General features: G+C 73.3%; 48 protein-coding genes and 1 tRNA gene (2 of these 49 only partly in view). 31 read left to right on the top strand and 18 right to left on the bottom strand.

Features of this window, described 5'->3' with window-relative positions; translation table 11 throughout:
* Positions 1 to 73: the final stretch of a 1-phosphofructokinase family hexose kinase gene (locus ACZ7MF_RS00825; RefSeq protein ID WP_471475161.1), read on the top strand. 860 nt of this gene lie to the left of the window's left edge; 73 of the gene's 933 nt are visible here — the last part of the coding sequence; the start codon falls outside the window, past its left edge; the stop codon is at positions 71 to 73.
* A 37-nt stretch (positions 74 to 110) separates the two neighbouring features.
* Here the strand turns inward: ACZ7MF_RS00825 and ACZ7MF_RS00820 are convergent, their stop codons facing one another.
* Positions 111 to 1088, bottom strand: coding sequence for a CBM35 domain-containing protein (locus tag ACZ7MF_RS00820; RefSeq protein ID WP_471473704.1), 978 nt, complete (start codon positions 1086 to 1088; stop codon positions 111 to 113).
* A gap of 120 nt (positions 1089 to 1208) precedes the next feature.
* Positions 1209 to 2873, bottom strand: a complete 1665-nt coding sequence (gene cdgB, locus ACZ7MF_RS00815) for a diguanylate cyclase CdgB (RefSeq protein ID WP_356863430.1) — start codon at positions 2871 to 2873, stop codon at positions 1209 to 1211.
* A 326-nt stretch (positions 2874 to 3199) separates the two neighbouring features.
* On the opposite strand from cdgB, the gene ACZ7MF_RS00810 reads away from it, so the two are divergent.
* Together ACZ7MF_RS00810 and ACZ7MF_RS00805 are read left to right on the top strand one after the other, a co-directional pair.
* Positions 3200 to 3808 carry a flavin reductase family protein gene (locus tag ACZ7MF_RS00810; RefSeq protein ID WP_471473702.1) on the top strand — a complete coding sequence of 203 codons (609 nt, stop codon included), beginning with the start codon at positions 3200 to 3202 and terminating at the stop codon, positions 3806 to 3808.
* Between the two features lie 280 nt (positions 3809 to 4088).
* A complete protein-coding gene (locus ACZ7MF_RS00805; protein ID WP_471473700.1) occupies positions 4089 to 4559 on the top strand; it encodes a GNAT family N-acetyltransferase in 471 nt (156 codons plus the stop codon).
* 16 nt (positions 4560 to 4575) lie between these two features.
* On the opposite strand, the gene arfB is transcribed toward ACZ7MF_RS00805, so the two are convergent.
* Positions 4576 to 5013, bottom strand: a complete 438-nt coding sequence (arfB, locus tag ACZ7MF_RS00800; protein ID WP_471475159.1) for an alternative ribosome rescue aminoacyl-tRNA hydrolase ArfB — start codon at positions 5011 to 5013, stop codon at positions 4576 to 4578.
* A 157-nt stretch (positions 5014 to 5170) separates the two neighbouring features.
* On the opposite strand from arfB, the gene ACZ7MF_RS00795 reads away from it, so the two are divergent.
* Complete coding sequence (locus ACZ7MF_RS00795; protein ID WP_471473698.1) at positions 5171 to 5746, top strand: TerD family protein; 576 nt, start codon at positions 5171 to 5173, stop codon at positions 5744 to 5746.
* A 102-nt stretch (positions 5747 to 5848) separates the two neighbouring features.
* On the opposite strand, the gene ACZ7MF_RS00790 is transcribed toward ACZ7MF_RS00795, so the two are convergent.
* Positions 5849 to 6520, bottom strand: coding sequence for a response regulator (locus ACZ7MF_RS00790; protein WP_471473696.1), 672 nt, complete (start codon positions 6518 to 6520; stop codon positions 5849 to 5851).
* Complete coding sequence (locus ACZ7MF_RS00785; RefSeq protein ID WP_471473695.1) at positions 6517 to 7776, bottom strand: sensor histidine kinase; 1260 nt, start codon at positions 7774 to 7776, stop codon at positions 6517 to 6519. Before ACZ7MF_RS00785 ends, ACZ7MF_RS00790 begins: the two co-directional genes overlap by 4 nt.
* Positions 7777 to 8026: 250 nt before the next feature.
* Between ACZ7MF_RS00785 and ACZ7MF_RS00780 the strand changes: the two genes are divergently transcribed.
* Both ACZ7MF_RS00780 and ACZ7MF_RS00775 read left to right on the top strand, forming a co-directional pair.
* Complete coding sequence (locus ACZ7MF_RS00780) at positions 8027 to 8596, top strand: GlcG/HbpS family heme-binding protein (RefSeq protein ID WP_471473693.1); 570 nt, start codon at positions 8027 to 8029, stop codon at positions 8594 to 8596.
* A 316-nt stretch (positions 8597 to 8912) separates the two neighbouring features.
* Entirely contained in the window at positions 8913 to 10364 is a 1452-nt protein-coding gene (locus ACZ7MF_RS00775; protein WP_471473692.1) for a M1 family metallopeptidase, read from the top strand.
* Between the two features lie 25 nt (positions 10365 to 10389).
* Here ACZ7MF_RS00775 and ACZ7MF_RS00770 read toward each other — a convergent pair whose 3' ends face one another.
* A complete protein-coding gene (locus ACZ7MF_RS00770; RefSeq protein WP_471473690.1) occupies positions 10390 to 11361 on the bottom strand; it encodes a GNAT family N-acetyltransferase in 972 nt (323 codons plus the stop codon).
* 9 nt (positions 11362 to 11370) lie between these two features.
* The gene (locus tag ACZ7MF_RS00765) at positions 11371 to 12465 is read right to left on the bottom strand and encodes an NAD(P)-dependent alcohol dehydrogenase (RefSeq protein ID WP_471473689.1); all 1095 of its coding nucleotides are present in this window, start codon (positions 12463 to 12465) and stop codon (positions 11371 to 11373) included.
* Between the two features lie 108 nt (positions 12466 to 12573).
* Between ACZ7MF_RS00765 and ACZ7MF_RS00760 the strand changes: the two genes are divergently transcribed.
* Complete coding sequence (locus ACZ7MF_RS00760; RefSeq protein WP_471473687.1) at positions 12574 to 13185, top strand: TetR/AcrR family transcriptional regulator; 612 nt, start codon at positions 12574 to 12576, stop codon at positions 13183 to 13185.
* 2 nt (positions 13186 to 13187) lie between these two features.
* On the opposite strand, the gene ACZ7MF_RS00755 is transcribed toward ACZ7MF_RS00760, so the two are convergent.
* The gene (locus tag ACZ7MF_RS00755) at positions 13188 to 14951 is read right to left on the bottom strand and encodes a protein kinase domain-containing protein (RefSeq protein WP_471473686.1); all 1764 of its coding nucleotides are present in this window, start codon (positions 14949 to 14951) and stop codon (positions 13188 to 13190) included.
* Between the two features lie 203 nt (positions 14952 to 15154).
* Between ACZ7MF_RS00755 and ACZ7MF_RS00750 the strand changes: the two genes are divergently transcribed.
* The gene (locus ACZ7MF_RS00750) at positions 15155 to 15655 is read left to right on the top strand and encodes a hypothetical protein (protein WP_471473684.1); all 501 of its coding nucleotides are present in this window, start codon (positions 15155 to 15157) and stop codon (positions 15653 to 15655) included.
* A 27-nt stretch (positions 15656 to 15682) separates the two neighbouring features.
* On the opposite strand, the gene ACZ7MF_RS00745 is transcribed toward ACZ7MF_RS00750, so the two are convergent.
* Positions 15683 to 16513: an SDR family NAD(P)-dependent oxidoreductase gene (locus ACZ7MF_RS00745; RefSeq protein ID WP_471473683.1), complete on the bottom strand. Its 831-nt coding sequence runs from the start codon at positions 16511 to 16513 to the stop codon at positions 15683 to 15685.
* A gap of 77 nt (positions 16514 to 16590) precedes the next feature.
* Here ACZ7MF_RS00745 and ACZ7MF_RS00740 point away from each other — a divergent pair, with 77 nt between their 5' ends.
* Complete coding sequence (locus ACZ7MF_RS00740) at positions 16591 to 17196, top strand: acyl-CoA-like ligand-binding transcription factor (RefSeq protein WP_471473681.1); 606 nt, start codon at positions 16591 to 16593, stop codon at positions 17194 to 17196.
* Positions 17197 to 17209: 13 nt separating this feature from the next.
* Here the strand turns inward: ACZ7MF_RS00740 and ACZ7MF_RS00735 are convergent, their stop codons facing one another.
* Entirely contained in the window at positions 17210 to 17914 is a 705-nt protein-coding gene (locus ACZ7MF_RS00735; RefSeq protein WP_471473679.1) for a pentapeptide repeat-containing protein, read from the bottom strand.
* 164 nt (positions 17915 to 18078) lie between these two features.
* Between ACZ7MF_RS00735 and ACZ7MF_RS00730 the strand changes: the two genes are divergently transcribed.
* The 4 genes from ACZ7MF_RS00730 to ACZ7MF_RS00715 all read left to right on the top strand — a co-directional run bounded on the left by ACZ7MF_RS00730 (position 18079) and on the right by ACZ7MF_RS00715 (position 22930).
* The gene (locus tag ACZ7MF_RS00730) at positions 18079 to 19239 is read left to right on the top strand and encodes an NAD(P)-binding protein (protein WP_471473678.1); all 1161 of its coding nucleotides are present in this window, start codon (positions 18079 to 18081) and stop codon (positions 19237 to 19239) included.
* A gap of 69 nt (positions 19240 to 19308) precedes the next feature.
* The gene (locus ACZ7MF_RS00725; RefSeq protein WP_471473676.1) at positions 19309 to 20289 is read left to right on the top strand and encodes a zinc-binding dehydrogenase; all 981 of its coding nucleotides are present in this window, start codon (positions 19309 to 19311) and stop codon (positions 20287 to 20289) included.
* A 79-nt stretch (positions 20290 to 20368) separates the two neighbouring features.
* The gene (locus tag ACZ7MF_RS00720; protein ID WP_471473674.1) at positions 20369 to 21880 is read left to right on the top strand and encodes an MFS transporter; all 1512 of its coding nucleotides are present in this window, start codon (positions 20369 to 20371) and stop codon (positions 21878 to 21880) included.
* Positions 21881 to 22048: 168 nt separating this feature from the next.
* Complete coding sequence (locus ACZ7MF_RS00715; protein ID WP_471473673.1) at positions 22049 to 22930, top strand: aminoglycoside phosphotransferase family protein; 882 nt, start codon at positions 22049 to 22051, stop codon at positions 22928 to 22930.
* A 25-nt stretch (positions 22931 to 22955) separates the two neighbouring features.
* On the opposite strand, the gene ACZ7MF_RS00710 is transcribed toward ACZ7MF_RS00715, so the two are convergent.
* On the bottom strand, positions 22956 to 26465 hold the full coding sequence (locus tag ACZ7MF_RS00710) for a helix-turn-helix transcriptional regulator (protein WP_471473671.1): 3510 nt from the start codon (positions 26463 to 26465) through the stop codon (positions 22956 to 22958).
* 309 nt (positions 26466 to 26774) lie between these two features.
* Here ACZ7MF_RS00710 and ACZ7MF_RS00705 point away from each other — a divergent pair, with 309 nt between their 5' ends.
* From ACZ7MF_RS00705 to ACZ7MF_RS00695, 3 genes are all read left to right on the top strand, one after another.
* Positions 26775 to 27485, top strand: a complete 711-nt coding sequence (locus ACZ7MF_RS00705) for a helix-turn-helix transcriptional regulator (protein ID WP_471473669.1) — start codon at positions 26775 to 26777, stop codon at positions 27483 to 27485.
* Positions 27486 to 27678: 193 nt separating this feature from the next.
* Entirely contained in the window at positions 27679 to 28356 is a 678-nt protein-coding gene (locus tag ACZ7MF_RS00700) for a Pvc16 family protein (RefSeq protein ID WP_471473668.1), read from the top strand.
* 5 nt (positions 28357 to 28361) lie between these two features.
* On the top strand, positions 28362 to 30452 hold the full coding sequence (locus ACZ7MF_RS00695; RefSeq protein WP_471473666.1) for an ATP-binding protein: 2091 nt from the start codon (positions 28362 to 28364) through the stop codon (positions 30450 to 30452).
* A 29-nt stretch (positions 30453 to 30481) separates the two neighbouring features.
* Here the strand turns inward: ACZ7MF_RS00695 and ACZ7MF_RS00690 are convergent, their stop codons facing one another.
* The 5 genes from ACZ7MF_RS00690 to ACZ7MF_RS00670 all read right to left on the bottom strand — a co-directional run bounded on the left by ACZ7MF_RS00690 (position 30482) and on the right by ACZ7MF_RS00670 (position 38814).
* A complete protein-coding gene (locus tag ACZ7MF_RS00690) occupies positions 30482 to 31930 on the bottom strand; it encodes an RICIN domain-containing protein (RefSeq protein ID WP_471473665.1) in 1449 nt (482 codons plus the stop codon).
* Between the two features lie 98 nt (positions 31931 to 32028).
* Positions 32029 to 33462: an RICIN domain-containing protein gene (locus tag ACZ7MF_RS00685; protein WP_471473663.1), complete on the bottom strand. Its 1434-nt coding sequence runs from the start codon at positions 33460 to 33462 to the stop codon at positions 32029 to 32031.
* Between the two features lie 74 nt (positions 33463 to 33536).
* Positions 33537 to 34964, bottom strand: coding sequence for a hydrolase (locus tag ACZ7MF_RS00680; RefSeq protein ID WP_471473662.1), 1428 nt, complete (start codon positions 34962 to 34964; stop codon positions 33537 to 33539).
* Positions 34965 to 35054: 90 nt separating this feature from the next.
* Positions 35055 to 35786, bottom strand: a complete 732-nt coding sequence (locus tag ACZ7MF_RS00675) for an eCIS core domain-containing protein (RefSeq protein WP_471473661.1) — start codon at positions 35784 to 35786, stop codon at positions 35055 to 35057.
* A 127-nt stretch (positions 35787 to 35913) separates the two neighbouring features.
* A complete protein-coding gene (locus ACZ7MF_RS00670; protein ID WP_471473659.1) occupies positions 35914 to 38814 on the bottom strand; it encodes a coiled-coil domain-containing protein in 2901 nt (966 codons plus the stop codon).
* Positions 38815 to 39145: 331 nt separating this feature from the next.
* Between ACZ7MF_RS00670 and ACZ7MF_RS00665 the strand changes: the two genes are divergently transcribed.
* The 4 genes from ACZ7MF_RS00665 (at position 39146) to ACZ7MF_RS00650 (ending at position 41974) form a co-directional block, all read left to right on the top strand.
* Positions 39146 to 40753: a phage tail sheath subtilisin-like domain-containing protein gene (locus tag ACZ7MF_RS00665; protein ID WP_471473657.1), complete on the top strand. Its 1608-nt coding sequence runs from the start codon at positions 39146 to 39148 to the stop codon at positions 40751 to 40753.
* Positions 40754 to 40839: 86 nt separating this feature from the next.
* On the top strand, positions 40840 to 41286 hold the full coding sequence (locus ACZ7MF_RS00660; protein ID WP_471473656.1) for a phage tail protein: 447 nt from the start codon (positions 40840 to 40842) through the stop codon (positions 41284 to 41286).
* On the top strand, positions 41286 to 41819 hold the full coding sequence (locus ACZ7MF_RS00655; RefSeq protein WP_471473654.1) for a hypothetical protein: 534 nt from the start codon (positions 41286 to 41288) through the stop codon (positions 41817 to 41819). Before ACZ7MF_RS00660 ends, ACZ7MF_RS00655 begins: the two co-directional genes overlap by 1 nt.
* On the top strand, positions 41816 to 41974 hold the full coding sequence (locus ACZ7MF_RS00650) for a DUF6760 family protein (RefSeq protein WP_007450918.1): 159 nt from the start codon (positions 41816 to 41818) through the stop codon (positions 41972 to 41974). Before ACZ7MF_RS00655 ends, ACZ7MF_RS00650 begins: the two co-directional genes overlap by 4 nt.
* Before the next feature lie 2486 nt (positions 41975 to 44460).
* Here the strand turns inward: ACZ7MF_RS00650 and ACZ7MF_RS00645 are convergent.
* The gene (locus ACZ7MF_RS00645; protein WP_471473653.1) at positions 44461 to 45153 is read right to left on the bottom strand and encodes a hypothetical protein; all 693 of its coding nucleotides are present in this window, start codon (positions 45151 to 45153) and stop codon (positions 44461 to 44463) included.
* On the opposite strand from ACZ7MF_RS00645, the gene ACZ7MF_RS00640 reads away from it, so the two are divergent.
* The 9 genes from ACZ7MF_RS00640 to ACZ7MF_RS00600 all read left to right on the top strand — a co-directional run bounded on the left by ACZ7MF_RS00640 (position 45140) and on the right by ACZ7MF_RS00600 (position 55282).
* Positions 45140 to 45853 carry a hypothetical protein gene (locus ACZ7MF_RS00640; protein ID WP_471473651.1) on the top strand — a complete coding sequence of 238 codons (714 nt, stop codon included), beginning with the start codon at positions 45140 to 45142 and terminating at the stop codon, positions 45851 to 45853. The two genes, ACZ7MF_RS00645 and ACZ7MF_RS00640, sit on opposite strands and share 14 nt — an antisense overlap.
* A 91-nt stretch (positions 45854 to 45944) precedes the next feature.
* Positions 45945 to 46367, top strand: a complete 423-nt coding sequence (locus ACZ7MF_RS00635; RefSeq protein ID WP_102927666.1) for a phage tail protein — start codon at positions 45945 to 45947, stop codon at positions 46365 to 46367.
* 28 nt (positions 46368 to 46395) lie between these two features.
* A complete protein-coding gene (locus ACZ7MF_RS00630) occupies positions 46396 to 47118 on the top strand; it encodes a CIS tube protein (protein ID WP_356868604.1) in 723 nt (240 codons plus the stop codon).
* Entirely contained in the window at positions 47118 to 49052 is a 1935-nt protein-coding gene (locus ACZ7MF_RS00625; protein ID WP_471473650.1) for a VgrG-related protein, read from the top strand. Before ACZ7MF_RS00630 ends, ACZ7MF_RS00625 begins: the two co-directional genes overlap by 1 nt.
* 31 nt (positions 49053 to 49083) lie before the next feature.
* Positions 49084 to 49545, top strand: a complete 462-nt coding sequence (locus ACZ7MF_RS00620; RefSeq protein WP_361012694.1) for a GPW/gp25 family protein — start codon at positions 49084 to 49086, stop codon at positions 49543 to 49545.
* Entirely contained in the window at positions 49545 to 51503 is a 1959-nt protein-coding gene (locus tag ACZ7MF_RS00615; protein WP_471473649.1) for a putative baseplate assembly protein, read from the top strand. The genes ACZ7MF_RS00620 and ACZ7MF_RS00615 overlap by 1 nt, the downstream gene beginning before the upstream one ends.
* 65 nt (positions 51504 to 51568) lie before the next feature.
* The gene (locus ACZ7MF_RS00610; protein ID WP_162833597.1) at positions 51569 to 52078 is read left to right on the top strand and encodes a phage tail protein; all 510 of its coding nucleotides are present in this window, start codon (positions 51569 to 51571) and stop codon (positions 52076 to 52078) included.
* Positions 52075 to 53505, top strand: a complete 1431-nt coding sequence (locus ACZ7MF_RS00605) for an NADase-type glycan-binding domain-containing protein (RefSeq protein WP_471473648.1) — start codon at positions 52075 to 52077, stop codon at positions 53503 to 53505. The genes ACZ7MF_RS00610 and ACZ7MF_RS00605 overlap by 4 nt, the downstream gene beginning before the upstream one ends.
* A 139-nt stretch (positions 53506 to 53644) precedes the next feature.
* The gene (locus ACZ7MF_RS00600) at positions 53645 to 55282 is read left to right on the top strand and encodes an alpha/beta hydrolase (RefSeq protein ID WP_471473646.1); all 1638 of its coding nucleotides are present in this window, start codon (positions 53645 to 53647) and stop codon (positions 55280 to 55282) included.
* 74 nt (positions 55283 to 55356) lie between these two features.
* Here the strand turns inward: ACZ7MF_RS00600 and ACZ7MF_RS00595 are convergent.
* A tRNA-Thr gene (locus ACZ7MF_RS00595) sits at positions 55357 to 55430 on the bottom strand.
* A gap of 218 nt (positions 55431 to 55648) precedes the next feature.
* Between ACZ7MF_RS00595 and msiK the strand changes: the two genes are divergently transcribed.
* A complete protein-coding gene (gene msiK, locus ACZ7MF_RS00590) occupies positions 55649 to 56785 on the top strand; it encodes a diacetylchitobiose ABC transporter ATP-binding protein MsiK (protein WP_471473645.1) in 1137 nt (378 codons plus the stop codon).
* Between the two features lie 222 nt (positions 56786 to 57007).
* On the top strand, positions 57008 to 57052 hold the 5' portion of the coding sequence (locus ACZ7MF_RS00585; RefSeq protein WP_471475158.1) for a hypothetical protein. It continues 411 nt past the right edge of the window; only the first 45 of its 456 coding nucleotides appear in the window; the start codon lies at positions 57008 to 57010; its stop codon lies beyond the right edge, outside the window.

Here is a 57052-nt window from a genome sequence, read left to right as displayed (position 1 = left end):
GTTCGACCGGGCGGCGTACGAGGAGCTGCTCGGGCGCGGGGTCGCGGTGACGGCGGAGGCGGGCGCGGCCTGAGTGCGGGCTCCGGGCGCGGTTGCCCGGGCCCGCCCGGTCACTCGGACTGGAGCGAGAGCGTGTCGAGGACGAGGTCGCACTTGTTGCCCTCGTTGCACGCCATCTCGATCGTGTTGGTGCCCTCGTTGAGGTTCACGTTGGCCCAGGTGGTCTGCCAGCCCTTTTCCCAGTCGCCCTCGGGCGTGCCGCCGAAGTTCTTCATGTTCAGCGGGCGCGAGGAGGCCTTGCCGTTGATGACCAGGGTCGCGTCGGCGTCCTTGCCCGGGATGCCGTAGCGCACGTTCAGCCGGTAGCTGCCGGCCTCCTCGATGCCGTCGACGGTCCAGGTGACCTTGGCGCCGACCTGGTTGAAGCCCGTGACGTAGACGCCACCGTCGGACTCGGCGCCGTCGAAGTCCGAGGCGGTGCCCATGCCGGGCGACAGGCGCAGCGCCTTGGCGTCGGCGGAGGGCAGCTCGACCTCGTCCTCGGCGCTCTCGCTCGCCGACGGGCTGGGTCCGGTGCTCTCGGACTGGGTGGGGGTCGCGTCGCCGCCCGCCTCGTTGCCGCCCTTGTCGTCGTCGGAGCCGCTGCTCGTCATGGCCACGGCGATGCCGATGACCACGGCGGCGACGACCGCCACCGCGCCGATCAGCAGGCCCTTGGTGTTGGGGCCGCGGCGTCCGCCGCCCCCGCCGTGCCCGGACGGCTGCTGCGGGCCCGCGGGACCGCCGCCGTTGCCGGGGAAGGTCTCCGGCGCGGCGTAGTGCGCGTTCGGCTGCCCGTACGCCCCCTGCGGCTGACCGTAGGCGCCCTGCTGGGGCGGGGCGGCCTGGCCGTAGGCGGCGGTCTGCGCGCCCTGGCCCTGCGGTGCCCCGTACTGCCGTGTGCCGACGGGACGCACCCGGTTGACGGAGTTCGGGTAGCCGTAGCCACCGGACGGCGGCTGGGCCCCGTTGGCCTGCCCGTCGGCGTAGAGGTAGCCGAAGGGGTCGTCGTCCTCGGGCGTGCTCGCGCCGTTGTTGCCGGGCGTCATCCCTAGGTCTCCTAACCAGATGCGGTGCGTGGTGCGGTACGGGTCGTGAGAGGGCGAGCCTACCCGTTCTCACACACCCAAAAGGGTGACTCAGACCGCATCAGGGCGCCGACCTGGTGATCATCCGGCTCGGCGGTGCTGTTTGGGACGAGATCGTTTCTCGACGTACATCCGTTCGTCAGCGGACTTCAACACCTCGTCCGCCGTCATGCCGCAGTGGGCCCAGCCGATGCCGAAACTGGCGCCCACCCGGACGGCCCGGCCCTCGGCGCGGATCGGCTGGATGATCTCGCCCCGCAGCCGTACGGCGAGGTCCTGGGCGTCGGCCCGGCCGAGCCCGTTGGCGAGGATCACGAACTCGTCGCCGCCGAGCCGGGCCACGGTGTCGCCGTCCCGGACGCCGCCGCTGAGCCGCCGGGCGACCTCGATGAGGACGGCGTCGCCCGCGTTGTGCCCGAACCGGTCGTTGATCGACTTGAAGCCGTCCAGGTCGCAGAAGAGGACCGCGAGCCCCTTGGTGCCGTCGTCGCGCCCGTCCTCGGGGGCCACGGCGTGCACGTGGTGGTCGAAGGCGCCGTACGGCTCGGCGGCGGCGGAGAAGTCGAAGGTGTGGCCGCCGGAGTCGAACACCGCGGAGTTCCCGTAGGCGGCGTCCATGGCGTCGGCCACCGCCGCGTGCGACGACTGCGGACGCTGGCACAGCCGGGCGGCCAGCCGGGACCGCAGCTCGGCGCTGTTCGGCAGGCCGGTGAGGGAGTCGTGCGAGGCGCGGTGGGCGAGGTGCAGCTCGCGGCGCTTGCGCTCCTCTATGTCCTCGACGTGGGTGAGCAGGAAGCGCGGTCCGTCGGCGGCGTCGGCGACGACGCTGTTGCGCAGCGAGACCCAGACGTAGGTGCCGTCGCGGCGGCCCAGGCGCAGCTCGGCCCGGCCGCCCTCGGCGGAGGTGCGCAGCAGGGTGCCGATGTCCTCGGGGTGGACGAGGTCGGAGAAGGCGTAGCGGCGCATCGAGGAGGCGCGGCGGCCCAGCAGCCGGCACAGGGCGTCGTTGGTGCGCAGGATGCGGCCGTGCTGGTCGCCGCCCATCTCGGCGATGGCCATGCCGGAGGGTGCGTACTCGAAGGCCTGCCGGAAGCTCTCCTCGCTGGCCCTGAGCGCCTGCTGGTCGCGCTCCAGGCGGACCAGGGCGCGCTGCATGTTGGAGCGGAGCCGGGCGTTGCTGATCGCGATGGCGGCCTGGAACGCATACATCTGCAAAGCCTCGCGGCCCCAGGCGCCGGGGCGGCGGCCGTTGCGCGGCCGGTCCACGGACAGGACGCCGATCAGCTCGCCGCTGTTGCCGGCGCCCTGCGGGCCCGGCGCGTACATCGGGGCGAAGAGCCGGTCCGAGGGGTGCCACTCGTCCTCGAAGCGGGGCGCGGGCCCGTCGGTGTACCACTGCGGGACGTCGTCGTCGTCGAGGACCCAGCCCTCGGTGTGGGGTATGAAGATCAGGTCGCCCCACTGCTCGCCCATGCCCAGGCGCCGGTCCCAGGACTCGCGGGAGCCCGAGCGGCCGGTGATGAGCGCCTCGGCGGCCGGGTTGCCCGCGAAGGCGGCGACGACGAGGTCTCCGTCGGGGCCGACCAGGTTGACGCACGCCAGCTCGTAGCCGAGGGCCTGGACGACGCCGTCCGCGACGGCCTGCAGGGTGTCGGCCAGGCTGCGGGCCTTGTTCATGTCGGCCATGGCCTGGTGCAGCTGCCGCAGCGAGGCAAGGCGGACATAGGGCTCCGAGTCGGTCTCCATGCTCGCCCTCCCCCCGAGACCTCGCAGTGCATCAAGGGTTCTCTTCGGCGCCTTTACTGATGGTGCCCTTGCAGGTTCCCCGCCACTGAATCACAGCGCGCTCCCCACTCGGTACACAGGGTCAACAATTAGCGCTCCTTGTGACTCAAGTCACAACGAAACATGAACAATTGAGTGGGGATTCTGCGCTTTCCCTGCGCGTTTACCGAACGCAAAGTTTGTGGGTATGCGCACGTCTCCTCCCCCCGCCTCCTCCCGTGGTCCTAGGTCCCGGTTCGGACCGGGGCCCGATGCCCGGTCCACGCCCCGGAGATTAGCGTGACGGGGTGCCGAACACTCCGCCTCTCACGTATCCCGGGTCCCCCGCGGCCCCCGCGTCCCCGTTGCCGTCGCCCGCCTCCGGGCATGCTGAGGGGGTGAGCAACGAGGAGTTCCGTGCCGCCATGTCCCGGCTGGCCTCGGGCGTGGTCCTGGTGACCGCGCAGGAGCCGCCGCTGGACCCGGACGACCCGCTGGCGCCACGCGGCGAGGACGTCGGAATGACGGCCACCGCCTTCATGTCGGTGTCCCTGGACCCGCCGCTGGTCCTGGTCAGCCTGCGCGAGGGCTCCCGCATGGACGACCTGCTGGACGAACAGCCCCTGTGGGCCGTGTCGGTCCTCTCCGAGAGCCAGCGGCACATCGCGGGCCGCTTCTCGATGAAGGGCCGCGTCAGCGACCGCCTCCTGTTCGCCGACATCCCGTACGCGCGGGGGGAGACGACCGGGGCGCCCCTGGCGGGCGGCGCCCTGGCGACCCTGGAGTGCCGCACCGAACAGCGGGTGCCGGCCGGCGACCACACCCTGGTGATCGGCCGGGTCCTGACCGCCACGCTGCCGAGCGCGGACGGGGGCCCGCTGACGTACTTCCGGGGCCGGTACCGGCAGCTGGGCTGAGCGGCACTTGGCTCGTCCGGCGCGCGGGCGCCCACCTAGGTCCTGTCGTCACCTTCCCGTCGTCCGCCCGGAGGGCGGGCTCGGCGGCGTCAGGTGCGTGCTCTGGGGCCCCGGCCGGAGGCTGGGAGAGTGCCGGGCGTCGACCGGCGTACTGGTTGTACGTGGTCGGCGCCCGGTGCGGCGAGTGGGGGGTACCTCCCACGCCCTTGAGGCAGTGGGGGGAGCGTGCATGGCGTCGCCGAGCAGACGGGAGGGTGACGACAGGACCTAGGGTGCGCGCATGACGACCAGCACCGGGCCCCGACTGGAGCCGATCACTCCCGCGAACATCGAGGCCGCCCTCGCCGTCCGGGTGCGCCCCGAGCAGGAATTCGCCGTCGACCCGGTGGTGAAGTCCCTCGCCGAGGCCTACGTCCACCCCCAGAAGGCCTGGCCGCGCCTGATCCTCGACGGCGACCGTCCGGTCGGCTTCCTCATGGGCTTCTTCGGCGTCGACTGGTACGACGACGGCAGCGCGCTGCGCTCCGGCCTGTGGCGCCTGAACATCGCCGCCCAGGAGCAGGGCCGGGGATACGGCCGCTTCGCCGTGCGGGAGGTGGCCGCCGAGATACGGCGCCGCGGCGGCACGGAGTGCTTCGTCACCTGGCACCCCGGCGAGCACGGTCCCGAGAACTTCTACCTGGGCCTCGGTTTCCGTCCGAACGGGGAGAAGGCCGAGGAGGAGACGGTCGGCGTGCTGGAGCTGGACTGAGAGCGGGCCCGCCCGGTCAGTCCCAGCCCCGCGCGGAGCGCCCGCGCTTGGTGTCCGAGCGCTGCTTCTTCTCCCGCAGCCGGCGTTCGTTGATGCCGCGCGGGATGCGGGTCGGCCTGCGGGGCCTGGGCGGGGGCGCGGTGGCCTCGGCGAGGAGGGCGGCCAGGCGTACGGCGGCGGTCTCCCGGTTGCGCCACTGGGAGCGGTGCTCGGAGGCGCGGACGGTGACGACCCCGTCGGACAGGCGCCCGGCCAGCCGCTCCAGCGCCCGCTGCTTCCACACCTCGGGCAGGGACTCGGTCCGCGCCAGGTCGAAGCGCAGCTCCACCGCGGTGTCCGTGGTGTTGACGTGCTGTCCGCCGGGCCCCGAGGAGCGCGAGAAACGCCAGACCAGCTCGGCCTCGGGCAGGGAGACGGAGCCGCGGATGACATGGGGACCGGACATGCCCTCCATGTTCGCGTCCACGGGCTGCCCGCGTCACTCGAATATCCTGATCCCGCTCTTGGTAAAGAAAGTAAAGAGAGGCGGAACCTTGTGGACCCCTCTCGACGTTCATGGTGGTAGCTGTAGCTTTCTTGCCGTACGTAAACGAGGGAAGGGACTCCCAACAATGGCTGTAAGCCTGTCCAAGGGTGGCAACGTCTCGCTCACCAAGGAGGCTCCGGGCCTGACCGAAGTCACCGTGGGGCTCGGCTGGGACGTCCGCACCACCACCGGCACCGACTTCGACCTCGACGCCTCCGCGATCGCGGTCAACACGCAGGGCAAGGTCTACTCCGACGCCCACTTCGTCTTCTTCAACAACAAGCAGACGCCGGACAACACGATCGTCCACACCGGTGACAACCGCACCGGCGAGGGCGCCGGCGACGACGAGGCGATCAACGTCAACCTGGCGGGTCTCCCGGCCGACATCGAGAAGATCGTCTTCCCGGTCTCGATCTACGACGCCGAGAACCGCTCGCAGAACTTCGGCCAGGTGCGCAACGCCTACATCCGCATCCTCAACAAGGCCGGCGGCGCCGAGATCGCCCGCTACGACCTGTCCGAGGACGCGGCCACCGAGACCGCCATGGTCTTCGGCGAGCTGTACCGCAACGGCGCCGAGTGGAAGTTCCGCGCCGTCGGCCAGGGCTACGCCTCGGGCCTGACGGGCATCGCCCAGGACTTCGGCGTGAACGTCTGAGGTTCACCCGCCCGTTGTTCCGTACGAAGGCCCCCCGGACGTCCGGCCGGGGGGCCTTCGGCGTTCCGTCGGCCGGGCGCGTCGGGGTCGGCGCGGGGGGCCTCACGGCAGCAGGCGCTGCTCCTTGGCCACCGCGACCGCGCCGGCCCGGGTGTCGACGCCGAGCTTGTCGTAGATGCGGCGCAGATGCGTCTTCACCGTGGCCTCGCTGATGAACAGGGCGCGGGCGATCTCCCGGTTGCCGAGACCGGTGGCGAGCTGGGCCAGGATGTCGCGCTCGCGGTCGGTGAGGGCGGGGCGCGGCTTGCGCAGGTTGGCCATGACCCGGCCGGCGACCGGCCCGGACAGGGCCGTACGGCCCTGGGCGGCGGCGTGGATGGCCGCGAACAGCTCCTCGGGGCGTTCGGCCTTCAACAGGTAGCCGGTCGCGCCCGCCTCGATGGCGCGGGTGATGTCGGCGTCGGTGTCGTAGGTGGTCAGGACCAGGACGTGCGGTGTCCGGGCGGGGGCGGCTCCGGTGGCGGCCGTGAGGCGGCGGGTGGTCTCCACGCCGTCGATGCCCGCCCCCAGCTGAAGGTCCATCAGGACGACGTCCGGCGCCAGCCGTGCGGCGAGCGCGAGCGCCTCCTCACCGGTGCCCGCCTCGCCGACCACCTCGATGCCGGGGGCGCTGTCGAGCAGGGCGAGCAGCCCGGCGCGTACGACGACGTGGTCGTCGCAGACCAGGATGCGCACGGGGGCGGCGGCCGGGCGGGGGGCGGCGGGGTCGGTCATCGCGGGGCCTCCTGCGGGCCGGCCGGGTCTGCCGGGTCGGTTCGGGGCGGGTCCAGGGGGATCGCGGCGGACAGGGCGGTGCCCTCGCCGGGCGCGGACTCGACGGTCAGGGTGCCGCCGAGCTGGCGCAGGCGGGCATGCATGGCGGGCAGCCCGTGCCCGCGCGTCCCGGCGGGGGCGTCGGACGGCTCGGTGGGATCGAAGCCGTGCCCGTCGTCGGTGACGTCCAGGACGACCTCGTCGTCGAGGAGGGTGAGGCTGAGCGCGGCGCTGGACGCGCCCGCGTGCTCCCGGACGTTGGCCAGGGCGCCCTGGGCGATGCGCAGCAGGGCCGACTGGACGCGGTCGGGCAGCGGCGGGACGCGGGCGCCGTCGTCGACGTGGACGCGGACGGTGAGGTGGTCGCCGGACTCCCGGGCGGCCAGGGCCCGCAGCGCCGCCTCCAGGCCGCCGCCGCGGGCGAGGTCGGCCGGGGCCAGGTCGTGCACGAAGCGGCGGGCCTCGGCCAGGTTGTGCTCGGCGACGGAGGCGGCGCCCCGGACGTGGGTGCGGGCCTTGTCCTGATCGGACTCCCAGACCCGCTCGGCGGCCTGGAGCAGCATCCGCTGGCTGGACAGGCCCTGGGCGAGACTGTCGTGGATCTCCATCGACAGCCGCTGGCGCTCCGCGAGGGTGCCCTCGCGGCGTTCGGAGGCGGCGAGTTCGCGGCGGGTGCGGATCAGGTCGTCGATCAGGGCGCGCTGCCGGGCCGCCTGCCGTTCGGTGTGCAGGAACACGGCCGCGGCGATCGCGGCGACGGCGGGCGGGGCGAGCAGCAGGTTGGGGTCGAAGCGCCCCGCGAGACGGAACTGCGCGGCGACGACGAACACCGTCAGGACGGTGACCAGCACCAGCGCCGCCCGGGCGGGCAGGGTGCGCAGGCCGGTGTAGAAGAGGGGCACCGCGCACCAGGAGAAGCTGGGCGCGAGGACGACGAGCACCATCCACACCACGACCACGAGGCCCAGCCGGACCAGCCGTCGCCGGGCTGCCGGGGTGCCGGGACCGGACGGCTCGGGGCCGCTCAGGACCGGCCCGAGCAGGTGGAGCACCGCGAGGGTGAGGGACAGGGCGAGGATCCACGGGGTGCGGGGCTCGCCGGGGTGGCGCAGCAGGAAGCGGGCGAGGGCACCGCCGAGCAGCAGGAAGAACGCCACGTGCATCACGGCACCGAGCCACCGGCCGTCCGCGCCGGCCGCGTCGTACGGCTTCGGCATCCGGCACCCGCCTCCTCTCGCCCGTCTCTCCTGCTTCGCTGTCCCCCAACGTGCCGCAGAAGAGCGCTGAGCTGCGCGAACACTCCCATGGTGCCCTCTTCGGACGCCCTGCGGGTCAACCGATCGGACGACCCCTCCGTCGCCCGTTCCGTCGGCCACGAGCAGCCGGAACGGCGACCGTGGGCCCCCGGTGCGGGCCGGAGAGTGGAGAGCACGAAGCCGACCGCCCCACCCGCAGGAGCAGATCACCATGAAGAAGACCCTCTCCCGTCGTGCCCGCATCGCCACCGGCGGTGCCGTGCTCGCCGCCGTCGCCGCGGGCACCTTCGGCACGGTGGCCGCGAACGCCTCCGCCCCCGAGGCGGCCCAGGACTCCGCGGTGTCGGCCGCCCCGGCCGCCGCGGCCGGAAAGCGCGACACCACCACCTCCACCCACCTGACGATCGACGCCGCCACCGAGGCCGCGCAGGCCGCGCTGAAGGCCGCCAAGAAGGAGGGCCAGCGGATCACGGTCGCGGTCGTCGACCGCAACGGCAACACGATCCTCACCCTGCGCGGCGACGGCGCCGGTCCGCAGTCCTACGCGTCGGCCGAGAAGAAGGCGTACACGGCCGTCTCCTGGAACGCTCCGACCAGCGAGCTGGAGGGCCGCCTGGAGAACGCCCCGAACCTGAAGGACATCCCGGGCACGCTGTTCCTGGGCGGCGGCGTCCCGGTCACCGCGGGCAAGGCGCCGATCGCCGGTATCGGCGTCGCGGGCGCCCCGTCCGGCGCCCTGGACGAGAAGTTCGCCCAGGCCGGGGCGGCGGCGCTGCGCTAGGGGGTGTCGTTTGGATCAGGCCGGCTCCAGGCAACGGTGCCTAGTGGCCGACCCGAGCGGGGGCGATGGGGGCCCCTCCCGCGCGAGCGAAGCCGAGCGTGGGGGAGCGTGCAGCTGCAAGGCGGAGGAGGGCGACAGGGCGGAGCCCTGGCAACCGACGACAACGCCGCAGATGTGCGTGCCAGACCCCGCGCCCCGCGGCAAGATCCAAACGACACCCCCTAGGGCCTGTCCGGCCCGCCGCTCTCGGTCCCCCTCGGTCCCAACAGCCGCTCCCAGCGGGCGTTTCACGTGAAACGACCCATAGGATCACGAGGTGCGCACCCCTCGTCTGCTCGTAGCCGCCGCCACCGTCGTCGCCCTTGCGGCGTGCAGTGGCGGCGGCGCGGTCGAGGGCGCCCCCGGCGGCTCGGGCGTGCGCGACCCGTACTTCCCCAAGGCGGGCAACGGGGGCTACGACATCGGCCACTACGACCTGAGGCTGGACTACGACCCCGACCCCGACGCCGATACCGACGCCGATACCGACGCCGACGCCGGCTCTAGCGCCGGGCACCTCACCGGCACGGCGACGATCACCGCCCGTGCGACCCGCGACCTGTCGGCCTTCGACCTCGACCTCAAGGGCCTGGACGTCGAGGAGGTCACGGTCGAGGGCCGGGACGCCCGGTTCAACCGGGCCGGACAGGAACTGACGGTCCGCCCGGCGGAGGAGCTGAACGACGGGGAGACGTTCCGGGTGACCGTCCGGTACTCCGGCGAGCCGGAGACGATCACCGACCCCGACGACTCCGAGGAGGGCTGGCTGCCCACCGCCGACGGCGCGGTCGGGCTGGGCGAGCCGACGGGCTCGATGGCCTGGTTCCCCGGCGGCCACCACCCCTCCGACAAGGCGACGTACGACCTCGCGATGACCGTGCCGGAGGGCCTCGGCGTGGTCTCCAACGGCGAGTTGCGGGGCGAACGGACCCGGGACGGCCGTACGACGTTCACCTGGCACACCGCCGAGCCGATGGCGAGCCATGTCGTCACCGTCGCCGTCGGCGAGTGGGAGACCGCCCGCTCCACCACGGACGACGGTCTGCCGGTGTACACGGCCGTCGACCCGACGCAGGCCGACGCGAGCCGGAAGGTCCTGAAGCGGATCCCCGAGATCATGGACTGGGCGCGGGAGAACTTCGGCTCCTACCCCTTCTCCTCCACCGGCGCGATCGTCGACCGCGACGAGGACGCCGGGTACGCCCTGGAGACCCAGAACCGGCCCTACTTCCCCGGCGCCCCCGACACCGTCCTGCTCGTCCACGAACTCGCCCACCAGTGGTACGGGAACTCCGTCAGCCCGAAGACCTGGCGGGACATGTGGCTCAACGAGGGCTTCGCCACCTACGCGGAGTGGCTGTGGGAGGAGGACCACGGCGGCGACACGGCCCAGGAGACCTTCGAGGCGCTCTACGACGGGACGTACTACGACGACGAGGCCGCGAACGACTCGATCTGGGCGTTCCCGCCCGCGGACCCGCCCGACGCGGCGCACATCTCCGACAGCCCCGTCTACCAGCGGGGCGCGATGGTCCTGCACAAGATCCGCGAGACGGTCGGCGACGACGCCTTCCGGGAGCTGCTGCACGGCTGGGCCGCCGCCCACCGCCACGGCAACGCGGACACCGAGGACTTCACGGCGTACGTGGAGAAGTCGGCGCCGGACGAGGACTTCTCGGAGATCTGGGCGGACTGGCTGCGCGGGGACGGCCGGCCGGACGCGCCGTGAGCCGCCCGCTCGTCCGTCGGGCGCCTCACCCCTCGTGGCCGCCGAAGGTTTCGAGCAGCAGGGCCAGGTCCGGCGGCCAGAGCGGCTCGGGCGCAGCGGCGAGTTCGGCCCGGCTCCACCAGCGCCAGGTGAGGATGCCGTCCGCGGCGTGCGCGGCGGCCAGGTGGGGGCCGGTGGGCTCCCGGCGGGGGCCCCGGGCGACGTAGATGTGCTCGTACTGGCGGACGGGGCCGACGCTCAGGTGGGTGAAGTCGTGTTCCCAGGTGCAGAGCAGCGGGCCCGGTTCCAGGTCGGTCCAGCCGGTCTCCTCGCGCACCTCGCGCAGGGCGCCCTCGCGGGGGTTCTCGTCCGCCTCCAGACCGCCGCCGGGCATCGCCCAGTGCACGCCGACCTCGACGTTGTCGTAGCGCAGGAGGAAGACGGCGCCCTCGGGGTCGAGCACCGCGACGCGGGCGGCGCGGCGCGGGGTGCGCGGCCGGTCGCTCTCCAGCTCCCTGCGCAGCACGGCGCAGGGGCGGTCGGATTGGAGGTCGCGGCGGTGGTCGACGGCCGTGTAGCCGAGGGCGGTCCAGAAGGAGAGCGCGTCGGTGTTGCCGTCGAGGACGGCGAGCCGTACGGCGGTGCGGCCCGCGGCGCGGAAACGGTCCTCGACGAGGTTCGCGAGCCGTCTGCCGTGTCCCTGCCGGGTCAGCCCCGCGTCCACCATCAGCAGCCCGATCCAGGGGTCCGGGTCGGACGGGTCGGGGTGCCGGGCGAGCGTCACCGCGACCCCGACCAGCCGGCCCGCGTCCCTGGCCAGCAGCACCTCGGCGCCGGGCCGCGCCAGTTCGTCGGCGAGCGCGGTCGCGACCTGCTCCGGACGGATGTCCCGCGGGTCGGGGAAGTCGCCGCTGAGCGCGTGGAAGGCCCGGTGGGAGGCGTAGAGAGCGGTGAGTTCGGTGAGAACGGGGCCCGGGAGGTCGTGGTCGGGGGTGAGGGTGAGCGGGGTGAGGATCACCCGGGCAACCTATCCGTCCGTCGGGCCCTGCGCCCCGGACCTGTCCAGGTCGGAGAGGTCGAGGACGAAGCGGTGGCGGACGTCGCCCCGGTCGAGGCGGTCGAGTGCCTCGTGCACACGGGCGGAGGGGAGGAGTTCGATGTCGGCGGTGATGCCGTGCGCGGCGCAGAAGGCCAGCATCTCGGCGGTTCCCTTCCGGCCGCCGCTGCCCGCGGAGCTGAGCTTCTTGCGGCCGATGAGCAGGTCGAGGGTCTCCAGGGTGACCGGTCCCAGGTGCCCGAGGTGGCTGAGGGTGCCGTCCAGGGCGACCAGGCGGAGGTAGGCGCCGAGGTCGTGCGGGGCGGAGACGGTGTCGATGAGGATGTCGAACCGGTCGCGGGCGGCGGCCATCCGCTCGGGGTCCGTCGAGACGACGAGTTCACGCGCGCCCAGTCTGCGCGCGTCCTCCGCCTTGTCCGGCGACCGGCTGATCACCGAGGTGTCGGCGCCGAGCGCGACCGCGAACTTCACGGCGAGGTGGCCGAGGCCGCCGAGACCGGCCACGGCGACGCGGGTGCCGGGTCCGGCGCCGAGGGCGCGCAGCGGCTCCCAGACGGTGATCCCGGCGCACAGGAGCGGGGCGGCGGCGGCCGGGTCCAGAGCGGCGGGGAGGGCGTACGCGAACCGTTCGCCGAGCACGTACTCACGGGAGTAGCCGCCGAGGGTGGTCGAGCCGTCGACGCGGTCGGTGCCGCCGTAGGTCAGGGTGGGGAAGGCGTGGCAGAAGTTCTCCTGGCCGATCCGGCACATGGCGCACGCGCCGCAGGAGTCGACGATGTTGCCGACGGCGACCGGGTCACCGGCTTGGAAGCGGGTGACCTCCGTCCCGGTCGCCGTCACCACGCCCGTGAACTCGTGTCCGGGGACGAGGGGATCCGGCCCCCCGTGCGTGCCGCCGCGGGCCCGGAGGGCGTGCAGGTCCGTGTGGCAGACGCCGCAGTAGTCGACCCGGACGGCGAGGTCGTCGGGGCGCAGGTCGCGCCGTTCCAACCGGGCACGGCGCAGCGTCGGGGTCGTCGCGGTGCCGTTCCCGGGCTCCGCCTGCCAGCCCACTGTGGTCCTCATGGCTCTTTCCCGCTCCTCAGACAGACTGTTCGGTCTATTTGACCGTAAGCGCGCTTGCCGGATTTGGCAAACCAACTGTTCTGTTTGGGCATGGGATACCCTGAGTCCATGCCCGCCCGCACCCCCGACCGCACCCCCGACCAGCCCCTGACCTCCCGCGGCGCCGCCACCCACCGGCGCATCCTGGACGTCGCGACCCGGGAGTTCGCCGAACACGGGATCGCCGGGGCGCGCATCGAGCGGATCGTGGCCGCCGCACGCACCAACAAGGCGCAGCTGTACGCGTACTTCGGCAGCAAGGACGGGCTGTTCGACGCGATCTTCTTCGGCTCGCTGGACCGCATCGTGAACGTCGTCCCGATCGACGCCGGCGACCTGGCGGACTGGGCCGTGCGCCTCTACGACGAGTACCTGCGCCGCCCCGACCTGATCCGGCTGGCCACCTGGGCGCGGCTGGAGCGGCGTCCGGCGGGGCATCTCGTCGACGACGCCGACCGCCGCGACGACGCCAAGCTCCGGGCCGTCGCCGAGGCCCAGGCGGCGGGCCGGGTGCGGCCGGGGGACCCGTTCGACGTGCTGGCCCTCGTCATCGCCATGTCCATGTCCTGGTCACCGGTCAGCAACGTCTACGCGGCGACCGCCGACGAGCCCGAGGACGTACACGACCGCCGACGCGCCCTGCTCCGCGACGCGGTCCGGCGCGCCACCTCACCGGACTGACCTCAGCGGGCCCCGGCGACCCGGCCGCCCCCGGCGGCGCGCTCCCCCTGGAGCCTGGTGAGCCGCGAGACGAAGAGCACGGCGAACACAGTGCTCACGACGGCGACGACGTCGCCGCCCAAGGCGTTGAGGACGGTCTCCCTGGCGCCCGCGGCGGTCTTCCTCTCGTCCCAGGTCTGGTAGGCGCTGAGTTCCGTCGCGAGGTGGGCCACCCAGAGCCACCACCAGGTGTGCATCAGCCACCGTCCGGCACCCGCCGGGCGGCCGGTCGTCGCCGTCCAGATGTCGTTCGCGATCTGCTTGGGCAGGAGGACGTTGGCGACGGGGATGAACCAGGAGCCCACCGCCAGGCCCGGCCGGTAGCGGATGCGGCCCGGCGCGAACGACTCGGCGTTCTGCCGCATCCGGCGGAACCAGCACACCCACACGACCGCCGCCGCCAGCAGCACCAGCAGGCCCAGGCCCTCGGCCACGAAACCCGTCACCTGCAGCGCCCTGAAGTCGTCGATACCCCGGGGGGACGACGAACCGTCCCGCCCGCCCAGCTCCCCGTGGACGGTCGCGAGGACGGTGACATTGAACAGCACCGGTACGACGAACAGGATGAGCAGGACGTTCAGCGCCGTGGCCAGCCCCTTCGCCGGGCGGGCGGGCGGCGGGGCGTACGGCGACGGGGTGGCGGGTGCCGCCGCGGGGGGCGGCGTGGAGTACGGCGAGGGCCGGGCGGCCCCGGGACCCGCGTCGAGCGGCGAGCGGCCCTGCCACGGGGGCGTCGCCGGACCGAACGCGGCGGGCGGCGGCCCGAAGCCCGCGGCGGGAGCCGCTCCGAGCGGCGCCCGGTCCTCCGGGTCCTCGCTGTCCAGGAGCTGTACGGCGTGCCGGCCCAGCTCCGCCAGCACCTCGCCGGGCAGCCACGCGCCGCCCGGGGTGCCGTCCGCGCCCGCCGTGTCCTCGATCGACGTCAGCAGCTCTTCGGGGGCGGGGCGCTTCTCGGGCTCCTTCACCAGGCAGGCCGCGACGACACCCTGCCAGGGTTCGGGGACCCCGGTCAGGTCCGCCTCCTCGGTGGCGATGCGGAAGAGCAGCGAGTGCAGCCCGCCCTCGTCGGTGCCGAAGGGCATCCGGCCCGTCGCCGCGTAGGCCAGCACCGCGCCGAGGCAGAAGACGTCACTCGCGTACGACACCTTCTCCCCGCGCACCTGCTCGGGGGACATGAAGCCGGGCGACCCCACGACGGCGCCGGCCTTGGTGAGGCCCTCGGCGGACTGCGTGGACGCGTCCAGGGCGCGGGCGATACCGAAGTCGATGACGCGGGGGCCGTCGATCGTCACCAGGACGTTGGAGGGCTTGAGGTCGCGGTGGACGAGGCCGGCGCCGTGGACGGCCTGCAGCGCCCTCGTCAGTCCCGCCGCCAGCACCCGCAGGGTGGGGGAGGGCAGCGGCCCGTACTGCCGGTCGACGACCTCGGCGAGCGAGGGCCCGGCGACGTACCCGGTGGCGACCCAGGGGGTGGGCGCGTCGGTGTCGGCGTCCAGCACCGGCGCGGTCCACTCACCGCCGACGCGCTGTGCCGCCCTCACCTCCTGCGCGAAGCGCCGCCGGAAGTCCGGCATGCGGGCCAGTTCCTCCCGGACGGTCTTGACGGCCACCGTCCGGCCCCGGTCGGAGCGCGCCAGGTACACCCGGCCCATACCGCCCTCACCGAGCCTGCCGAGCAACCGGTACCTGCCGATCCGTTCGGGATCATCCGGAATCAACCCGTCCATGCCTGCTCCCTCTCCCCCGGCGACACCTTGCGCACCGGGATTGGGGACGAGGATAGAGACCGGGAGTGACGCGTGGAAAAGCCGGTGCTCCTGGTGCAGTTGAGCCCGTCACGGCCCGGGGCGGCCGTGGCCTCGGACGCGCACCCGTCCGTCTCCGCACCGCCGTCCGTCTCCGCGCCGCTGTCCGTGACACCATCACCTGCGTGCTCGACATCGGCTACGCCCTCTCCACCCGCTTCCCGGACCCGCCGCAGACGGACTACCGCCGCGCGGACGTCCACGCCCTGCGGCACGACCTGTTCTGCGGGGACGTGTACCTCGCCGACACCAAGGCGGACCGGGAACTGTCCACAGCCTGGGGATGGGTGCCGGTGCTCGACTTCGCCTGGGCGCTGTGCGACATCGTGGAGCACGTCGACCGGGACCCGGCGGGCTCCCGGGCCGCCCGGCCGCAGCGGGCGGAACTGGACTTCACCGAGTCCACCGACCGCCTGCTCTTCGAGCGCCGCTTCGGCTGGGTCGACATCGAGGCGGAGTGGCTGCCGGCGGACGAATCCCCGCTCTCCTTCTCCCACACCGAACTGCGCCGCGAGGCCCGGGACTTCCTGCACGACCTGCTCGCCGACCTCACCGACCTGCACGAGGACCTAGCGGACAACCCGGCCGTCTGGTCCCTGCAGGCCCGCTTCCCGCGGATCCCGTGAGGGCCCCACCAAGTCGCCGGGGCCTGCTCAGCGGAGCAGTTCCTCGGACCGGTCCCAGAGGTCGCGGGCGAGGCCGGCGTCGAGGGCGAGCGGGCTGAGCCTGCCCGGCGCACCCTTCGCGTAGAACTCGCCCGAGGTCCAGTGGCGGCCAGGGTCGCCCTCGGCGAGCCGGACGAGCTGTTCCGCGCCCTTTTCCGGGGTGGTGAGCAGGAGGGAGCGCGAGAGCCGGTTGGTCGCGAGGAACCTCATGAGGCGACTGGTGGTCTCCGAGCCGAAGTTGGTCGCGACGTTGCCCGGATAGAAGACGGCGGCGGAGACCCCGCGCGCGTGGTAGCGGCGGTGCAGTTCCTTCGTGAACAGGACGTTTTCGAGTTTGGCCGCGTTGTACGCCCGAACGGGGTCGTAGTCCTTGTCGTGGTCGAGGTCGTCGAGGTCGAGGGTGCGCACCATGCCGCCCCGCAGGGTGGTCGTCTGGATGACCGCCGCTTGCGAGTCGGTGAGCCTGTCCATCAGCAGGTTCGTGAGAAGGAACGGAGCCAGATGGTTGATCTGGAACGTCTTCTCGAAGCCGTCGGTGGTCTTGGCGCGGTCCCCGAAGACCCCACCGGCGTTGTTGGCGAGTACGTCGATCCGGGCGTACCCGTCGTGGTGCGCGGCGGCGAGTTGCCGTACCTCGTCCAGGCGGGTGAAGTCGGCCACGAAGTGGTCCGCGCCGATGGAGGCCGCCACGGCCTTCGTCTTCTGCGGCGACCGGCCGACGACCACCACGGTGTGCCCGTCCCTCGCCAGCATGCGCGCCGCGGCTGCGCCGATGCCGTCGCTGGCGCCCGTCACCACGACCACCTTGGTCTGTTCCATGGTCCACTCCCACCGACTGGTTCACTGTACCGTTTGTGAGACACAGTCTCACTCTTGAACTACGGTACCATCGTGGTATGGCGACGGAACGGACGGGAGCGCGAAGCGGCGCACGGGCGCTCGCCCGGCAGGCGATGAAGGCCCAGGTGTCGGCCATGGCCTTCGACCTGTGCGTGGAGCGCGGATACGACAACACGACCGTCGAGGACGTCTGCGCGGTCGCGGGAATCTCCCGCAGCACGTTCTTCCGCTACTTCACGTCCAAAGAGGACGCGCTCCTGGGAGATGTCGCGGACGCCGGGGAGCATCTCCTCGCCGCCCTCCGGTCCCGGCCCGACGGCGAACCGGTCTGGGATGCCCTGCGGCATGCGCTGGGCGCGCTGATCGAGCAGTACGCGGCCGATCCCGAGCGGGGCCGACGACTGACACGGCTGATCCACGGCGCCCCGGCTCTGGCGGCCGCCCACCACGAAAAGCACGCCGGCTGGTACGCGCTCCTCCGGCCGGAGCTGGCGCGACGACTCGGCGCCGACCCCTCGGACGCGCTGGACCCGCGCCCGTCCGCGCTGATCGGGGCCGCCTTGGGCTGCGTCGATGCCACTCTCGCCAGCTGGGCCGAGGGGGACACGGGGACGTCTCTCGAGGATGTCCTGCACCGCGCCATGGGGTCGATCAACGCCTGAAGCGCGGCCCGCCCTACTCCTCCCCCAGCACCCGCACTCCCAGCTCCGCCGCCAGGACCGGGGCCAGGTCGAGGAGTTGGGTGGGGCTGATCACCGCGCCCGAGAGGCGGTCCACGCCGCGGGAGAGGTCCAGTGGGGCGGCGCCGCGCAGGTCGACGTCGGTGAGGGTGGCGGCGCTGAGGTCCGCCTGCTTCAGGGCGCAGTCCACGAACTCGACCCGCTCCAGACGGGCGCCCCCGAAGTCCGGCTCGACCAGGACGCAGCTCTCGAAGACGACGTCCTTGAGGCGGGCCCGGCGCAGATTGAGGTAGTCGATCTTGCCGCCGCGGATCAGGACCCGTTCCAGTACGGCGCCGTGCAGCTGGGTGCCGCCGAGGCGGGCGTCGAGCAGCTCGACGTCGCGCAGGGTCGCCTCCGCGAGGTTCGTGCCGACGCCCCGGACGCCGGTGAGGCGGGTGTCGAGCAGCCGGGCGGCGCGCAGTGACGCCTCGTCCAGCGCGCAGCCGGTCAGCGCGCAGTCCATGAAGCGGGCGCCCGCGCCGTCCTGGCCGGTCAGGTCCGTCTCCCGGAAGTCCAGCGCGTCGTAGTCCCCGTCCCGCGCCAGGCCGCCGTCGTCCTCGTACGGCGTGAGCGGCGGCAGGCGCAGCTCCGGGCGTCTCGCCCCCCGGACCGTCGCCGTGCCGCGCCCGCCCGCCGTTCCCGCCGTTCTCCTCGCCATGGGGTCATGCTGCACCCTGCCACTGACAACCCCGTCCGGCCTGCGGAAATCTCCCTTCTTCCGGCGGCATGTCACATCCGGTACCCCCTCGGCCGTCGTACGGGCAGACAGGCGCCGTGCCAGGCGACCCGACCGCGACCCCGAACCGAGGGAGAACCCGAGCCATGCATCGCATCACCGTCATCGGCGGCGGCTTCGCCGGACTGACCGCGGCCATCACCGCCGCCGAGGCGGGCGCCAAGGTCACCGTCCACGAGGCCCACCACACGCTCGGCGGTCGGGCCCGGACGGCCGACGGCCCCTACCGGACCAATGACGGCCCGCACGCCCTCTACAACGGCGGCCCGCACTGGGCCTGGCTGCGCCGGCGCGACCTGATCGGCCCGCTCGCGCCCATCCCGCCGCTGGAGGCGGCCCGGCTGCGGCTGCGGCACAAGGGGGTGCTGCGCCGCACCCCGCCCTTCGCCATGCTGAAGCTGCTGCGCCGCAGTGTCGGGCCCGCACCGGTCGACGTCGACTTCCTGACCTGGGCGACCGGGATCGCGGGTGAGGAGGGGGCCCGGGCCGCCGCCCACTACTGCGCGGTCGCCCTCTTCCACCACGATCCCGGGTCGCTGTCCGCCGCCTTCGTGCAGGAGCGGCTGCGCCGGGCCGCCAAGCTGCCGCCCGAGGCGCACTACCCGCGCGGCGGCTGGGCCGGGGTCGTGGACCGGATGGCCGCCCTGGCCTGGAACCTCGGGGTGCGGATGGAGACGCTCTCCCGCGTGGACACGCTGCCCACCGACGCCCCCGTCATCGTCGCCACCTCCCTCGACGCGGCCCGCCGGCTGCTGGACGACCCCGCGCTGACCTGGCCGAGCGGCCGCACCACCCTGGTCGACCTGGCCGTACGGACCCGGCGCGGCGACGCCTTCGCCGTCTCCGACCTGGACGCGCCGGGCTGGATCGAGCGGTTCACGGCGCAGGACCGCACGCTGGCGCCGGCGGGCGAGCAGCTGATCCAGGGGCAGGTCCCCATCGCACCGCACGAGTCCAAGGCGGACGGCACCGCACGCGCCGAGCACCTGCTCGACCTGGGCTTCCCCGGCTGGCGCGAGCGGCTGACCTGGCGGCGCGAGGCGGTCGCGAACGGCCGCACCGGCGCCGTCGACCTGCCCGGCACCACCTGGCGCGACCGGCCGGCCGTCGACCGCGGCGACGGCGTCTACCTCGCCGGTGACCAGGTCGCCTCGCCCGGCCTGCTCTCCGAGGTCTCCTTCAACAGCGCCCTGACGGCGGTCTCCCTCGCGCTCGGACGGCGCGAGCTTGACCTCAAGCGAGCTTGACCTCAAGCGGGCTTGAGGTCGTTGAGTGGGACCCTCACCAGCTCCGCTCCTCACCCTGGGGGTTCCGCCATGCACGCCATCCGACTGCACGCCTTCGGCCCGGCCGGGAACCTCGTCCTGGACGAGGTGGAGGACCCGGCCCCGGGCCCCGGCCAGGTCAGAATCGCCGTCCGCGCGGCGGGCGTCCACCTCCTGGACACCGCCCTGCGCGAGGGCATCCAGGGGCCTTCGCCCGCGCTTCCGGAGCTGCCCACCATCCCCGGCCGCGAGGTCGCCGGGGTCGTCGACGCCCTCGGCGAGGGCACCCCGGAGAGCTGGCTGGGCCGGCGCGTCGTCGCCCACCTCGGTTTCGCCCCGGGCGGCTACGCCGCACTCGCCGTCACGGACCTCGCCCGCCTCCACGAGGTCCCCGCGAAGCTGGACTTCGCCCAGGCCGTCGCCATGATCGGCACGGGGCGTACGGCGATGGGGATCCTGCAGTTCGCCGATCTCGGACCCGGCTCGGTGGCTGTGGTCCCGGCCGCCGCGGGCGGCATCGGCACGCTGCTGGTGCAGTACGCGAAGAACGCCGGCGCCACGGTGGTCGGCCTCGCGGGCGGTCCGGACAAAACCGCGCTCGTCGCCGCGAACGGCGCCGATCTCGCCGTCGACTACAAGGATCCCGGCTGGCCGGGCAAGGTCCGCGCCCACCTGGGCGGCAGGAAGGCCACCGTCGTCTTCGACGGCGTCGGCGGGGACGTCGCCCGCGAGGCGGTCGCCCTGCTCGGTCCCGGCGGCCGCCACCTGGTCTTCGGCTGGTCGGGCAAGGGCCTGCACGACGGCACCCCGTACCTCGTCGACGGCGTCTCCCAGCAGGTCCTCGGCCCGGTCATGATGGAGCGGGCCGGCGGCGCCAACCCCGTACGCACCCTGGAACTGCGCGCCCTCACCGAGGCCGCCGAGGGCCGGCTCGTCCCGGCCGTGCGGCGCTTCCCGCTCGCCGAAGCCGCCGCCGCGCACCGCGCCCTGGAGGACCGGGGGACCACCGGGAAGGTGGTCCTCGAACCATGACCGGCGGCCGGCGCGACGATCCGCGCGGCGGCTCGGGCAACGGGATGCGACCCGTCCCGAATCGTGGTCTTCTGGCGAAATGAGTGGCTCCCGGACAGGTCGGACAGGCGGACCCGCCGCGCCCGCGGAGGCCGATGCCCATCGCTGGTGGGCGCTGGTGGTGATCGCCCTGGCGCAGCTGATGGTCGTCCTCGACGCGACGATCGTGAACATCGCGCTGCCCTCGGCCCAGCGCGACCTGGACATGTCCGACGCCAACCGGCAGTGGGTGATCACCGCGTACACCCTCGCCTTCGGCGGCCTGCTGCTGCTCGGCGGGCGGGTCGCGGACCTGGTGGGGCGCAAACGCACCTTCGTCATCGGGCTGATCGGCTTCGCCGCCGCCTCCGCGATCGGCGGCGCCGCCGGCACCTCGGCGATGCTCTTCGGCGCCCGCGCCCTCCAAGGCGTCTTCGCCGCCGTCCTCGCGCCGTCCGCGCTGTCCCTGCTGACGACCACGTTCACCGACCCACGGGAACGCGGCAAGGCCTTCGGCATCTACGGCGCGCTGGCCGGCAGCGGCTCCGCGATCGGCTTCATCGTCGGCGGCGTGCTCACCGAGTACCTGAACTGGCGCTGGTGCCTCTACGTCAACATCCCCATCGCCGTCATCGCGGTGATCGGCGCGTTCGCCCTGCTGCACGACCGGCCCGGCCACGCCGACGCCCGTCTCGACGTGCCCGGCGTGGTCCTCGGCTGCGGCGGTCTCGTCGCCCTCGTCTACGGCTTCAGCGAGGCCCAGCCCCGCGGCTGGACCGACCCGCTGGTGCTGGCCCTGTTCGGCCTGGCCGTGGTCCTCCTGGCCACCTTCGTGTGGTGGCAGACCCGGGCGCCGACGCCCCTGCTGCCGCTGCACGTCATCCGGGAACGCAACCGCGCCGGCTGCTTCCTGACGATGATGCTGGCGGTCATCGGCATGTTCGGGCTGTTCCTGTTCATGACCTACTACCTCCAGGTCATCCTCGGCTACTCCCCCGTGCGCACCGGCCTGGCGTTCCTGCCGCTGACCGCCGCGATCGTCGTGGGCTCCACCCAGATCTCGGCCCGGCTGCTGCCGCACGTCGGCCCGCGCATGCTGATGGTCCCCGGCATGCTCCTCGCCTCCGGCGGCATGGTGATCCTCACGCGGATGACCGTGCACTCGGAGTACGTCTCCGAGATCCTCCCGGCGCTGCTCCTGATGGGCCTCGGCATGGGTCTGACCTTCATGCCGGTGTTCTCCACGGCCACCGCCGGGGTCGCCCCGAAGGACTCCGGCGTGACCTCGGCGACGGTCAACACCTCGCAGCAGGTGGGCGGCTCGATCGGCACGGCGCTGCTCAACACGATCGCGACCAGCACGAGCGCGTCCTGGATCGCGGCGCATCTGACGGACCCCGCGCAGCGGGAGCTGATCGTGCGGGAGGGGATCGTGCACGGGTACACGGTCGCCATCTGGGTGGCGGCCGGGGTGATGCTGCTGGCGGGGGTCGTGGCGGGGGTGATGGTGACGGCGAAGGCGCCCAAGCACGGGGTGCCGGCGGACCGGGCGGTGCGGGAGCCGGTGGGCTGAGGGCGGGGGTGCGCAGCCCGGCGTCGCGGGGTGCCTCCCCCAGTGCCTGAACGGCCTGGGAGGTACCCCCACCGCCCACCCGTGCCGCCTGGGGGTACCTCCCAGGCCCTTTAGGCACTGGGGGAGGCACGACTGCCCGCAGCTGGGTGCGGCTTGTAGCCTCAGTGGGTGATTGTCGTACCTGAAGGGCTCGCGGCCGCGCAGGCTAAATACAACGGAGAGGCCGGGCGGGCCTTCGTCGACGGGTTGCCCGCACTGGCGGCCGGGTTCATGGAGCGGTGGGAGCTGCGGCTCGACGGGCCCTCGATGCACGGGTGGGCGGCACTGGTCCTGCCGGTCGTGCGCCGCGACGGCACCGAGGCCGTGCTGAAGCTCCAGATCCTCGACGCCGAGACCGAGGGCGAGCCGCTGGCCCTGCGGGTGTGGGCCGGGGACGGCGCGGTGCGGCTGCTCGACCACGACCCGGCCACCGGGACCATGCTGCTGGAGCGCCTGGACGCCGGCCGGATGCTCAGTCACGTCGAGGACTCCCGCGAGGCCGTCCTGGTCATCGCCCGGATGCTCGCGCACCTCACGGCGACCCCCGCACCGCCCGGCGTGCGCCGCCTCGGGGACATCGCGCGGGGCATGCTGGAGCGCACGCCCGGCACCCTGGAGCGCATTGCGGACCCGGCGGACCGGCGGCTGGTCGCTGACTGCGCGGCGGCCGTGCGGGAGGTCGCCGACGAGCCGGGCGACCGGCTGCTGCACTGGGACCTGCACTACGAGAACGTCCTCGCCGCGGACCGCGCCCCCTGGCTCGCCATCGACCCCAAGCCGCTGGCCGGGGACCCGGGATTCGACCTGCTGCCCGCCCTGGACAACCGCTACGACCCGGGCGAGACCCGGTGGCGTTTCGACGCCATGACCGACGTCCTCGGTCTCGACCGGGAGCAGGCCCGCGCCTGGTCGCTGGGCCGCGTGCTGCAGAACAGCCTGTGGAACGTCGAGGACGGCGACCCGCTGGAGACGGAGCAGATGGAGATCGGGCGGCTGCTGCGCGACCTGTGAGGACCGCGCGGGTCACCGGCGGTCCTCAGCCGCGGGTGTCGGGGTGCCGCTCCCGTTCCCGGCGCACGCCGCGCTCCAGGGCGGCCGGCAGCTCCGTCCTGCGCCGTATCCGCAGCTTGCGGTAGGTGCTGGTCAGGTGGGTCTCCACGGTGCGCCGGGCGAGGTGCAGCAGCTCGGCGATCTCGGTGTTGGTGCGGCCGTCGGCGGCCAGCTCGGCGATCCGGCGCTCGCTGCCGGTCAGTGCACCGGCCCCGGTGCGGGACGCCACCGGGCCGCGGGCGCCGCCCTCGCGCAGGGCCTGCCCGGCCACGGTGAGCCAGCGCAGGGCGCCCTTGCGTTCGGCCAGTTCCGCCGCCTCGCGCAGCCGGGCCCGGGCGCGTCCGCGCTCGCCCGCGTCGAGGAGCTGGCGGCCCTGGGCGAGCAGCGCGGGGATCAGCTCCATGTCGGTGTCGGCGGGCGCGTCCCGCAGGGTCCGTACGGCCTCCTCGGCCAGTTCGAGGCCGCGGCGCCCGCCGGTCGCGGTGCCCAGCACGCGCAGGGCGCGGCCCACGGTGCGCGGCGTGTTCCACACCCGGGCCAGCCGCAGTTCCTCCGTCGCCAGGGCCAGCGCCTCGGGGCCGCCGCCCAGCGCCAGCCGGCACTCCGCGACGGCCGTCCGCCACGGGGTGACGACCGGGCTGATCACCTCGCGGGCCGCCTGGCGGCGCCCGCACTCCAGGAAGTCGTGCAGGGCACCCGCCGGGTCGCCGGTGGCGGCGCGCAGCACGCCCCGCGCGTACAGGTAGCGGTTCAGCTCCCAGTTCTCCGGCACCTCGCGCAGGTCGAAGCGGTCGGCGTGGTGCAGGGCCTCGTCGGTGCGGCCGGTGTGCACCAGCGCCATCAGGGCGTGGGCGTCCCGGTTGGTGGGTCCCGAGCCGGGTCCGGGCCCGCGGTCGGCGGCGAGGGCGAGCAGCCGGGCGTGGTCGCCGCGGGAGGCAACGATGTCGGCGCGGGTGTTGAGCAGCGCGTGCTGCATCGGGTGCAGCAGGGCGGGGTGCTGTCCGGCCAGGCCGCGTTCCACGAGCCGTTCGGCCTCGTCGAGTTCGTCGGCCCACTGGGCGACCGCGGCGGCCGTGCCGAGGAGGAAGGGTTCGGCCAGCGGGTCGGTGGGCTGGGCGAGCAGGCTCCGCACCCGGACCATCGCCTCGTCGGCGGAGATCAGCGCGGCCGTCGCCGCGTACCGCACCAGCAGGGCCTGCCCCGCGGTGCCGACCAGTTCCGGGGAGTGCCGGCCGGTCTCGGACAGCCACCGGTACACCTCCTGCCGGGTGGCCAGGTCCTCGTCGGACAGCAGCGCGGTGGCGGTCTGCACGGTGCGGGCCAGGCCCGGGTGGCCGGACAGCCGGCCCTCGGTGCGGCGCAGTACCTCCATCGCCGTACGGATCTCGCCGCGGCCGGCCAGGGCGGTGCCGAGGGCGACGGCCGTACGCACCCGGTTGCGCGGCTCGGCCGGCAGGTGCTGGGCCTCGGCGAGCCGGGCGATGGCGGCCGGGGTGTCGGCCGACGCGTACTCCAGGGAGCCCAGTTCGGTCAGCAGCCGCTGCCGGAGATCGTCGGACACCGGCTCGTCCAGCGCTCGGCGCAGATAGCCGACGGCGTCGGCGGGACGGGCGTCGTGCACGGCGACGGTCACGGCGTCGCGCAGCACGCGCAACGCCCAGGACAGGCCGACGGCCGGGGTGCGCAGCAGGTGCCGGGCGACCGCCTCGACGCGGTCGCCGCGGCGCAGCATCGCCTCCGCCGCCGACCGGTGCACGGCCTCGCGGCGCGGCCGGGGCCAGCCGGTCAGTACGGCGTCGCGCAGCAGCGGGTGCGCGTAGCGGGGGCGGCCGCCCGCGTCGGGGCGCAGCAGACCGAGCCGCGTCATGGCGGCGAGCCAGCCCTCGATCCGCGCGGGATCGGCCCCGGCCGCCTCGGCGAGCACGTCGACCGGATCCCCGGCCGACCCCCGCGCCGGGGGCGGGGAGGGGGTGCGCCACAGCGTCGTCCGGTGCGGCGCGTGGGCGGGCGGTCCGGTACGGCCGTAGGCGGCGCCGGGTGCGGACTCCGGCCGTCCGTCGTACGGCCCGTGCACCGGGTACGCCGGGTACGGCGCCCCGTCGGCGGGCCCGGTGGGCTCGTCGGGGTGCGGGTAGGGGCCGTGCTCCGGGAGCTCCGCGCCGCCGCCCCCGGGGTCCGCGCTCCACACGTCCCGGCAGCCCGGCGCGACGTCCCGGGGCCGACGCGTCCGCGCCGTCGGCGTCTCATGGGTGTGCCGACGCCCAGCGCCGAGCACCGAGCCCTGCCGGTACGCACCGTCCAACGGCGAGGCCTGCGGGTACGCGGCGCCGAACGGCGACGCCTGCCCGTACGCACCGGCCAACGGCGGTGCCTGCCGGTACACGCCACCCGAAGGAGACTCCTGCCGGTCCGCGCCGTCCAACGACGACGCCTCCCGGTACACGCCGTCCGACGGCAGTGTCTGCCGGTACACGGCACCCGACGGAGACGCCCCCCGGTCCGTGCCGTCCGGCGGCGGCGGCGCCTGTCCGTACGTGCCTGTCAACGGCCACGCCTCCCGGTACACGCCGTCCGACGGCGGTGTCTGCCGGTACGCGGCATCCGGCGGGGATGCCTGCGGGTGCGGGAGGGCATGCCGGAGGGCGGCCCGGTGGTCCGGCGGGCCCGTGGGCCAGGCCTGTTCCAGGGCCGCGAGGCAGCGCGCCACGTCGGCCGTCGCGGGACCCGCGCTGTTCAGCCACCAGGAGACGGCGGCCGGGTAGGACCCGGGATACAGCGCGGCGCAGCTGTCCGGCACGGGCGGGACGCCGTCGGGGTGCGGGGTGCCGCCGAGGTCGTCCAGCAGGGCGTGCAGGAGCAGCGGGCTGCCCGCACCGGCCCGTACGCACTCCTCGGTCCAGCGCGCGGACGCGTCCGGGAAGGCGTCGCGGACCAGCCCGGCCGCCGCCGAATCGCTGAGCGGGGCGAGGGTGTGGGTGCGCACCAGGGACGGCGACAACGCCTGGGTGAGTCCGGCGGGCCGCGGGTCGATGTCGTACTGGCTGCGCTCCGTGGCGACCAGCAGTACCGGTAATCGGTCGACGTGCCGGGCCGCCTCCGTCAGCCAGCGGCGCGAGGAGTCGTCGGCGAGGTGGACGTCGTCGACGGCCACCAGCACCGGGCCCTCGGCCGCGTAGGAGCGCAGCAGCCGCCACAGCCGGGCCGCGCTGCCCCGGTCGTCGCCGCCGGGCGCCATGTCCGTGAACTCCGGTACCGGGCCGAGGAGGTGGAGGACCATGGCGAAGGGCACCGAGGTGTCCTCGGGCGAGCAGCGCACGCGCAGCACCCGCAGGCCGAGGTCCTCGGCGTGCCGGGCGGCGGTGTCCAGTACGGCGGTGCGCCCGGTGCCGCTGGCGCCGCGCAGCAGGACGAGGCGGCCGGTGCCGGCCCGGGCGCGCTCGATCTCGGCGGCCAACAGCGCGTGGGCGTCGTCGCGTTCACGGAGCGGTCCGGTCATCGGTGCCTCCTGTGGTGGATGGTGCTCCCCCGGTGTGTGAGACGAACGACTGCGGTGAACGGTGGTGCGAAGTGGCGCGCGTCACGGTGGTCCGCGGCCGTGTCCACGGGCCCCCGCGACCTCGCGGGGCCCCTCCGACCTGCCGGAACGCCCGCGTGACGGCCGTTCGTGACGGTCGGCGCGCTGGTCTCGTGGTGTGCCTCGTGGTGCTCCACGATTGCGAAGTCCCAGCAGTCCCATAAGTGTGGAACACGCACATCCGCTACCGGCCTGTGCCGGAGTGCGGGCACGTGAACAGGGGGGAAACGGTTGCTCAACTCACCCCGGAACACCACCACATCCATCACATCCGCCACATCCACGACGTCCGCGCACGGGCCGGGCAAAGCGGTCGGCATCGTCGACCGGCGGGTCCCGGTGGCGGTGTCCGCTCCGGACCCGATCAGCCGCGAGGGCGCGGTCAGCCAGTTGCGCCGGCACCCGGAGATCGACCTGCGCGAGGAGTCGGGGCCCGGCACGGTGGCCCTGCTCATCGAGGACGCGCTCGACGACGCGGCGCTCACCCGGCTGCGCCGGATCGTGCGCAGCGAGGGCGCGCGCGCCGTGCTCGTGGTCGGTGCGATCCGCGAGAGCGAACTGCTCGACGTCGTCGAGTGCGGCGTCGGCGCCATCGTCTGGCGGCACGAGGCCACCGCCCACCGGCTGGTGCAGGCCGTACTGGCCGCCTCGCGCGGCGACGGCGACCTGCCCGCGGACCTGCTGGGCCGGCTCATCAGCCAGGTGGGCACGCTGCACCGAGGCGCGGCGGGCCGCCCCGGCGCCCCCTCGCTGGGCCTCGCACCCCGAGAGGTGGACGTCCTGCGGCTGGTCGCCGAGGGTCTCGACACCGGAGAGATCGCCGGCAAGTTGTCCTACTCCGAACGCACCGTCAAGAACGTGATGCACGGACTCACCACGCGGCTGCACCTGCGCAACCGCGCCCACGCCGTGGCCTATGCCCTCCGGGAAGGCTACATCTGACCGAACGGGCAATCGAGAGCGGACCCTTCGGTCCGTGCGGGCACCGCATCCTGCCCGTCCGTCGTCCCCGGGACGCGTGCGGGCGGGACGGGCCGGAGGAACGATCGGTGAGAGCATCGGTGGCAGGCACCGGTGACCGGCGGCAGCGGGCGGGCCGCGCGGACTCGAGTGCGGGCAGGGCGGGAGCGCTAGCGTGATCCACGAGGTGGACGAGGTCCTCAAGACCCTCCTCACGAGCGGGGCGTTGAAGGACTCGGGCATCGACGTGGCCTTCGAGGCACCCACCCGTGACTGGGCGGCCCGGCGCAACGCCCCTGTGGTCAACACCTACTTGTACGACATCCGTGAGGACGTGAGCCGTCGGCACCGCGGCCAGATGGCGGTCCGCGACCAGGACGACATCGTCATCAAACGCCGCCAGCCGCCCCGCTGGTTCCGGCTGTCGTACCTGGTGACGGCCTGGACGAAGACCCCGCAGGACGAGCACCGGCTGCTGTCCGCGGTCCTGGCGACCCTGCTCCCCCGCGAGCTGCTGCCGCCCTCGGAACTCCCCGGCTCGCTCGGCGCGCTGGGGCTCTCGGTGCCGTTGACGGTGGCCGGCATCCAGACCGAGGCCCGGTCCCTCGCCGAGATCTGGTCCGCCCTGGGCGGCGAGCTGAAGCCGTCCCTCGACCTGGTGGTGACCGCACCCTTCCCGGCCTTCCCCGAGTACGAGGCCGGGCCCCCGGTCACCGAGGGCGCGACGGTCCGGGTCGGCGGCATCGAGGGCGACCCGCCGGCGGCCGAGGGACGCTCGCACCGACCGCACCAGGTGGCGGCGGCCCGCGCCGCCCGCAAGGCCGCGCCGGGCGGCCGTACGAAACGACAGTGACGACCGTGACGACTGTGAACTCCCCCGGCACCGCCCCGCCGGACGCCGCCCCGGGCGCCCCCTCCGTTCCGTCCACTCCGTCTGGTTCGTCCGCTCCGGCCGCTCCGGCCGACGACCCCGCCCAGGTGCTGCTCGCCCGGCTCGGTGTCCTGCGGGAACGGGTGGCCGCGCTGGTCGACCAACGCACCGCCACCGACCCCACGGCCGACGACCCGCTGCGCGGCCTGTACCTGCCCGACGAGGCCGTGCACCACCTGCTGCGCACCTGGCCGTCCGGCGACGGCGGGCCCGCGGCCGTGAAGCCGGTCTCCGTCGGCGCTCCGGCCGGCCCCGGGGACCGGCTGGCGGAGCTGGCCGTGCGGACGCGGCTGACCGAGCTGGACACCGCCGCCCTGCTCGTCGCCCTCGCTCCCGACGTCGACCGCACCTTCGAGCCGCTCTACGGCTACCTCAACAACGACGTGAGCCGCCGCCGTGCCACCGTCGGCCTCGCCCTCGACCTGTGCGGCGTGCCCGCGCACACGGCGACGGCCCGGACCCGGTTCCACGCCTCGGCACCCCTGTGCGCCCTCGGCCTGCTGGAGGTGGAGGAACCCGAACGCCCCTTCCTCACCCGCTCGCTGCGTGTCCCGGACCGGCTCATCGGCCACCTGCTCGGCGACGACACCCCGGACGCCGCGCTCCTCGGCCTGCTGCTCCCGGTACCGGACCCGCTGCCCGCCGCCGACACGGACGCCGACGACTTCGTACGCCGGCTGACCGCCCGGCTGCACGACGGCCCGCTCACCGCCTACCTGCGCGAACCGCGCGAGGGCGACGGCCTGGCCGCCGTGGCCTCCGTGCTGGCCGCCGCGGGCATCGACGCGCTGCGCTGCACCGAGCCCGCGGACCACGTACCGGAGCTGCTGCGCGAGGCCCGCCTCGGCGGCCGGGCGGTCGTGGTGGCGGGCCTGCCCGAGAAGCCGGGCCCGCTGGTGCGGGCGCTGACCGCGGCGCGGGACGTGACCGTCCTGGTGACGGACCCCCGCCCGTACGACCCGCACTGGTCCCCCATCGACCCGCTGGTCCTGGACGCACCGGGCCGCCGGGCCGGTGGCGCGGCCGCCTGGCGCGCCGCGCTGGGCGCCGACGCCGACGGGTTCGACCTGGCCTCGGCCGTCGCCCCCTACCGGCTCGGCGGCGACCGGATCCAGCGGGCCGCGCACACCGCCCGGACCCTCGCGGCCTTCGACGGTACGCCCGTCACCGCCGACCACGTCCGGCTCGCCGCCCGCCGCCAGTCGGCCTCCGGCCTGGAACGCCATGCCCGGCGGATCCGGCCCGCCGTGGACTGGCGGGACCTGGTGCTGCCCGACAAGCCCCTCGTCCAGCTCCGCGAACTCGCCCTGCGCGCCCGCCACCGGGACCAGGTCCTCGGCGAGTGGCGGCTGAGTGCGGGCGGCGGGCGCGGCCGGGGCGTCCTCGGCCTGTTCGCGGGCGAGTCCGGCACCGGCAAGACCCTGTCGGCCGAGGTGGTCGCCGCCGACCTGGGCCTCGACCTGTACGTGGTGCAACTGTCGTCGGTCGTGGACAAGTACGTGGGCGAGACCGAGAAGAACCTGGAGCGCATCTTCACGGAGGCCGACCGCACCGACGCCGTACTCCTCTTCGACGAGGCGGACGCCGTCTTCGGCAAGCGCTCCGAGGTCAAGGACGCGCACGACAAGTACGCCAACATGGAGAGCGCCTACCTGCTCCAGCGCCTCGAGTCCTTCGACGGCATCGCCCTGCTCACCACCAACCTGCGGGCCAACATCGACGAGGCGTTCACCCGGCGCCTGGACCTGGTGGTCGACTTCCCGTTCCCGGACGCCGGGCAGCGGCTGGCGCTGTGGCGGCACGGGCTGTCGCACGTCCCGGCCGCCGAGGGCATCGACCCGGAACCGCTGGCCCGGGACTTCGAGCTGGCCGGCGGTTCGATCCGCAGCGCCGTGGTCACCGCGGCCTACCTGGCCGCCGGACGTGGGGGAACGGTGACGGCGGACGACCTCCTGGAGGGCGCCCGCCGTGAGTACCGCAAGGCCGGGAGACTGGTCCCGGGCGAAGGCGGATGGTGACCGCCGGGCCCGGGACCGCCTGAGAGCCGTCAGCCCCTCTTCGGGTGGATGATCTCCCACTCCTGGTCGTCGACGTTGCTGCAGTTGTCGAGCACCAACTTGGAGAAGAGGGCGCCGCCGTTCGCGCCCTCCACGCCGAGGCACTTCTGGTTGCTGGAGAAGTTGCGGATCCAGTAGGCCCCGCTCTCCTGCTTGTCGACCCACCAGAACTGGTTGTCGTTCGCGCTGGTGCTGTCGCACTTGAACTCGGTGACGGGCGTCCCCACGGAAACGGCACCGTGGTAGGGCAGGTCCATGCAGTACTGGTCCTTGATGTTCCGGATCTGGAAGAGCGCCGCCCCGCCGGGGCCGCCCTTCTCGTACTTCACCTCGAGGTTCCAGATCTGGTTGTCCCCGTCGGTGTCGTCGCAGACGGCCTGCTGGACGGGTCCGTCGAGCTCGCCCTTCTCCCGCCCGGGGAGTTCGGCGCACTGGTGGCTGGTGGTGTTGCGCAGCAGGATGTTCTGGGCGGGCACCACCGGCTTCACGGCCGGCTTGTCGGGCTTCTTGGACTCGCCGCCGCCCTTGTCCTCGTCACCCTTCTTCTCACCGCCGCCCTCGTCCTTCGACTCATGGGTGGCCGGCTGCTCGGGCGCCGCGGGCGCGGACTCGGCGGTACTGGGCAGCGTCTCGGGGGTGGCGCTGGGGCTGGGGGCGAGGGCGACACCGGCCTGCTGGGTCTGCTCGGTCGCGCTGGTGCGGACCTGCGGCTTGTACGCGATCCAGATCATCACGAACGCGATCGCCAACGCCACGAAGATCCCGAGGAACGTCGCCAGCCAGCGAGGCAGGAACCCGCGCTGCACATACGTGCCCTCGACATCGGTCGGATCCACCCCCGACCGCCGCACCGCCAGCTTGTACGGCCGCTCCTCCTTCGACCCGAACCAGGTGATCTGCCGCGGCTTGAGCGTCGTCTCGACGAACGCCGCACGCCCCGGCTCGATCTGCACGTTCGAGGGCCGGATCTCGTACGAGAGGTGGTCGCCGGTGTCGCTGCCGGTGACCGACGCCGTCACCTTCGTATTGCCGAGGTTGTCCACCGCCAGCCGCGGCCGGCCACGGAACCGCCCCTTCACCGTGTGCGGCACCAACTCCGCCCGCACCTCGGTGAACGCCGTGATCGTCAGGTTGCCCTCCGGAACCGTCACCGCATCCGGATGCTCCGTCGGCACGATCCGCACCGCATACGGATTCGGCCCCGCCACCGCGTCCGACGTACGCGGCGGAGCGAACGTCAGCTCCACCGTCCCCGTCGTCCCGGGATACAGCCGCAAGGTCTGCGGCTCGATCGTCGTCCAGGGAGCCACGTCCCCCACCGGCTCGAACCGGTACTCATCGACGACATCACCGGTATTACGCACCCTCAGGCGCACACGCGTACTACTGCCGGGGTCCACAGTCGCGGACGCGGGCTCCAGGGAAGTCCACAGGCTCACACACCGACGCTACGGGTCAACTCCCGGCGGGGCAGCGGCACTCGGGGCAGTGCCCGCTGCCCCAAGGTGCCTGATCGTACGACTTTTCGGACCCCGCGTCAGTCCTTCGACGGGTGGATGATCTCCCACTCCTGGTCGTCGGTGTTGGTGCAGTCGGCGATGTTCAGCGGGGTCTCGGTGCCGCCGTTCTGGCCCTTCACGTTCAGGCACTTGTTGTTGCTGGCGAAGTTGCGGATCCAGTAGTCCCCGCTCTCCTGCTTGTCGACCCACCAGAGCTGGTTGTCGGCCTTCGTGCCGTCGCAGTGGAACTCCGCGATTCCCGTTCCCACGGGGCGGGCGCCGTACTCCCCTAGGTCCATGCAGAACTGGTCCGTGGTGTTGCGGATCTGGAAGAGCGCGGCACCGCCGGGACCGCCCTTCTCGTACTTCACCTCGAGGTGCCAGTACTCGTTGTCGCCCTCTTCGTGGCAGTTGGCCTGCTGGACGATCCCGTTGATCTTGCCCTTGCCCCGCCCGGGGACGTCGGCGCACATGTGGGTGGTGGCGTTGCGGAGCATGACGTTCCTGGCGGGCACCACCGGCTTCACGGCCGGCTTGTCGGGCTTCTTCGGTCCCCCGCCGCCGCCACCTCCGCCGCCGCCACCGCCGCCGTCGTTCTCGGGCTTCTCGGAGGCCGGCTGCTCGGGCTCCGCGGGTGCCGACTCCGCTGTGCTCGGGAGCGTTTCGGGGGTGGCGCTGGGGCTGGGGCTGAGGGCGACACCGGCCTGCTGGGTCTGCTCGGTCGCGCTGGTGCGAACCTGCGGCTTGTACGCGATCCAGATCATCACGAACGCGAGTGCCAGCGCCACGAAGATCCCGAGGAACGTCGCCAGCCAGCGAGGCAGGAACCCGCGCTGCACATACGTGCCCTCGACATCGGTCGGATCCACCCCCGACCGCCGCACCGCCAGCTTGTACGGCCGCTCCTCCTTCGACCCGAACCAGGTGATCTGCCGCGGCTTGAGCGTCGTCTCGACGAACGCCGCACGCCCCGGCTCGATCTGCACGTTCGAGGGCCGGATCTCGTACGAGAGGTGGTCGCCGGTGTCGCTGCCGGTGACCGAGGCCGTCACCTTCGTGTTGCCGAGGTTGTCCACCGCCAGTCGCGGGCGGCCACGGAATCGCCCCTTCACCGTGTGCGGCACCAACTCCGCCCGCACCTCGGTGAACGCCGTGATCGTGAGGTTCCCCTCCGGAACCGTCACCGCGTCGGGGTGTTCCGTCGGCGTGATCCGCACCGCGTACGCATTCGGGCCCGCCACCGCGTCCGACGTGCGCGGCGGAGCGAACGTCAGCTCCACCGTCCCCGTCGTCCCGGGATACAGCCGCAAGGTCTGCGGCTCGATCGTCGTCCAGGGAGCCACGTCCCCGACGGGCTCGAACCGGTACTCGTCGACGACATCACCGGTGTTGCGGACCCGCAGGCGCACACGTGTGCTGCTGCCGGGGTCGACGGTGGCGGACGCGGGCTCCAGGGAAGTCCAAAGGCTCACACGCCGACGCTACGGGTGTCCGGGTGGTTCGTCAGGAGTCGCGAGGGCAAAGGCGATTGCCCTCGCACACGGAGTCAGACCGTGATCCGGACGGCCTCCAGCTGGAGCCTGTCGTTCTCCATGTTGCTGCCGAAGTACCGCCACTTCCCGGCCTCGGTGCAGCCCTGCTTCTGCCAGCCCTTGTCCTTGACGTGGGTGTTCGGGCAGACGGTGCCTTCGACGGTGCTGAGGGTGAATCCCTCCATCGGGGAGACCGCCTCCTTGGTGCTGCCCAGGTACATGTCGGTCTTGTCGGGGGCGCTCGCCCAGTCGTCGCCCGTCAGCCATCCCTCGACGACATGGGCTCCGTTGCCGGTCACGCCCTTGGTGCCGGCCACGGCGATGTTCAGGGCTTTGATCGGGAGGTTCTTGCCGACCGTGCCGGCCTCGGCGCCGTCGCACACCGGGTCCTGCCAGCCCTGGTCGGCCACGTAGGCGCGGTAGCAGATGTGCCGGCCCTCGCTGCGGGCGGCGATCTCCTTCACCGCCGTGGCCGCGGTGCGTACCGGCGGCTTGGGCTTCTTGGACTCGCCGCCGCCCTTGTCGCCGCCCCCCTTGTCGCCGTCTCCGCCGTCGTCCTTGGGCTCCTGGGTGACCGGCTGCTGCGCCTGCGGCTGCTCGGCGGGCGCGGACTCGGCCGTACTGGGCAGGGCCTGCGGGGTGGCGCTGGGGCTGGGAGCCAGCGCCGCACCGGCCTGCTGGGTCTGCTCGGTCGCGCTGGTGCGGACCTGCGGCTTGTACGCGATCCAGATCATCACGAACGCGATCGCCAACGCCACGAAGATCCCGAGGAACGTCGCCAGCCAACGCGGCAGGAACCCACGCTGCACATACGTCCCCTCCACCTCGGTCGGATCCACCCCCGACCGCCGCACCGCCAGCCTGTACGGCCGCTCCTCCTTCGACCCGAACCAGATGATCTGCTTCGGCTTCAGCGTCGTCTCCACAAACGCCGCACGACCCGGCTCGATCTGCACATTCCCCGGCCGCACCTCATACGACAGATGATCACCGGTATCACTGCCCGCGACCGACGCCGTCACCTTCGTATTACCGAGATTGTCCACCGCCAGCCGCGGCCGGCCCCTGAACCGCCCCTTCACCGTGTGCGGCACCAACTCCGCCCGCACCTCGGTGAACGCCGTGATCGTCAGGTTCCCCTCCGGAACCGTCACCGCATCCGGATGCTCCGTCGGCACGATCCGCACCGCATACGGATTCGGCCCCGCCACCGCGTCCGACGTACGCGGCGGAGCGAACGTCAGCTCCACCGTCCCCGTCGTCCCGGGATACAGCCGCAAGGTCTGCGGCTCGATCGTCGTCCAGGGAGCCACGTCCCCCACCGGCTCGAACCGGTACTCATCGACGACATCACCGGTATTACGCACCCTCAGGCGCACACGCGTACTACTGCCGGGGTCCACAGTCGCGGACGCGGGCTCCAGGGAGGTCCACAGGCTCACACACCGACGCTACGGACGGCCCGACACGGCGTCAGGACGTGCGGGGGCAGAGTGCGTTGCCCGAAGGGGCCATGCGTGGGGCGCCCGGGTCTATCGGGCGTCGTCCCAGTCGTCGGTGACCGCTCGCTGGGCGACGAGGGACGGGGCGACGGCTTCCCCCGCGTCGAAAGCCGCTCCGTCGTTCACGGCCGCGACCTCGGAACTCTGCCCCGGGTCCGTGACGGGGGGAGCGCCGCCGCTGCCGCTGCCCGTCTCCGTGATGCCTCTGCTGTTCTTGTCGAGGTGGCTGGCCTCGTGGGCGAGGATCTTGTTGTTGCCGATGGCGGACGGGCCGAGGTACACGTCCATGCCGATCGTCATGGCCTCGGCACCCATGGCCGCCGTCGCGCGCTGGGCGATCGCGCCCGTGTGCATGCGGGCGCCGGCGAGGGCGGGATTCTGGTAGAACGGCACCGCCTTGTCGAGGAAGGACCCCGGGAGCGACGAGCTGGGCGAGTCCTTCGCCTCTTTCAGCAGCTGGTGCTGCCCCTCCGGGCTCCGGTCGTCGATCCCGTCGTGCCCGCAGCCCGCGCCGTGCTGGTGCGCTTCCGGGTCGATGCGGCGCTGGACGGTGTGCCCGCAGCCGGGACCGTGCTGGTGCGCGTCCCGGGCGACCACCCGCTGGACGGCGGCGTTGCCGGCGGTGCTCTGGAGCGCCAGGACCGTCGCCGGGGCCATCGGCGCTCCGCTCACCGCCGTGAGGGGCGCGGGCACCGCCCGGTGTGGAGTGCGGCCGCCCCGGGCGGCCTGCTGGTCGGCGGCTTCCTCGTGCGCGCGCACCATGCGCTCCCTTCGACACCGGACGTGTGACCCTCAGCACTACCGGAACTTCCCCGACGTCGACAGGTCCACGCGGGCAACACCGGGGGCAACGGCGCCCGGTGTCGCTTCCGGTCCCGGCACGGGACGCTCAGAGCGAGGAGAGCGCCTTGGCTATCGCCTCTTCCCACTCCGTCTGCAGGTCGGGGTTGTTGAGCGAGTCCAGCCACTGCTCCTCGTCCTGGTTGTGCTTCACCGGGCTGCACTTGAGGGCCTTGAGGAACGCGCGGGCCTTGCGCCGGATGTCCTCGGGGACGTTCTCGCCCACGGGCACGGCCGGGCCGGCCGCCTGCGCGTAGAGCTCCTGTGCGTTGAGCTGCCGCTTTCCCTGCTTGATGGGGTGCGTCACCATGATCGCCTCCTTCAACGCGTCGCTCTTTCTGCCCCGCCCGTCCTCGTCCAGCCTGGGCGCCTCGGGCGCCGGTGTTCCCTCCTGGGCGTTGGTGGTCCGAGCGTGCTTCTGGTAGTCCCGTACCGAGTCGTAACGCTTGTTGGCCTTCCGCAGGCCCTTCTCGACCGCGCCTTCGCCCAGGGCCACTGCCGTCGTAGCGCCCACCACACCGGCCCCGATCCCGCCTGAGACCGCTCCTGCCGCGGCCGCGACCGCCACGGCGCCGGCGGCGGTACGCGCGATGTTGCCGCCACCGTTGATGGCGCGGCGCCTGAGTTTCCTCTTCTTCTTCTTCACCGCGTAGTCCCGCCCGCTGGCCAGGTGCCCCATCAGCTCCTCCCGCAGGCCCTCGATGTGGGTGCGATCGGCCTCGACGGCCTGCAGCGCCTCCGCTTCCGCGCCGGGCTCCGCGGCCGCCAGACTGATCGAGTCCTGGGCCAGTTTCGTGTTGGCCGCTCCCAAGGCGTCCAGGACAACCTGGAGTTTCCGGTCGCGCTTGGCGATTTCTCCGCTGAAGTGTGTCTTCAGCTCCTTGCGCTGCGCACGCGTGTCCTTGAAGACCTTGACGTCGCGGCCGACGGTCAGGGCGGAGAACGCCATGGTGAGGCCACCGCCGGCGGCGCCGAGCTCGGCCATTCCGGCCGCGTTCTCGGTGACTCTGCCGATGTTGTCGGCGCCCTTCACCGCGTCGTTGATGAGCATGAGGCCGGCCGTCACCGCGCCGTTGAACTTCGTTCTCAGGTTCTTCCTGAAATCGTGGGAAGCCGGACCCGACTCGTCGCGCTTCTTGTACGAGTTCTTCCACGCCCTCACGTTGTCGACGGTGCCGGTGAAGTCGGCGATCGTGTTGGGCACGGCCTCGGTCAACTGCTGGGCTGCGGTGTCCTGCACCGTCCCGGTGTCCCCGTGCTGCGTCGCCTCCGCCCGCTGCGTTCCGCTGTACGGCGCGCTGGCTCGCAGGGCCGCCACGTCGGGGACGTCGGTCCATGCCTTGACCTTGGCGTTGCCCTTACCGGCGGCGTCCCTGGCCTGCTTGCGGCGGGTCCCGCGGGCTTTGCCGGTACCTGCCGGCTCTACTCCGTCCGTCCGCTCCGCCGTCTTCGCCGCGTTCTTCTTCGCGGCCTCCGCCGCGGCCTCCTTCGCCTTCTTCTCCGCCTCCCGGGCCTCCTTCGCCGCGCTCAGCGCCGTCGTCGCCGTGGTCTGGGCCGCCCTCTGGTCCAACTGCTGCTGCCCCGCGACCGCCGCCCTGTTCTGTGCTTCGGCCGCGTCCTGCGCGTGCCCCCGCCCCTCGGCGCGGGCCGCCTCCGCCTGCTGCCGCCGATCCGCCGCGATGTGCGCCTGCTTGTCCGCGTCGGCCTGGGCCCGGTCGGCCTGCCCCAGCGCCTTGTCCGCGGCCTCCTTGTGCCGTGCCGCCTCACGCTCGGCCTTGCCGCGCTCTCGCGCCGCGGCGTCGGCGTCCTTGTCCCGTTGCGCTGCCAGATCCCCGGCCGCCTTCGCCTGCTCCTGCGCCGTGTCCCGGTCCTCGGCGCACGTGCTCGCCTCGTCCTCGGCCTTCTTCCGCGCCTCGTCGGCGGTTTTGCTCTCCCCCGCCTGCCGATGTGCATCCTCCTCGGCAACCCCCGCCTTCTTCAGCGCGTCGGCCGCCTCCTCGGCCCACTTCTTCACGCTTTGCGCGATCTTGTCCTCGGCCTCGGCCTCGGCTTCGGCCCTGGCCGCCTGCTGCTGCGCCTGGTCCTCGGCCTCCGCCCTCGCCCGTGCCGCGGTCTCGGCGGCCTCCTGCTGTTCCTTGGCCTCCTGGGCCTGCCTCTTGAGCTTCGCCACCTTGGCCTCGGCGGCCTCCTGCCGTTCCTTGGCCTCGTCGGCCTGCTTCTTGAAGTCCGCCGCCCTGCCCGCGGCGGCCTTCCGCTTCTCCTCGGCCTCCTCGGCCTTCTCCGTGTACTTCCGCTCCTCGTCACGGGCCGCCTCCGCCGCCGCGCGTTCCTCACGCTCGGTGTCCTGGAGCCCGCCCGCCCTCTCCTCGGCGGTCTGCTGCTTGGCCGTCGCCGTGCCGGCCGCCTCGGCGAACTTCTCCTCGGCCTCGAGCGAGTTCGTCCGGCTCCGCTCCGCGGCCCCGGCGGCCCCTTCCAGCTGCTCCGCCCTGCCCCGGGCCGCCGCCGCCTCCCCGCGCGCCTCGGCCGCTTCCCCGGACGCCTCCCACACGTCGGTCTCCGCGCCGGCCCGCGCCAGCGACGCCTCCGCGACCTTCCCCTTCTGGACGGTCACCTCGTCCACGGCCGCCTGCTGCTCGGCCGCCGTGTCCGCGCCCCGGCCCGTCGTACCGTCCGGCCGCTCGGACTCCGTCACCGGCGTGATCTGCAGGTCGTCCACCGGCGCCGAGGTCGCCCGCGCCACCACCGTGCCCCGGGGGAGTTGCGCCGTACCGACCGCGCGCTGGATGGCCGTACCGGACGACCCACGCCGGATCGCCGAGGTCACGGCCCGGTTCCCCGCGGCGGCCTGGAGCGAGGCCAGGGGAGGTTGCGGGCGTCCCTGCGGGCGGGGCCGGGCCGGGGCGGCCTCGGCCGGGCGGTGTCTCTGCGTGTGGTTCAAGCGGTCCGACACGGACGATCCCCTCCTGACACCCCGTCACCGTCCCCGCCGCACGCGGGGCAGCGCCCCGGTGCGGCGGGACGGCGCGCCCCGGAACGGGGCTTGATCGCAAGATGACATCCTGGCGAACTGACAGTCGACACAAGACGTTGAATCAGAAACGCCGGGCGTCCGCCAGGGGTCTTCGAGGGGAAGTACCGACAATCCGCAGGAGTCTGCCCCAATGGGCACGACCGGGGGCAGGGAACGTGCCCCCGTACCGGCACCCGGGGACGTTTCGGTGACGGCAACGCGCGCGTGAGGCTGAGGGGCGTCCTGTCTCGTACCCCGAGGAGAGCAGAGCATGCCGTCCTACCTGTCGCCCGGCGTCTACGTCGAGGAGGTGGCCAGCGGCTCGCGCCCGATCGAGGGAGTGGGCACGTCGGTGGCGGCCTTCGTCGGTCTCGCCCCGACCGGCCCGCTGAACGAGCCCACGCTGGTGACCAACTGGACGCAGTACGTCGCGGCCTTCGGTGACTTCACCGGCGGGTACTACCTCGCGCACTCCGTCTACGGGTTCTTCAACAACGGTGGCTCCGCCGCCTACGTCGTCCGGGTCGGCGGTTCGGCCGACGACTCCGCCGTGGGCGACGACGCGAACGGTGCCACCGCGCCCGCCGCCGTCACCGGCAGCGCCGCCAAGGCCGCGCTGCCCGCCGCCGAGCCCAAGCAGCTCGGCACGTTCGCCGTGACGGCCAACGCCGCCGGCCAGAGCGGCCCGCTGACCGTCGAGGTCGCCGACCCCGAGGGCGAGGGCCCCGCCGAGCGCTTCAAGCTGATCGTCAAGGACGGCGACAAGCCGGTCGAGACCTTCGACGTGAGCGCCAAGAAGGGCAACCGCTCCTACGTCGTCACCCAGGTCAAGGAGCGCTCCAAGCTCATCACCGTGACCGAGGCCGCGCCGTCCGCGCAGCTGGCCCGGCCGGAGAACCAGACCCTGACGCTGCCCGCGCCGCCGTCCGCCGCCCCCGCCGTCCCGGCCGGGCAGGTCGAGAGCGCGCAGGCCGGCCCGACCGAGTACATCGGCGACTCCGCCGACCGCACCGGCTTCGGCGGCCTGGAGGCGATCGACGAGATCTCCATGGTCGCGGTGCCCGACCTGATGGCCGCCTACCAGCGCGGCGCGATCGACCTGGAGGCCGTCAAGGCCGTCCAGCTCGGTCTCATAGCCCACTGCGAGCTGATGGGCGACCGCGTCGCCATCATCGACCCGCCGCCGAACCAGAACGCCCGCCAGATCCGGGTCTGGCGCCAGGAGACGGCCGGTTACGACTCCAAGTACGCGGCCCTGTACTACCCCTGGATCAAGTCCTTCGACCCGAAGACCGGCCAGTCCCGCCTGGTCCCGCCGAGCGGCCACGTCGCCGGCATCTGGGCCCGCAACGACGCCGAGCGCGGCGTGCACAAGGCCCCGGCCAACGAGGTCGTCCGCGGCGCCGTGGACCTGGAGCTGCAGATCACCCGCGGCGAGCAGGACCTGCTCAACCCGATCGGCGTCAACTGCATCCGCTCCTTCCCCGGCCGCGGCATCCGCGTCTGGGGTGCGCGCACCCTCTCCTCCGACCCGGCCTGGCGCTACCTGAACATCCGCCGGTACTTCAACTACCTGGAGGAGTCGATCCTGATCGGCACCCAGTGGGTGGTCTTCGAGCCGAACGACCACAACCTCTGGGCCCGCATCCGCCGCAACATCTCCGCGTTCCTGGTCAACGAGTGGCGCAGCGGCGCCCTGTTCGGCCAGAGCCCGTCCGAGGCGTACTACGTCAAGTGCGACGAGGAGACCAACCCGCCGGAGTCCGTCGACCTCGGCCGGGTCGTGTGCGAGATCGGCATCTCGCCGGTCAAGCCCGCCGAGTTCGTGATCTTCCGGCTGGCCCAGTTCTCCAGCGGCAGCGGGGAGCTGGAGGAGTAGAGGAGCAGCGGACGGCACCCCGCCCTCCCACTCCCCCTTGCTCCCTCGTACGCCATCGTCAAAAGCCTCAGAAGGACTGAGAACACATGAGTCTGAACCCGGGTGACTCCCTTACTTCACACAATTTCGGTCTGCAGATCGACGGTGTGATGATCGAGTACCTCTCCGAGGTCAACGGCATCACCCTCGAGCAGGACGTCATCAAGTACCCGCAGAACAACGGCTCGACCGGCAAGACCGAGATCGCCGTGATGCCGGGCTCCGCGAAGGACGGGCAGTGCACCGTCGTCCGGGGTATGACCCAGTCGAGCTCGTTCACCCAGTGGATCAACGACTCGCTCGAGGGTCGTATGTCCGCCGCCCGCAAGAACGCCTCGATCATCGTGATGGACTACGAGGACAACCCGGTCAAGCGGTACAACCTGCGCAACGCCTGGTGCAGCAAGATCGACATGAGTCCGGTGAAGGCCGGTGAGGCCGCCGCGCTGACCGAGACCGTCACCATCGTGTTCGAAGAACTGGTCATCGAGTAATGCGGCGGACGCCTGCCAAGGCACCTGCCGCGGCACCCCAGACCGCGGCGGCGGGAGCGGACTTCCCCCGTTCGGCTCCCGCCGCCGCGCCGGCGGAGGCGCCGGCCGGTCCGCCGGCCGGCCCTCCTGCCGGACCCCCCGTCGACGTGGCTCCGCGGCAGGAGTTGCGGACCGAGTTCCCCTTCGAGCTGCCGCGCGGGTACGTCGACGACTCGGGCACGGTCCACAAGGACGGTGTGATGCGCCTGTCGACGGCACGGGACGAGCTGATCCCGCTGCGCGACGTGCGGGTGCAGGAGAACCCGGCCTATCTGTCGGTGGTGCTGCTCGGCCGGGTCATCACCCGGCTGGGCACGCTGTCGATGGTGCACGACGGCATCGTGGAGAACATGTTCGCCTCCGACCTGGCGTTCCTCCAGGACTTCTACCGCCAGATCAACGCGGAGGGGCACACCCGCGCGGCCGTCGCCTGCCCGCACTGCTCGGAGGCCTTCGAGGTGGAACTGGGCGGGAGCCGCCTGGGGGAATCGTGACGTACGCGACCGACCGGCTGCACGAGGAGATCGCGTACGTCGCCTACCACTTCCACTGGAGCCTGGAGGCGATCCTGGACCTGGAACACCAGGACCGCCGCCGGTACACGGACCAGATCGCGTCCCTCGTGACGCGTGGCACGGCGGAGGGCTGATCGGTGGGATTCCTGGACCGGCTGCGGGGCCGTCGCGACGGCGGCGACGGAACCGGGGGCGAGGCCACCTCGTACTCCGGCCCGTCCCCCGACTCGACTCCGGCTCCGGCCTCGGGCCCGGGCTCGGACCCGGGCGGGAGCACGGCGCCCACGGCCGACTCCGCGACCGGTCCCGCGACCGGCCCCGCTCCCGTGGCCGTCGCCGCCTGGACCGGCCTGCCGCCGATCCAGCGGGCGACGGGTGCGGCACGTACGGGAGTGGCGGACGCCGGTTTCGGCGGCCGCCTTCCGACGTGGCAGAACCCGTCGTTCACGAGGGCGCCCTCACCCGCGGTACTGAACCCGGCGTCCGGCGACAGCCTGCTGTCGGGCGCCTTCGGCACACCGGCCCGCCAGCCCTCGTCCACGCCCCTGGCTCCGCCGCCCGGCACACCGCCGGTGCAGCGGATGCCGGTCGCGCCCCTGCGCGCGATACCGGCGGACGACGCCGCGCCCGGCGCACCGGCGGCTCCCGTCCCCGCGACGCGGACGTCCGCCGCGGGCGCCACGCCGGGCGGCAGGCGAGGCGGGGCGCGCGGTACGGCGTCGGCTCCCGGGCCGACGCCGTCCACGGCGTCCACGGCCACGCCGCCGGTCCAGCGGGCGGCGCGTGCCGCCGGATCGGCACCGGCACCGGCCGCGACGGCCGCGACGCCGTCGAACTCACCGGCCCAGTCCGCGCGCGGGGTGCGGGTGACGCCGGTACCGCCCGCCGCGCCCCGCCCGCGGCAGGCTCTGACCAAGGCTCCGTCCGGGGCGTCGGCCGTGCAGCGCCGGTCCCTGCCCGCGAGCCGCCGGACCGCCGACACCCCGCCGTCGTCCTCCCGGACGGCGCCCTCGTCGACGGACGGCGACCGAGCGGGCCCCGGCGCCCCGGCGCAGCGCGCCGCCGGTACGCAGCAACAGGCCCCGTCGGCGGGCTCCTCGGCCCCGGCCGACCCTCCCGTACAGCGGGCGGCATCCGCCCGGACCGCAGCGGCACCGGACGCGAACACCCCGGTACCGGGAGCCGATTCCGGCACCCGGCCGCCCTCCGACATCCCGGTGCGCCGGGCCGAGCCCCGGTCCGGTGGCGACACGACACCGGTACGGGACGGCGGTACGTCATCCCGTACGCCGTCGTCCGGTACGCCCTCGTCCGGTACGCCCTCGTCCAGTACTCCGGTGCCCAGTACTCCGGTGCAGCGAGCCGCGCGCGAGCCCGGCGGCAGCAGCAACCCGGCGCCCACGCCCCCGACCACATCGGCCCGCGACAGCGGTACGCCGGTGCAGCGAGCGGCCCGCGAGCCCGGCCCCACCACACCACCCGCGCCCACACAGGAGCGCGGCGCATCGTCGCCCGCCGCGCCGGTGCAGCGAGCCGCCCGCGAGCCCGGCAGCAACAGCGGCCCGGCGCCCACGCCCCCCGCACGGCCCACCGCCACACCGGCCCGCGACAGCGGTACCCCGGTACAGCGAGCGGCCCGCGAACCCGGCCCCACCACACCACCCGCGCCCACACAGCAGCGCGGCACGTCGTCGCCCGCCGCGCCGGTGCAGCGAGCCGCCCGCGAGCCCGGCGGTGGCAGCAACCCGGCCCCCACGCCCCCGACCGCACCGGCCCGCGACAGCGGTACCCCGGTACAGCGAGCCGCCCGCGAACCCGGCCCCACCACACCACCCGCCCCCGCACAGCAGCGCGGCACGTCGTCGCCCGCACAGGGCGCCGCCGCCCCGTCGTCGCCCGCACAGGGCGCCGCCGCCCCGTCGTCCGGCTCCGCGCCGACCCCCCGGACCTCCTCCGCCCCTTCCACTGAACACCGGTCGACGACACCGGGCCCGCCGGTCCAGCGGGCGGCGGCGCGACGCCCCAGGGCGGGACTGGGGCCCGCCCTCCCCCGCTCCGGCAACGACACGGCGTCCGGCGGCACTCCGTCTCCCGTACAGCGCTCCGCGCCGCGCCCCGGCCCCGCGCCGAGCGCCACGACGGGCGGCGCGACGGGCGAACTCCCAGTACAGCGGGCAGAATCCGGGTCGGGGTCCGCATCCGGGGCCGCTTCCAACTCCGGGGGCACCTCCGGGTCGAGGACCAGCTCCGCAGCCGGGTCCGCCCCCGGCGTCGGGCCCGCTTCCGGAGCCGGGGCCACTTCCGAGTCCGGGGCCACCTCCGGGTCCGGGGACGCTTCCGCAGTCGCCCCTCGCCCCCGCGCCACCCCCGCTTCCTCGTCGACCCCCGGCGGAGCGGCCGCCCCGGCCGCTGACACCGCCGGTGCCGACCTCCCGGTGCAGCGAGCGGCAGCCCGCCGCGTCGCCCCCGCCTCCGACACCGGCCGCCCCTCACCGTCCTCGGCGCCAGCGCATACGCCCACACCGACGCCTGCGCCTGCGTCGGGTGCCTCGTCGGCGACCGCGTCCGGTGCGGACGCGCCGACCGCCACCCCGGTCCAGAGCGCTCCGTCCGCGCCGGTTCAGCGGGCGGTGGCCCGTGTGACCCCGCCCCCGGCTCCCGGCGGCGAAGGGACACCCTCCCGGTCGGCGGACCGCCCCTCGGCGACCCCCGGCGCGGGCGCGTCCGACCGACCCGGCACCCCGACCGGTGCGCTGCCCCCGGTCCAGCGCCAGGCGGCATCCGCCTCGCCGCCCTCCGGTCCCGCGCACTCCCCGTCGTCCCACCGCACCGTCGAGGCGGCCGGTCCGACACCCCCGGTCCAGCGCGCCACGAACCGGTCGGCCGACGTACCCGGCAGGCCCGCACCGCGCCACGAGGCACCCGCGGCACCCACCGTGCAGCGGTCGGCCCAGAAGCCCGTCGCCCCGGCGACCAGCCCGCTGCCGAGCGCCCCGGCCCACCCCGTGCAGCGCAGCGCCACGGCACGGCGTCCGGGACTCGGCGCCCCCACCTCGTCCGGACCGGCCGACGCCGTCCGCCCGGCGGCACCCTCCGCGCAGCCCGCGCGCCGCTCCGGCACGCCCGGTGCTCCCCTGCCCCCGGTCGTCACCACCTCGTCGGCCACCGGGCCCGGTACGACTCCGCCCGTCCAGCGAGCCGTCGCACCGGGCGCCCCGACCGCGGCGACGCCGCCGTTCGCGGCCGACCCCTCACCCCTCCCGGTGTCCTCCTCGATGGCCCCGCACCAGAGCACGCCCATGACCACACCCATGAACGCGCCCTCCACCACCCTCACCCCACCGCCCTTCCCCGCCTCCGGCGCCGCCCCGACGGCTCCCCCCGTCCAGCGCGCCCCCGCCAAGGCGGTACCGCTGCGCCGGCCCGCTCCCCCCGGCTCCGGCACCACCGGGGCACCGCTCCCGGTGGCCCCCCTCGCGCCACCCTCGGCACCGGCACCCCGCCCGGCCCTCCCCGTCGGCGCGGAGGCAGCTCCCACCCCGGCCGCCACCACGTCCACCGCGCCCACCCCGGCCGCCACCGCGTCCACCGGCACGGACGCGCTCCCGGTCCAGCGCGCGTGGGGTCGCAGCAGCCGGGCCGGTCGTACCACCGGCGCCCTGGCCTCCCACGCCGCGGCCGCCGTCGCCGACGTCTTCACCCGCTTGCAGACCTCGTCGTCCCACACGTCTCACTCATCCCAGTCGTCCCAGTCGTCCCAGTCGTCCCAGCACGGCCCAAGCGGGCCGCCACCGCCGTACAGCGCCTCCCCGCCGGACGGCCCGCCCTCGGCCCAGGGCGAGGCACCGGCCGAGTACACGGCGGTCCCGGACGGCGAGTTCGACCCGCGCAAGCTCACCGAGTTCCAGCTGGACGAACTGGTGCACCGGATCATCGACCGCGTCACCCGCCACGTCCGCGCCGAACTCCGCATGGACCGCGAACGGATCGGCAGACTGCGCGACCCCCGCTGACCGGACGGCCGACCAGGTCGAACGAACCGGTCAGACCCGCCCGCCACCTCCCCGCCACCGTTCCCCTCCACCGACAGAAAGGCCGGCCCCGATGACCCGCCAGGACCCGGGCTCCTCCATCTGGTTCAGCCTCGCCATCGACGGCGAGAGCCTCGGCTACTTCAACGGGTGCGAGGGCCTGTCGACCCAGGTGGAGGTGGAACAGCGCCAGGAGGGCGGCAACAACGGCTTCGTGTGGCAGCTGCCCACCCGCGTCACCTTCTCCAACATCCGGCTCACCCGCCCCCTCACCCCGGACACGGCGAAGGTCGCCAAGTGGATCTCGTCCGTGCAGACCGGCATCAAGCGGCCCACCGCGCAGATCTCCGCGCTGCGCGCGGACGGGTCGCTGGTGGCCCGCTGGGGGCTCATCGACGTCCTGCCCGTCAGCTGGCAGGGCCCCAGCCTCGACCCCGGCAACCTGTCGGTGGCCAACGAGGTCCTGGAGATCGCCCACCACGGGTTCACGGACTGACGGCGCCCCAGAGGAGAGAGAAAGACCCATGGCCAAGAGCAGCAAGGGCGCCGGCAAGAGCCTCGTACGCGCCAACCTCGCCATCCACGAGCCGCCCACCGGGAAGTCCACCACGCCCGGCGGGCTGATGCGCACCTTCGGCTTCGAGTTCAACCCGGCCCAGCTGACCCTGACCCGGCGGGCCCAGTGGAACGCCACCCCGGTGGCGGCCGTACGGAAGGCCGCGAAGCCGGAGTTCCTGGGTGCCGAGCCGCGGGAGATGACGCTGGAGATCTTCCTGGACACCTCCATGAAGCCCGGCGCCAACACCGTGCTGAAGAAGGTGGAGTCGCTGCTTGACTGCTGCGAGGTGACCGCCAAGAGCCTCGCCGCCGACCAGCCGTCCCCGCCCTGGGTGGTCTTCGAGTGGGGCTCCTTCTCCACCGCGCGGTTCACCTCGTACGTGGCGTCCGTCGAGGCGTCGTACACCCTCTTCAGCACCACCGGCGTGCCCATCCGCGCCACCTGCCAGGTGTCTCTGGTCGAGATCCCGGGGCCGACCAAGGGACAGAACCCGACGTCCGGCGCGCTCACCGCGCAGCGCGTGCACCGCGTCGTCGCGGGCGACTCGCTCCAGTCGCTGGCCTGGCGCGAGTACGGCAGCGCCAACTCCTGGCGGGCGATCGCCGAGGCCAACGGCATCGACGACCCGTCCCGCCTGCCGACCGGTACCCAGCTCATGCTGCCCGCCGCCGAGGAGGTGCCGCACTGATGGTGCGTCCCGCGTTCTCCAGCATCGTCAAGGTACGGATCGGCGCCGCGGAGCTGCCCGACGACATCGCCGTGATGCTCGTCGAGGGCTGGGTCGACCAGGGCGTCGGCGTGCCCGCGGCCTTCCGCCTCACCTTCCGCGACCCCAAGCGCCTGGTCCTCGACACCCTGGGCGTGAACTTCGGCACCAGGGTGGTCATCACCCCGATCGCCGACGGCCAGGGCGTCGGCAAACCGCTGCTGACCGGCGAAGTCACCGCCATGGAGGCCGACTTCGACGGCACCGGCAGCTACACCGTGATCCGCGGCTACGACTTCGGGCACCGCATGATGCGCCAGCGCCGGGTGGCCGCGTACCGGAACCAGAAGGCCTCCGACATCGCCCGCAAACTCGCCGCGATGGACGGCGTGTCCATCGGCCGGATCCAGCCGACGAAGGGCGCGTACGGGTTCATCAGCCAGTCCAACGTCACCGACTGGGACTTCCTGGCCCGGCTCGCCGACGAGAACAACATGGTGATGTCCGTCGATGCCAAGGGGAAGTTCCGCTTCGTCAAGCCGAACCCGGCCTCCGGCGCGCCCTCCCCGAACACGGACGGCGACAACAGCGCCTTCGTCCTCCAGGCCCGCCACGACATCACGCGGCTGCGGGCCGCGGTGACCGCCGCCGACCAGGTCGGCGAGGTCGAGTCGCGGGGCTGGAACGTCACCACCAAGAAGAAGATCGTCGAGACGGCGCCCGCCAAGACCGACCCGGGCATCAGCATCGGCCGCACGCCCGGCGAGGCCGCCGGCAAGTTCAAGAAGGCCAAACTCGTCGAGACCGCCAACCCCTACGACCGGCAGGACGAGGTGCGGCACGCCGCGAAGGCGCTCGCCGCCGACGTCACGTCCTCCTTCGCCGAGCTGGAGATCGCGGTGAAGGGCAGCCCCGACCTGCGGCCGGGGGTGCCCGTGGCCCTCGCCGACGTCGGCAAGCCCTTCGAGGGCAAGTACACCGTCACCTCGGTGCGCCACCACTTCGGCGACAGCGAGGGCTACCGGTCCTGGCTCACGGTCAGCGGCCGCCAGTGGCGGTCCCTGTACGGGCTGGCCTCCAGCGGTGGCGGCGGCGCGGACCCCGCGAGCGCGGCCCGGCTGCCCAGCGTCGCCAACGCCATCGTCACCGACGTACAGGACCCGCTCAAGCAGGGCAGGGTCAAGCTGCAGTTCCCGTGGCTCGACAACACCTACGTCAGCGACTGGGCGCGCAGTGTCCAGATGGGCGGTGTGGCGGGGGGCGGCGTCTTCCCCATGGACGTCGGCGACGAGGTGCTGGTCGCCTTCGACCGGGGGGCGCTGGATCACCCGTTCGTGATCGGCGGCCTCTACAACGGCCGGGACGTGCCCACCAAGAGCGACGTGCCCCTGCACGACGGCCTGAAGAAGAAGGCGGCCCGGCACACCCTGTCCGACCGCCAGGGCAACCGCGTCGACCTGCTCAGCCAGCGGACCGGCGGGCGCAAACAGGGTGTGCGGATCGCCAGCGGCAACGACCGGCTCACCATCAACCTCGACCGCACCAAGACCGAGATCACCGTCGACAGCAAGGGCTCGGTCAGCATCACCGGCAGCCGTTCGGTGTCGGTGGAGGCGGGCGGCAACCTCTCGCTCAGCGCCGGGCGCTCCCTGACCATCAAGAGTGGCGGCCCACTGCGCATCCAGGGCGGAACCATACTCAACATCGGGGCCCCGGGCGCGATCGGAGTGAACGCGGGAGCCGCCCTGAACCTGTCGGGGACCGCCGCCGCGAACCTGACCAGCGGCATCACGAACGTCACCGGCGGTGCCAGCCTCACGCTCAACTCGGCCATGACGAAGGTCACGGGAGCGAGCTTCGCGGTGCTGGCCCCGTCGTTCAAGTTCGTCATCCCCCCGATGCCCGGCGCGTCATGAACCGTCCTCGAGGAAGGCAGGTGGCCCTCTGATGGCCGAACAGTTCGTCGGCTCCGGCTGGTCGTTCCCCCTGCGCATCGGGCCCACCGGCGGCATCGCCCTCGTCAGCGGCGAGCAGGAGATCGAGGAGGCCATGCACCTGGTCCTGGCCACCGCCCCGGGCGAACGGCCGATGCGCCCCGAGTTCGGCTGCGCCATCCACGACATGGTCTTCGCCCCGGTCAACGAGCAGACCGCCGGCCGCATCCAGCACGAGGTGTACACCAGCCTGGACCGCTGGGAGCCGCGCATCGAGGTGCACGAGGTCGACGTCAGCGCCGGCGACGACCAGAGCGTCCTCTACATCGACGTGCGCTACTCCATCCGCGGGACCAACAACCCGCGCAGCCTCGTCTTCCCCTTCTACGTCATTCCCTCCCACGACGAGCCGGACCTCCCCGACGGTGCGGCCGGCTCCGCGGGCCCGACGGGCTCTCCCGAAAGCGATCGCTGATGTCCCTGCCCTCCCCCAACCTCGACGACCGCCGCTTCCAGCAGTTCGTCGACGACGCCAAGCGCTACATCCAGCAACGCGCCCCGGAGTGGACCGACCACAACGTCTCCGACCCCGGCATCACCCTCGTCGAGACGCTCGCCCACATGGCCGACCAGATCGTCTACCGCCTCAACCGGGTGCCGGAGAAGAACCACCTCGCCTTCCTCGACCTGGTCGGCATCACGCTGTTCCCGCCGGCCGCCGCCCGCACGGACGTCACCTTCTGGCTGTCCGCTCCGCAGGAGGACGCCATCCTGGTGCCGGTCGGCACCGAGGTCGCCACCCTGCGCACCGAGCGGGACGAGGCCGTCGTCTTCACCACCACCGGCGACCTGACCGTCGTACCGTGCGAGCTGAGCCGCCTGGTGGTGCAGCACAGCGGCAAGGCCGTCACCGACCGGACCACGGACCTCGCCGAGGGCAAGGACCTGATGTGCTTCGCCGAGGCCCCGGCCCCCGGCGACTGCATGCTCATCGGCCTCACCAACGCCACCCCGCACTGCGCGCTCGCCCTGGAACTCGACAGCAGCGTCGACGGTGTCGGCGTCGACCCCCGCCAGCCGCCGCTGGTCTGGGAGGCCTGGACCGAGGACGGCTGGCAGCCCTGCGAGGTCGACCGGGACGGCACCGGCGGCCTCAACCGCCCCGGCGACATCGTGCTCCACGTACCCGGCGGGCACGTGCTGTCCCGCAACGGCGGCCACGAGGCCGGCTGGATCCGCTGCCGCGTCACCGAACCCCTGCCCGGCCAGCCCTTCTACACCGCGTCACCGACCATCCGCTCCGCCGAGGCCTACACCGTCGGCGGCACCACCGGCACCGTCCACGCCGAGACCGTGTACGACGAGGCCCTCGGCGAGTCCACCGGCCTGCCCGGCCAGCGCCTCGGGCTGACCCACGCCCCCGTCGTCGCCGACGACCCGCCGGTCCTCCTGCAGACCGCCGACGACGACGGCTGGCAGGACTGGCAGGTCGTCCCGCACTTCGCCGGCTCCCGCGCCGACGACCACCACATCACCCTGGACGCCGCGACCGGCCAGATCGCCTTCGGCCCCGCCGTCCGCGAGGCCGACGGCACCCTGCGCCAGTACGGCACCGTCCCGCCCAAGGGCGCCGTCATCCGCGCCCGCCGCTACCGCACCGGCGGGGGCAGGGCCGGCAACGTGGCCCGCGGCGCCGTCCAGGTGCTGCGCACCTCCATCCCGTACGTCTCCGAGGTCGTCAACCGCGAGGCAGCCCGCGGCGGCGTCGACGGCGAGACCGTCGAGGAGGCGAAGCTGCGCGCCCCGATCACCCTGCGCGCCCAGGAACGCGCCGTCACCCTGCGCGACTACGAGGAACTGGCGCGCCGCGCCGCCCCGGAGACCGCACGCATCACCTGCCTGGAGGGCGAGGAGAACGAATACGGCGCCCACGCCGTCCGCGTCCTCGTCGTCCCCCAGGCCGTCCCCGACCCCGGCGGGCGTCTCCGCTTCGAGCAACTCGTCCCCGGCGACGCCCTCCTGGGCCGTATCACCCGCCACCTCGACGAACGCCGCCTCATCGGCACCCGCCTCGCCGTCGGCCCGCCCTACTACCAGGGCGTCACCGTCGTCGCCACCGTCCACGCCTTCCGCGGCGTCGACGCGGACCGCGTCCGCCGCCAGGCCCACGACGCCCTCTACCAGCACCTCGACCCGCTCACCGGCGGCGCCGACGGAAAGGGCTGGCCCTTCGGGCGCCCCGTGCAGACCGGCGAGGTCTTCGCCGTGCTCCAGCGCGTGCCCGGCGTCGAACTCGTCGACGAGGTCGTGCTGCACCCCGCCGACCCGCTCACCGGCAAGCGCGGCGACCCCACCGACCGCATCGACCTCCAGGCACCCGCCCTGGTCTTCTCCTACGACCACCGGGTCCGCGTGATCGGGGACAGCGCGTGACGGCCGCCCCGACCTCGCAGCGGGGCTCCGTCGACGGACTCGGCTCCTCGCTGCCCATCAGCTCCATGCTCCCGGCCGTCTTCGCCGACGACGATCTCGCGCTGCGCTTCGTCGGCGGGCTCGACGACGTCCTCGCACCCATCCTCAGCGTCCTGGACTGCCTGGACACCTACTTCGACCCCGCCCTCACCCCGGCCGACTTCGCCCAGTGGCTCGGCACCTGGGTCGGCGCCGAGACCGACGGCACCGAACCCGAGGCCCGGCTGCGCGCCGCCGTCGCCGCCGCCGCCCGGCTGCACCGCGTACGCGGCACCCGGCAGGGCCTGTCCGAGGCCGTCCGGCTGGCCTTCGGCGTCGAGCCGGAGATCACCGAGAGCGGCGGCGCCGAATGGAACGCCCGGCCGCTGGGCCCGTTCCCCGGCAGACCCCGCCCGCGCCTGCACGTCGCCCTCCGGCTGCCCGACCCCAGACCGGCCGACACCCATCGGCTGGACGCCCTCGTCGCCGCCGCCCGCCCCGCCCACATGCCCTACACGGTCGAAGTGACCGCCTCCGAAAGGACCCCGGAGAGATGACCACGCAGAACTGCGCCGAGTGCGGAACCCCCGCGGAACCGGGCCAGTCCTTCTGCGACGCGTGCGGCGCCGTACTCAGCTGGGACCAGGCCGGTGCCGCCCGCACCGCGCAGCCCGCCGCCGCCACGTCCGACCAGCGCCCCGGCTTCGACGCCTTCGCCGGTGCGGGCGTGCCCCCCGCCCGCACCGGCCGTCCGGCCACGGCACCCGCCGACGAACCGGCCGGCGCCATCGGGGAGAACCCGACCCTGCCCCAGCCGCGCAACCCGGCGGGCGCGGCGAGCAGCCCGGCCGCCGACGCCCCGGCCGCCCCGCGTGACACCCCCGGCGCGGGCGGCACGCCGGGCGCCCACGACGCGGACCGCGCGGGAGCGGCCCCCGAACCGGACGGCACGCACCGGGACGGCGCACCGCGTGGCGTCGGTGCCGCCCCCACGTACGGCACCGACGAGACCGCCCCGACCGCCCCGGTTCCCTCCGCCGCCGCCTCCGCGCCCGCCCCGAACGCGCTCACCGACACCATGTCCGACCGGGCCCGCTCGCTCCTCGTCCCCGTCGCCGACCCCGAGGCCCCCGCCCCGGCGGCACCGCCCGCCGTCGCCCCCGTCCTGCCCGGCCGCCCCGACGCGGACCGGCCGCAGGTCCGCGCCCCCGGCCACCAGCCGGACATCGCCAACGGGCCGCCCTGCCCGTGGTGCTCCACCCCCAACCGCCCCGACCGCCACTACTGCGCCCGCTGCGCCATGCCGCTGGTCGCGAGCGGCGACCAGGCCGCCGTGCGCGCCCCCTGGTGGCGGCGGCTCTTCGGCGGGCGGCGCCGGGAGACCCCGTGGGCCGGCGACCGCCCCCGCCTGCGCCGCGTCTTCGACCGCATCGGCACCTGGATCACCCTCGCCGTCGTGGCCACCCTGGCCGTCCTCGGCTTCATGTACATCCCCGACGGCGTCCAGAACACCCGCGACCACTTCGCCAAGCGCGCCCCGGTCTCCCCGGACGGCATCAAGGCCTCGCGCTCCTTCCCCGGCCACCAGCCGGAACTCCTCATCGACAAGCTCAGCAACACCTGGTGGGGGCCGGGCATCACGGAGTCCGGCCAGGGCCAGTGGATCGAGGCCACCTTCACGGAGCCGACCCGCCTCCTGGACGTGATCATCACCCCCGGCGTCTCCTCCCGCGCCAACAAGCTCCAGGAGTCGGCCCTGCCGCACCGCATCAAGGCGACGATCACCATGAAGGACGGGTCGGTCAAGACCCGCGACCTCACCCTGGACCAGGGCGCCGGCGGCCAGCGACGCCCGTTCCGCGTCGGCGAGGTCACCAAGGTCCGCTTCACCATCGAATCCGCCCACGCGGCATCCGCCAAGAAGCAGGTGGCCATCTCCGAGATCGAGTTCTTCGGTCCCTCCAGCGCCAACCGCTCCTCCTGACACCAGCCGGGGCCCCGCCACGAGACGTCGTCCTCGTCCCGAGACCGGCGGGGCCCCGCGCCCACCCCGAGCCAGCCGCGTTGCACCCGAACGGACGCCACACCATGCGTCGCGCGCCGGGCCGCCAGAGGCTGAGGCCATGCCCACAGCACGAGCGATATCCACCGCCGTCCTGCTGTCCACGGCCACCCTGCTCGCCTCCTCCCTGACGGCCTGCGCGCCCACGGACCCGGACGGCGACCGGCAAGGCGACACCGGCGGCACCACCACCGACGCACAGGCCCTGACCAAGCTCCGCGACCAGTCCCTGAACTGGAAGGCCTGCCCCGCCCCCTCCCCCGCCCAGGGCGGCGGCGAGGCACCCGCGGCGCTCCCCGACGGCACCCGGTGGCAGTGCGCCACCCTGCGCACGCCGTTGGACTGGAAGAACCCCTCCGGCAAGTCCATGGACCTCGCACTGATCCGGGCCCGCTCCAGCGGCGCCCCGGACGACCGGATCGGCTCCCTGCTCTTCAACTTCGGCGGCCCCGGCGGCTCCGGCGTCGCCACCCTTCCCGGCCTGGCCGCCGACTACGAGAAACTCCGCACCCGCTACGACCTCGTCAGCTTCGACCCGCGCGGCGTCGGCGACAGCAGCGCCGTGCGCTGCCTGGACGCCGGCCTCCCCGACGAGGACGAGATCGACAACATCCCCGACGACGGGGGCGACGAGACCAACGCGCTCGTCCGCTTCAACCGGGAGACCGCGGCCGCCTGCAAGAAGAACTCCGGCGACGTCCTCCCCTACGTCGGCACCACCCAGGCCGCCCAGGACATGGACCTGATGCGCCAGGTCCTCGGCGACGAGAAGCTGCACTACCTCGGCATCTCCTACGGCACCGAACTCGGCGGCGTCTACGCCCACTTGTTCCCCGAGCACGTCGGCCGGGCCGTACTCGACGGTGTCGTCGACCCGACCCACGACATGATGGAGGAAGCCCTCGCCCAGGCCGGCGGCTTCCAGCTCGCCTTCGAGCACTTCGCCGCCTGGTGCGCCCGCCAGGGCTGCACGCTGGGCGACGACGCCGAGGACATCGTGGACCTCGTCGTCGGCCTCGAAGCGGCCCTGGACGACACCCCCCTGCCCACCCCGGACGACGGCGAACTCGACGGCGACGCCCTCCTCGCAGCCGTCACCGGCGCCCTCTACCGGCAGGACTACTGGCCCGCGCTCCGGGTCGGCCTGGAAGCAGCCGCCGACGACGACGGCGACGTCCTGCACGACCTCGCCGAAGCCCTCGGCCAGCACGGCACGGGCGGCGACACGGACGACGACACGACGGACGAGGAGAGCAACGAGGACGACGCCTTCAGGGCCATCACCTGCGACGACTCCAGCAGCCGCTACACCGTCGCGGACGTCCTGTCCCGCCTGCCGGACTTCCTCGAGGCCTCCCCCCTCTTCGGCCCCGGCCTCGCCTGGAGCACCCTGTCCTGCGACGGCTGGCCGGTCCCCGGAGCCGCCCGGCACCCCGAGGTCAGCGCCCCGGGCGCGCCCCCGGTCCTCCTCGTCGGCAACACCGGCGACCCGGCCACCCCCTACGAGGGCGCCGCCCGCATGGCGCAGCGCCTCGGCGAGAAGGTGGGCATCGAGCTGACGTACGAGGGCGAGGGCCACGGCGCCTACGACAGCGGCAACACGTGCGTCCAGAACGCCGTCGACGCCTACCTGCTGAACGGCACCCTCCCGAAGCCCGGCACGGTCTGCGAGGCGGAACCCCTGCCGGAAGGCAAATAGCACCCGGGCCCCCGGCCGCACGCCCGACGCCCCCGCGATCCGAGATCGCGGGGGCGTCGGCGTGCCGGCTGCGGAGCCCCCTGTCGGATTCGAACCGACGACCTTCGCTTTACAAGAGCGGCGCTCTGACCAGCTGAGCTAAGGAGGCACGCGCGCGTCGGGCGCGCGCAGGCTGCTCCACTGTACACAGAGCCGGTGAACGATGTGATTCGAAAATTTCGGCGAAATTCACAGACTCCCAGCTACTGACAGATCAGGTGAACGGCGGGTACCGTCCTGCTCAGCTTCACCCGTGTGGACTACACCACCACCTTCCTACAACGGATCGTCCGGCACGTTCCTGCCGGTAGAAGGGGGCCCTTCATCATGGCCACTGTTACGTTCGACAAGGCGACCCGTGTGTACCCGGGTTCCACGAAGCCCGCCGTCGACGGTCTCGACATCGACATCGAGGACGGCGAGTTCCTCGTCCTGGTCGGCCCGTCCGGTTGCGGCAAGTCCACCTCGCTCCGGATGCTCGCCGGGCTCGAGGACGTCAACGGCGGCGCCATCCGCATCGGTGACCGCGACGTGACGCACCTGCCGCCGAAGGACCGGGACATCGCCATGGTGTTCCAGAACTACGCGCTGTACCCGCACATGTCGGTCGCCGACAACATGGGCTTCGCGCTCAAGATCGCGGGCGTCAACAAGGCGGAGATCCGGCAGAAGGTCGAGGAGGCCGCGAAGATCCTCGACCTCACCGAGTACCTGGACCGCAAGCCGAAGGCGCTCTCCGGCGGTCAGCGCCAGCGTGTGGCGATGGGCCGCGCGATCGTGCGTGAGCCGCAGGTGTTCCTCATGGACGAGCCGCTGTCCAACCTGGACGCCAAGCTCCGCGTCTCCACCCGTACGCAGATCGCCTCGCTCCAGCGCCGCCTGGGCATCACCACCGTCTACGTCACCCACGACCAGGTCGAGGCCATGACGATGGGCGACCGCGTGGCGGTCCTCAAGGACGGTCTGCTCCAGCAGGTCGACTCCCCGCGGAACATGTACGACAAGCCCGCGAACCTCTTCGTCGCCGGCTTCATCGGCTCCCCGGCCATGAACCTGGTCGAGGTCCCGATCGCCGACGGCGGCGTGAAGTTCGGCAACAGCGTCGTCCCGGTCAACCGCGACGCCCTGAAGGCCGCCTCCGACAAGGGCGACCGCACGGTCACCGTCGGTGTCCGCCCGGAGCACTTCGACGTCGTGGAGCTGAACGGCGGCGCGGCCAAGACCCTGTCGAAGGACTCGGCGGACGCCCCGGCCGGACTCGCGGTCTCGGTGAACGTCGTGGAGGAGACCGGCGCCGACGGCTACATCTACGGCACGGTCGAGGTCGGCGGCGAGACGAAGGACCTCGTGGTCCGCGTCAGCAGCCGCGCGGTGCCGGAGAAGGGCACGACCGTCCACGTCGTGCCGCGTCCGGGCGAGATCCACGTGTTCTCGTCCTCCACGGGCGAGCGCCTCACCGACTGAGAAACCACGCGACCGGGTGATTTCACCCGCGTTGACGAAAAGAGCCCCGCGGCCTGCTGCGGGGCTCTTTTCGTTGTCGACAAATACCCCGGCACAACGGACGTTTCGACCGTTGTTCGTCAATCTCCTATCCCGTTCACGGCCGCTCTTCATCCCCCGATAGGGTGACTAAATGTCGCCAAATCATTACCGGGCGCTACCCTCACTCGCGTGAAGCACTCCGTGAAGCACTCCACCACCCGACAGACGCGACGCGGCCGGGGCCCC

It is taken from the genome of Streptomyces sp. NPDC111628, from assembly GCF_055635195.1.
Note: the sequence above shows the minus strand (reverse complement) of the source record. Positions and strands in the feature narration are given on the sequence as shown.

Coding starts and splice junctions, on each gene's coding strand:
- ACZ7MF_RS00820 (WP_471473704.1), bottom strand. CDS start 1,088: ATGACGCCCGGCAACAACGGCGCGAGCACGCCCGAGGACGACGACCCC.
- cdgB (WP_356863430.1), bottom strand. CDS start 2,873: ATGGAGACCGACTCGGAGCCCTATGTCCGCCTTGCCTCGCTGCGGCAG.
- ACZ7MF_RS00805 (WP_471473700.1), top strand. CDS start 4,089: ATGACGACCAGCACCGGGCCCCGACTGGAGCCGATCACTCCCGCGAAC.
- arfB (WP_471475159.1), bottom strand. CDS start 5,013: ATGGAGGGCATGTCCGGTCCCCATGTCATCCGCGGCTCCGTCTCCCTG.
- ACZ7MF_RS00795 (WP_471473698.1), top strand. CDS start 5,171: ATGGCTGTAAGCCTGTCCAAGGGTGGCAACGTCTCGCTCACCAAGGAG.
- ACZ7MF_RS00790 (WP_471473696.1), bottom strand. CDS start 6,520: ATGACCGACCCCGCCGCCCCCCGCCCGGCCGCCGCCCCCGTGCGCATC.
- ACZ7MF_RS00785 (WP_471473695.1), bottom strand. CDS start 7,776: ATGCCGAAGCCGTACGACGCGGCCGGCGCGGACGGCCGGTGGCTCGGT.
- ACZ7MF_RS00780 (WP_471473693.1), top strand. CDS start 8,027: ATGAAGAAGACCCTCTCCCGTCGTGCCCGCATCGCCACCGGCGGTGCC.
- ACZ7MF_RS00765 (WP_471473689.1), bottom strand. CDS start 12,465: ATGAGGACCACAGTGGGCTGGCAGGCGGAGCCCGGGAACGGCACCGCG.
- ACZ7MF_RS00760 (WP_471473687.1), top strand. CDS start 12,574: ATGCCCGCCCGCACCCCCGACCGCACCCCCGACCAGCCCCTGACCTCC.
- ACZ7MF_RS00755 (WP_471473686.1), bottom strand. CDS start 14,951: ATGGACGGGTTGATTCCGGATGATCCCGAACGGATCGGCAGGTACCGG.
- ACZ7MF_RS00745 (WP_471473683.1), bottom strand. CDS start 16,513: ATGGAACAGACCAAGGTGGTCGTGGTGACGGGCGCCAGCGACGGCATC.
- ACZ7MF_RS00740 (WP_471473681.1), top strand. CDS start 16,591: ATGGCGACGGAACGGACGGGAGCGCGAAGCGGCGCACGGGCGCTCGCC.
- ACZ7MF_RS00735 (WP_471473679.1), bottom strand. CDS start 17,914: ATGGCGAGGAGAACGGCGGGAACGGCGGGCGGGCGCGGCACGGCGACG.
- ACZ7MF_RS00730 (WP_471473678.1), top strand. CDS start 18,079: ATGCATCGCATCACCGTCATCGGCGGCGGCTTCGCCGGACTGACCGCG.
- ACZ7MF_RS00725 (WP_471473676.1), top strand. CDS start 19,309: ATGCACGCCATCCGACTGCACGCCTTCGGCCCGGCCGGGAACCTCGTC.
- ACZ7MF_RS00720 (WP_471473674.1), top strand. CDS start 20,369: ATGAGTGGCTCCCGGACAGGTCGGACAGGCGGACCCGCCGCGCCCGCG.
- ACZ7MF_RS00710 (WP_471473671.1), bottom strand. CDS start 26,465: ATGACCGGACCGCTCCGTGAACGCGACGACGCCCACGCGCTGTTGGCC.
- ACZ7MF_RS00675 (WP_471473661.1), bottom strand. CDS start 35,786: ATGGTGCGCGCGCACGAGGAAGCCGCCGACCAGCAGGCCGCCCGGGGC.
- ACZ7MF_RS00665 (WP_471473657.1), top strand. CDS start 39,146: ATGCCGTCCTACCTGTCGCCCGGCGTCTACGTCGAGGAGGTGGCCAGC.
- ACZ7MF_RS00660 (WP_471473656.1), top strand. CDS start 40,840: ATGAGTCTGAACCCGGGTGACTCCCTTACTTCACACAATTTCGGTCTG.
- ACZ7MF_RS00655 (WP_471473654.1), top strand. CDS start 41,286: ATGCGGCGGACGCCTGCCAAGGCACCTGCCGCGGCACCCCAGACCGCG.
- ACZ7MF_RS00640 (WP_471473651.1), top strand. CDS start 45,140: ATGACCACACCCATGAACGCGCCCTCCACCACCCTCACCCCACCGCCC.
- ACZ7MF_RS00645 (WP_471473653.1), bottom strand. CDS start 45,153: ATGGGTGTGGTCATGGGCGTGCTCTGGTGCGGGGCCATCGAGGAGGAC.
- ACZ7MF_RS00635 (WP_102927666.1), top strand. CDS start 45,945: ATGACCCGCCAGGACCCGGGCTCCTCCATCTGGTTCAGCCTCGCCATC.
- ACZ7MF_RS00630 (WP_356868604.1), top strand. CDS start 46,396: ATGGCCAAGAGCAGCAAGGGCGCCGGCAAGAGCCTCGTACGCGCCAAC.
- ACZ7MF_RS00625 (WP_471473650.1), top strand. CDS start 47,118: ATGGTGCGTCCCGCGTTCTCCAGCATCGTCAAGGTACGGATCGGCGCC.
- ACZ7MF_RS00620 (WP_361012694.1), top strand. CDS start 49,084: ATGGCCGAACAGTTCGTCGGCTCCGGCTGGTCGTTCCCCCTGCGCATC.
- ACZ7MF_RS00615 (WP_471473649.1), top strand. CDS start 49,545: ATGTCCCTGCCCTCCCCCAACCTCGACGACCGCCGCTTCCAGCAGTTC.
- ACZ7MF_RS00610 (WP_162833597.1), top strand. CDS start 51,569: ATGCTCCCGGCCGTCTTCGCCGACGACGATCTCGCGCTGCGCTTCGTC.
- ACZ7MF_RS00605 (WP_471473648.1), top strand. CDS start 52,075: ATGACCACGCAGAACTGCGCCGAGTGCGGAACCCCCGCGGAACCGGGC.
- ACZ7MF_RS00600 (WP_471473646.1), top strand. CDS start 53,645: ATGCCCACAGCACGAGCGATATCCACCGCCGTCCTGCTGTCCACGGCC.
- msiK (WP_471473645.1), top strand. CDS start 55,649: ATGGCCACTGTTACGTTCGACAAGGCGACCCGTGTGTACCCGGGTTCC.